55 protein-coding genes and 3 pseudogenes (1 of these 58 only partly in view) are annotated in these 52,052 nt (G+C 59.3%); 36 read left to right on the top strand and 22 right to left on the bottom strand.

From position 1 onward, the window contains the following. Window positions 1-1,890, top strand: the 3' portion of a protein-coding gene (locus CO664_RS26340; RefSeq protein ID WP_097540345.1) for a TrlF family AAA-like ATPase. 1,089 nt of this gene lie to the left of the window's left edge; only the last 1,890 of its 2,979 coding nucleotides appear in the window; its start codon lies beyond the left edge, outside the window; it ends in the stop codon at window positions 1,888-1,890. Between the two features lie 107 nt (window positions 1,891-1,997). Continuing rightward, window positions 1,998-2,615 (top strand): hypothetical protein, encoded by a 618-nt coding sequence (locus CO664_RS26345; RefSeq protein WP_103451124.1) that lies wholly within the window; start codon window positions 1,998-2,000, stop codon window positions 2,613-2,615. A 331-nt stretch (window positions 2,616-2,946) separates the two neighbouring features. Here the strand turns inward: CO664_RS26345 and CO664_RS26350 are convergent, their stop codons facing one another. Further along, the gene (locus CO664_RS26350) at window positions 2,947-3,522 is read right to left on the bottom strand and encodes a hypothetical protein (RefSeq protein WP_097540349.1); all 576 of its coding nucleotides are present in this window, start codon (window positions 3,520-3,522) and stop codon (window positions 2,947-2,949) included. Window positions 3,523-3,726: 204 nt separating this feature from the next. Here CO664_RS26350 and CO664_RS26355 point away from each other — a divergent pair, with 204 nt between their 5' ends. Next, the gene (locus tag CO664_RS26355) at window positions 3,727-4,284 is read left to right on the top strand and encodes a hypothetical protein (RefSeq protein ID WP_097540351.1); all 558 of its coding nucleotides are present in this window, start codon (window positions 3,727-3,729) and stop codon (window positions 4,282-4,284) included. Window positions 4,285-4,390: 106 nt separating this feature from the next. On the opposite strand, the pseudogene CO664_RS26360 reads toward CO664_RS26355, so the two are convergent. Further along, window positions 4,391-4,798 (bottom strand): annotated as a pseudogene (locus CO664_RS26360) (integrase core domain-containing protein); the annotation flags it as partial. Window positions 4,799-5,056: 258 nt separating this feature from the next. Between CO664_RS26360 and CO664_RS26365 the strand changes: the two are divergent. From CO664_RS26365 to CO664_RS26400, 8 genes are all read left to right on the top strand, one after another. Then, on the top strand, window positions 5,057-5,389 hold the full coding sequence (locus CO664_RS26365) for a hypothetical protein (protein ID WP_097540352.1): 333 nt from the start codon (window positions 5,057-5,059) through the stop codon (window positions 5,387-5,389). Between the two features lie 26 nt (window positions 5,390-5,415). Beyond that, window positions 5,416-5,886, top strand: a complete 471-nt coding sequence (locus CO664_RS26370) for a hypothetical protein (protein ID WP_097540354.1) — start codon at window positions 5,416-5,418, stop codon at window positions 5,884-5,886. 346 nt (window positions 5,887-6,232) lie between these two features. Then, window positions 6,233-6,490 (top strand): hypothetical protein, encoded by a 258-nt coding sequence (locus tag CO664_RS26375; RefSeq protein ID WP_097540356.1) that lies wholly within the window; start codon window positions 6,233-6,235, stop codon window positions 6,488-6,490. Next, the gene (locus CO664_RS26380; protein ID WP_097540358.1) at window positions 6,487-7,224 is read left to right on the top strand and encodes a hypothetical protein; all 738 of its coding nucleotides are present in this window, start codon (window positions 6,487-6,489) and stop codon (window positions 7,222-7,224) included. The genes CO664_RS26375 and CO664_RS26380 overlap by 4 nt, the downstream gene beginning before the upstream one ends. Before the next feature lie 47 nt (window positions 7,225-7,271). Continuing rightward, the gene (locus CO664_RS26385; RefSeq protein ID WP_141471790.1) at window positions 7,272-7,940 is read left to right on the top strand and encodes a hypothetical protein; all 669 of its coding nucleotides are present in this window, start codon (window positions 7,272-7,274) and stop codon (window positions 7,938-7,940) included. Window positions 7,941-8,131: 191 nt separating this feature from the next. Beyond that, entirely contained in the window at window positions 8,132-9,409 is a 1,278-nt protein-coding gene (locus tag CO664_RS26390) for a dsDNA nuclease domain-containing protein (RefSeq protein ID WP_158254900.1), read from the top strand. Continuing rightward, a complete protein-coding gene (locus CO664_RS26395) occupies window positions 9,406-10,014 on the top strand; it encodes a hypothetical protein (RefSeq protein ID WP_097540362.1) in 609 nt (202 codons plus the stop codon). The genes CO664_RS26390 and CO664_RS26395 overlap by 4 nt, the downstream gene beginning before the upstream one ends. Continuing rightward, on the top strand, window positions 10,011-11,963 hold the full coding sequence (locus CO664_RS26400; protein ID WP_097540364.1) for a hypothetical protein: 1,953 nt from the start codon (window positions 10,011-10,013) through the stop codon (window positions 11,961-11,963). The genes CO664_RS26395 and CO664_RS26400 overlap by 4 nt, the downstream gene beginning before the upstream one ends. A 293-nt stretch (window positions 11,964-12,256) precedes the next feature. Here CO664_RS26400 and CO664_RS26405 read toward each other — a convergent pair whose 3' ends face one another. The 3 genes from CO664_RS26405 to CO664_RS26420 form a co-directional block, all read right to left on the bottom strand. Continuing rightward, complete coding sequence (locus CO664_RS26405; RefSeq protein WP_176536681.1) at window positions 12,257-13,165, bottom strand: hypothetical protein; 909 nt, start codon at window positions 13,163-13,165, stop codon at window positions 12,257-12,259. Window positions 13,166-13,269: 104 nt separating this feature from the next. Continuing rightward, window positions 13,270-14,025: a DUF2726 domain-containing protein gene (locus CO664_RS30885; protein ID WP_176536682.1), complete on the bottom strand. Its 756-nt coding sequence runs from the start codon at window positions 14,023-14,025 to the stop codon at window positions 13,270-13,272. 1,131 nt (window positions 14,026-15,156) lie between these two features. Next, entirely contained in the window at window positions 15,157-15,318 is a 162-nt protein-coding gene (locus CO664_RS26420) for a hypothetical protein (RefSeq protein WP_097540369.1), read from the bottom strand. A 198-nt stretch (window positions 15,319-15,516) separates the two neighbouring features. Here CO664_RS26420 and CO664_RS26425 point away from each other — a divergent pair, with 198 nt between their 5' ends. The 3 genes and pseudogenes from CO664_RS26425 to CO664_RS26435 all read left to right on the top strand — a co-directional run bounded on the left by CO664_RS26425 (window position 15,517) and on the right by CO664_RS26435 (window position 16,779). Further along, window positions 15,517-15,849, top strand: a complete 333-nt coding sequence (locus tag CO664_RS26425) for a hypothetical protein (protein WP_097540371.1) — start codon at window positions 15,517-15,519, stop codon at window positions 15,847-15,849. Window positions 15,850-16,363: 514 nt separating this feature from the next. Beyond that, a pseudogene (locus tag CO664_RS31380) lies at window positions 16,364-16,453 on the top strand (LysR family transcriptional regulator); the annotation flags it as partial. Window positions 16,454-16,551: 98 nt separating this feature from the next. After that, the gene (locus tag CO664_RS26435) at window positions 16,552-16,779 is read left to right on the top strand and encodes a hypothetical protein (protein WP_097540372.1); all 228 of its coding nucleotides are present in this window, start codon (window positions 16,552-16,554) and stop codon (window positions 16,777-16,779) included. Window positions 16,780-16,961: 182 nt separating this feature from the next. Here CO664_RS26435 and CO664_RS26440 read toward each other — a convergent pair whose 3' ends face one another. The 4 genes from CO664_RS26440 to CO664_RS26455 are packed head-to-tail and all read right to left on the bottom strand — an operon-like array spanning window position 16,962 to window position 20,306. Continuing rightward, complete coding sequence (locus CO664_RS26440) at window positions 16,962-17,735, bottom strand: SDR family NAD(P)-dependent oxidoreductase (protein ID WP_097540373.1); 774 nt, start codon at window positions 17,733-17,735, stop codon at window positions 16,962-16,964. 14 nt (window positions 17,736-17,749) lie between these two features. Next, entirely contained in the window at window positions 17,750-18,619 is an 870-nt protein-coding gene (locus tag CO664_RS26445; protein WP_337441800.1) for an NmrA family NAD(P)-binding protein, read from the bottom strand. Between the two features lie 11 nt (window positions 18,620-18,630). Further along, window positions 18,631-19,521, bottom strand: coding sequence for an SDR family oxidoreductase (locus CO664_RS26450; RefSeq protein WP_097540375.1), 891 nt, complete (start codon window positions 19,519-19,521; stop codon window positions 18,631-18,633). Between the two features lie 44 nt (window positions 19,522-19,565). Continuing rightward, complete coding sequence (locus tag CO664_RS26455) at window positions 19,566-20,306, bottom strand: SDR family oxidoreductase (protein WP_097540376.1); 741 nt, start codon at window positions 20,304-20,306, stop codon at window positions 19,566-19,568. A gap of 108 nt (window positions 20,307-20,414) precedes the next feature. Here CO664_RS26455 and CO664_RS26460 point away from each other — a divergent pair, with 108 nt between their 5' ends. The 3 genes and pseudogenes from CO664_RS26460 to CO664_RS26470 form a co-directional block, all read left to right on the top strand. Next, window positions 20,415-21,296 (top strand): LysR family transcriptional regulator, encoded by an 882-nt coding sequence (locus CO664_RS26460; RefSeq protein ID WP_097540377.1) that lies wholly within the window; start codon window positions 20,415-20,417, stop codon window positions 21,294-21,296. 282 nt (window positions 21,297-21,578) lie between these two features. Next, on the top strand, window positions 21,579-21,947 hold the full coding sequence (locus tag CO664_RS26465) for a PRC-barrel domain-containing protein (RefSeq protein WP_097540379.1): 369 nt from the start codon (window positions 21,579-21,581) through the stop codon (window positions 21,945-21,947). 94 nt (window positions 21,948-22,041) lie between these two features. Continuing rightward, a pseudogene (locus CO664_RS26470) lies at window positions 22,042-22,343 on the top strand (exonuclease domain-containing protein); the annotation flags it as partial. A 135-nt stretch (window positions 22,344-22,478) separates the two neighbouring features. On the opposite strand, the gene CO664_RS26475 reads toward CO664_RS26470, so the two are convergent. Further along, entirely contained in the window at window positions 22,479-23,552 is a 1,074-nt protein-coding gene (locus CO664_RS26475; RefSeq protein WP_097540381.1) for an iron-sulfur cluster-binding domain-containing protein, read from the bottom strand. 73 nt (window positions 23,553-23,625) lie between these two features. Further along, on the bottom strand, window positions 23,626-24,507 hold the full coding sequence (locus tag CO664_RS26480) for a LysR family transcriptional regulator (protein ID WP_097540383.1): 882 nt from the start codon (window positions 24,505-24,507) through the stop codon (window positions 23,626-23,628). Between the two features lie 119 nt (window positions 24,508-24,626). Here CO664_RS26480 and CO664_RS26485 point away from each other — a divergent pair, with 119 nt between their 5' ends. The 7 genes from CO664_RS26485 (at window position 24,627) to CO664_RS26515 (ending at window position 33,534) form a co-directional block, all read left to right on the top strand. After that, the gene (locus CO664_RS26485) at window positions 24,627-25,709 is read left to right on the top strand and encodes an amidohydrolase family protein (protein WP_097540384.1); all 1,083 of its coding nucleotides are present in this window, start codon (window positions 24,627-24,629) and stop codon (window positions 25,707-25,709) included. Window positions 25,710-25,715: 6 nt separating this feature from the next. Continuing rightward, window positions 25,716-26,069 carry a Rieske (2Fe-2S) protein gene (locus CO664_RS26490; RefSeq protein WP_097540386.1) on the top strand — a complete coding sequence of 118 codons (354 nt, stop codon included), beginning with the start codon at window positions 25,716-25,718 and terminating at the stop codon, window positions 26,067-26,069. Window positions 26,070-26,175: 106 nt separating this feature from the next. Further along, window positions 26,176-27,138, top strand: a complete 963-nt coding sequence (locus CO664_RS26495; protein WP_234820008.1) for a putative sulfate exporter family transporter — start codon at window positions 26,176-26,178, stop codon at window positions 27,136-27,138. A gap of 35 nt (window positions 27,139-27,173) precedes the next feature. Continuing rightward, window positions 27,174-28,121 (top strand): choline ABC transporter substrate-binding protein, encoded by a 948-nt coding sequence (gene choX, locus CO664_RS26500; RefSeq protein WP_097540388.1) that lies wholly within the window; start codon window positions 27,174-27,176, stop codon window positions 28,119-28,121. Between the two features lie 417 nt (window positions 28,122-28,538). After that, complete coding sequence (locus CO664_RS26505) at window positions 28,539-30,425, top strand: sigma-54-dependent Fis family transcriptional regulator (RefSeq protein WP_097540390.1); 1,887 nt, start codon at window positions 28,539-28,541, stop codon at window positions 30,423-30,425. 170 nt (window positions 30,426-30,595) lie between these two features. Beyond that, the gene (locus tag CO664_RS26510) at window positions 30,596-31,669 is read left to right on the top strand and encodes a 2,3-butanediol dehydrogenase (RefSeq protein WP_097540392.1); all 1,074 of its coding nucleotides are present in this window, start codon (window positions 30,596-30,598) and stop codon (window positions 31,667-31,669) included. A gap of 62 nt (window positions 31,670-31,731) precedes the next feature. Continuing rightward, window positions 31,732-33,534, top strand: a complete 1,803-nt coding sequence (locus CO664_RS26515) for an NAD(P)/FAD-dependent oxidoreductase (RefSeq protein ID WP_097540394.1) — start codon at window positions 31,732-31,734, stop codon at window positions 33,532-33,534. 152 nt (window positions 33,535-33,686) lie between these two features. Here the strand turns inward: CO664_RS26515 and CO664_RS26520 are convergent, their stop codons facing one another. After that, window positions 33,687-34,649: a LysR family transcriptional regulator gene (locus CO664_RS26520; protein WP_097540396.1), complete on the bottom strand. Its 963-nt coding sequence runs from the start codon at window positions 34,647-34,649 to the stop codon at window positions 33,687-33,689. A 93-nt stretch (window positions 34,650-34,742) separates the two neighbouring features. On the opposite strand from CO664_RS26520, the gene CO664_RS26525 reads away from it, so the two are divergent. Next, window positions 34,743-35,702, top strand: coding sequence for an MBL fold metallo-hydrolase (locus CO664_RS26525; protein ID WP_097540398.1), 960 nt, complete (start codon window positions 34,743-34,745; stop codon window positions 35,700-35,702). A gap of 262 nt (window positions 35,703-35,964) precedes the next feature. Here the strand turns inward: CO664_RS26525 and CO664_RS26530 are convergent, their stop codons facing one another. Beyond that, window positions 35,965-36,864, bottom strand: coding sequence for a LysR family transcriptional regulator (locus tag CO664_RS26530; RefSeq protein ID WP_097540400.1), 900 nt, complete (start codon window positions 36,862-36,864; stop codon window positions 35,965-35,967). Between the two features lie 139 nt (window positions 36,865-37,003). Here CO664_RS26530 and CO664_RS26535 point away from each other — a divergent pair, with 139 nt between their 5' ends. The 8 genes from CO664_RS26535 (at window position 37,004) to CO664_RS26570 (ending at window position 42,858) form a co-directional block, all read left to right on the top strand. Further along, the gene (locus tag CO664_RS26535) at window positions 37,004-37,570 is read left to right on the top strand and encodes a hypothetical protein (RefSeq protein ID WP_176536683.1); all 567 of its coding nucleotides are present in this window, start codon (window positions 37,004-37,006) and stop codon (window positions 37,568-37,570) included. Continuing rightward, window positions 37,567-37,818, top strand: a complete 252-nt coding sequence (locus tag CO664_RS26540) for an Atu4866 domain-containing protein (RefSeq protein WP_097540402.1) — start codon at window positions 37,567-37,569, stop codon at window positions 37,816-37,818. Before CO664_RS26535 ends, CO664_RS26540 begins: the two co-directional genes overlap by 4 nt. A gap of 104 nt (window positions 37,819-37,922) precedes the next feature. Then, entirely contained in the window at window positions 37,923-39,155 is a 1,233-nt protein-coding gene (locus tag CO664_RS26545; protein WP_097540404.1) for a carboxymuconolactone decarboxylase family protein, read from the top strand. 531 nt (window positions 39,156-39,686) lie between these two features. Continuing rightward, window positions 39,687-40,691 (top strand): AraC family transcriptional regulator, encoded by a 1,005-nt coding sequence (locus tag CO664_RS26550; protein ID WP_097540405.1) that lies wholly within the window; start codon window positions 39,687-39,689, stop codon window positions 40,689-40,691. Between the two features lie 143 nt (window positions 40,692-40,834). Continuing rightward, a complete protein-coding gene (locus CO664_RS26555) occupies window positions 40,835-41,584 on the top strand; it encodes an SDR family oxidoreductase (RefSeq protein ID WP_097540407.1) in 750 nt (249 codons plus the stop codon). A gap of 55 nt (window positions 41,585-41,639) precedes the next feature. Beyond that, entirely contained in the window at window positions 41,640-42,188 is a 549-nt protein-coding gene (locus CO664_RS26560; protein ID WP_097540408.1) for a flavin reductase family protein, read from the top strand. A 52-nt stretch (window positions 42,189-42,240) separates the two neighbouring features. Next, entirely contained in the window at window positions 42,241-42,525 is a 285-nt protein-coding gene (locus CO664_RS26565; RefSeq protein ID WP_097540410.1) for a DUF1330 domain-containing protein, read from the top strand. 27 nt (window positions 42,526-42,552) lie between these two features. Further along, window positions 42,553-42,858 (top strand): putative quinol monooxygenase, encoded by a 306-nt coding sequence (locus CO664_RS26570; protein ID WP_097540412.1) that lies wholly within the window; start codon window positions 42,553-42,555, stop codon window positions 42,856-42,858. Between the two features lie 69 nt (window positions 42,859-42,927). On the opposite strand, the gene CO664_RS26575 is transcribed toward CO664_RS26570, so the two are convergent. The 9 genes from CO664_RS26575 to CO664_RS26615 all read right to left on the bottom strand — a co-directional run bounded on the left by CO664_RS26575 (window position 42,928) and on the right by CO664_RS26615 (window position 48,930). Continuing rightward, window positions 42,928-43,362 carry a DoxX family protein gene (locus CO664_RS26575; protein WP_097540413.1) on the bottom strand — a complete coding sequence of 145 codons (435 nt, stop codon included), beginning with the start codon at window positions 43,360-43,362 and terminating at the stop codon, window positions 42,928-42,930. A gap of 180 nt (window positions 43,363-43,542) precedes the next feature. Then, a complete protein-coding gene (locus CO664_RS26580) occupies window positions 43,543-44,319 on the bottom strand; it encodes an SDR family oxidoreductase (RefSeq protein WP_097540415.1) in 777 nt (258 codons plus the stop codon). Between the two features lie 11 nt (window positions 44,320-44,330). Beyond that, window positions 44,331-44,777, bottom strand: a complete 447-nt coding sequence (locus CO664_RS26585) for an ester cyclase (protein WP_097540416.1) — start codon at window positions 44,775-44,777, stop codon at window positions 44,331-44,333. Between the two features lie 26 nt (window positions 44,778-44,803). Continuing rightward, the gene (locus CO664_RS26590; protein ID WP_097540418.1) at window positions 44,804-45,577 is read right to left on the bottom strand and encodes an SDR family oxidoreductase; all 774 of its coding nucleotides are present in this window, start codon (window positions 45,575-45,577) and stop codon (window positions 44,804-44,806) included. 71 nt (window positions 45,578-45,648) lie between these two features. Next, window positions 45,649-46,257: an NAD(P)H:quinone oxidoreductase gene (gene wrbA, locus CO664_RS26595; RefSeq protein WP_097540420.1), complete on the bottom strand. Its 609-nt coding sequence runs from the start codon at window positions 46,255-46,257 to the stop codon at window positions 45,649-45,651. Between the two features lie 288 nt (window positions 46,258-46,545). Then, window positions 46,546-46,710 carry a hypothetical protein gene (locus tag CO664_RS26600; RefSeq protein WP_337441801.1) on the bottom strand — a complete coding sequence of 55 codons (165 nt, stop codon included), beginning with the start codon at window positions 46,708-46,710 and terminating at the stop codon, window positions 46,546-46,548. A gap of 111 nt (window positions 46,711-46,821) precedes the next feature. Continuing rightward, a complete protein-coding gene (locus CO664_RS31385; protein ID WP_234820010.1) occupies window positions 46,822-46,965 on the bottom strand; it encodes a hypothetical protein in 144 nt (47 codons plus the stop codon). Between the two features lie 435 nt (window positions 46,966-47,400). Continuing rightward, window positions 47,401-47,997, bottom strand: a complete 597-nt coding sequence (locus CO664_RS26610) for an NADPH-dependent F420 reductase (RefSeq protein ID WP_097540421.1) — start codon at window positions 47,995-47,997, stop codon at window positions 47,401-47,403. Between the two features lie 36 nt (window positions 47,998-48,033). Further along, on the bottom strand, window positions 48,034-48,930 hold the full coding sequence (locus tag CO664_RS26615; RefSeq protein ID WP_097540424.1) for a pirin family protein: 897 nt from the start codon (window positions 48,928-48,930) through the stop codon (window positions 48,034-48,036). A 102-nt stretch (window positions 48,931-49,032) separates the two neighbouring features. Between CO664_RS26615 and CO664_RS26620 the strand changes: the two genes are divergently transcribed. The 3 genes from CO664_RS26620 (at window position 49,033) to CO664_RS26630 (ending at window position 51,872) form a co-directional block, all read left to right on the top strand. Then, window positions 49,033-49,947, top strand: a complete 915-nt coding sequence (locus CO664_RS26620) for a LysR family transcriptional regulator (protein ID WP_097540426.1) — start codon at window positions 49,033-49,035, stop codon at window positions 49,945-49,947. A 174-nt stretch (window positions 49,948-50,121) separates the two neighbouring features. Further along, on the top strand, window positions 50,122-51,054 hold the full coding sequence (locus tag CO664_RS26625) for a LysR family transcriptional regulator (RefSeq protein ID WP_097540427.1): 933 nt from the start codon (window positions 50,122-50,124) through the stop codon (window positions 51,052-51,054). 161 nt (window positions 51,055-51,215) lie between these two features. Next, a complete protein-coding gene (locus CO664_RS26630) occupies window positions 51,216-51,872 on the top strand; it encodes a hydrolase (RefSeq protein ID WP_097540429.1) in 657 nt (218 codons plus the stop codon). Window positions 51,873-52,052: the final 180 nt, after the last annotated feature.

Genomic DNA, 52,052 nt, shown 5'->3' on the forward strand with positions numbered 1-52,052 from the left:
TGGGCCAATCCTTCGTTTCTTGTCCGTGCCAGGCCGCTGATCGGCGACGGCAGGGTCAAGGTGAGCTGGGCGGCGGGCGAGCCGAGCGAAAGATCGCTCGACGGCGCGGACGCAAATGGCCCGTTTGCCTATGAGCGCGTGCGCTACCTGTCGCAGCAGTTTGTCGAGGAGCTCTGCTCATCAAGCGGCCTGACCGATGGTCTGCTTCGCGAGATCGAGCGCGTGATTTTCGATGCCCATCCTGACGAGGAGCGTGACGGCGCGCTCAATTTCGAGGAGTTGCTGGAGCAACGAGCAACCCGGCATCGTCTCGCGTGTGAGCGAGAGGCGGAGGCGGTTTCGCAAATCTCCGATCGGATCAGCGCCGAACTTGAGAAGGAGAAGCTCGTTACGAGCTACGAGGGTCAGGTGGCGCAAAAGAAGAAGTTGATCGACGCCTACACGGCCGACCGCGCCAAGTTGGTTTCGGCTGGGAGCGAACAACGCGCGCAGCGGCACACGGAGCTGGCGGGGGCGGCGAACCAGGTTCGAGCGAACCTGCGCCGTTTCACGGGCCAGCGTCAGACATTCCTGGCGATGCAGGATGAAGTGAAGGATCTGCGGCGAAACCAAGCTCCTGAAACGCTTCGCCAAGCCCAAGCCCGACATCCTAACAGCGGGATGTCCGACGAACAGTGGGCGGCATTCCTGCTGGACTACAAGGGGAAGGTGGACGACGACCTTGCCGGCTATGTGAAATGGGTGGACGGCAAGATCGCCGAGCTGAAGGGCACCGCAGCCCCCGCCAGTGACCCCAGCAAACCTCTCTTTCCGGACGAGACCGATCTGACCACTCTGTCGCAGGCGGTCCTCGACGCAGAAATGAGCCGGCTGGAGAAGTTGGTCAGCGCTGATAAGGAAACCCAGAAGCGATACACCGCCTTGTCCGGCAGCATCGCGACCGAGACTGCGGCGCTACAGACCCTGAGTGACAAGCTGAAGGACGCGCAGGGCGCCAAAGAAAGGGCGCGTGATCTGCAAACCGAGCGCGAGCAAGCTTACGGTAGGGCGTTCGATGCGCTGGTCGCCGAGCAATCGGTTCTTGAGGAGCTATATGCGCCGCTGATGGCGAGGCTCGCCGCCTCATCCGGCACGCTTAAAAAGCTCTCATTCTCGGTCGCCCGGATAGCAAATGTCGAACAGTGGGCGACGGAAGCCGAGGACGGGCTCATTGATCTGCGAAAGGCGGGGTCGTTCCGGGGGAAGGGCACCCTGCTTCAAAAGGCTAACGAGGTGCTGAAAGGTGCATGGGAATCCGGAGATTCCATCGCCGTCCGTGCGGCGATGGCGGAGTTCCGCCGGCTCTACCAAAAAGATTTGCTTGACCACTCGCCGGTCGCTCACACCGAACAGGTCGAGTTTCGGGCATGGTCGAAGCGCTTCGCACAATGGCTCTTCAGCACCGATCATATCTCGATCCGGTACGGTATCGACTATGATGGGGTCGATATCCGGAAGCTATCGCCCGGCACGCGCGGAATCGTTCTGTTGTTGCTCTACCTTGCTCTCGACGACAGCGACGATCGCCCGCTGGTGATCGATCAGCCAGAAGAAAATCTCGACCCGAAGTCGGTGTTTGACGAGTTGGTCCATCTGTTTGTCGGGGCCAAGTCGCATCGCCAGGTGATCATGGTGACGCACAACGCGAATTTGGTGATCAACACCGACGCAGACCAGATCATCATCGCGGAGTCGGGAACGCATCCACACGGTGCCCTGCCGCCAATCACTTACACGTCCGGTGGTCTGGAAAGCGCCTCTATCAGGAAAGCGGTATGCGACATCCTCGAAGGCGGGGAAGGCGCGTTCCAGGAGCGTGCCCGACGACTGCGCGTGAGGTTGGAGCGCTAGTTCTAAACGCTTGAGGGCGCGCATGCCATTGCAATTCATTTAATGACGAACAATATTCAATCCTAGCTCGCAATGAAGCGGTGCATATTTTGTTTCAGGACCACGTGATGAAGAATTGGACCGCCATTTTGCCAAGCCGCGAAATTAAAGCAGATACGCAGTCGCTGGGCGCCTTCGCATCTGCTTACATTGCGGATCAGGAACTTCGATCGCGCATCGCGGAAAAGCTTTGGTTTGATATCTTGGTCCACTATCTGGAGTTCGGGATCGATCCGATGGAGATCGTTGACACAATTAAGAACCTAGAAGCAGGCGAACCGCACAACGGCGTAAAGCCAGCGACAGAATTTACGAGGCAGCCCCTCAAGGGACTTTGGCATAAGCATTATTTCACGGCGAGATTTCTGCCGGCCAACATTTCGTTGGCCTTGGGGAAAAACGGGCTAAAGGATACGGTTGAGGCGATCTTGGATCCTGTAAAGTACCCGGTGATCACACCGGAAGCCATTGAGGAACTAGCTCATGCCGTTGTCAGTTTGCCCGTTGAAAAGCGGGACGCAGACGGCAAGATAACCGGCGAATGGGTCATCTTTGCCAAACATGAAGGTAGGAACTATTACCTTTCCATGGCAATCCATACGACGCCGGACCAAGTCATATATGACAATGTCATGGAACATAGCACGCGGACGTTTCCCGAGCTGAAAAGCTGGCTGCCCGCGTAAATCAATATGCGCTCGACCTCATCGAGGCTCACATCGTCAAGACGGGCCCTTTCCTGGAGGAAAAGCAACAACGATCGGATGCTTGAGAAAATGCTGATTCAGAGCGTCGTTGATCGACTTTTCTTTCGCCTTCTTGGCGATTGCGGACACGGCGCTGCCGTCCTTCCAATCGATCGGGGTTTTTTCCGCTTGTGTTTTTCCTGCTCCAGCTTCGCCAGGGCGTCCGGTTCGAACGTGCGTGGTCCATAGCTTAAAGCTGATGGCCGCCCCACGGAAAAGTGCCCTCTTTCGCGATATGACCACGGAAAGGAGACCGGTAACTTCTCTGGGGTCAGGCGGCACGCAGCAGAGGCGGTTTCGGCTTGAAAATTGGCGGCACGTTCGGATCTGGCAGTCGGAAAGGTATCCGCAGCCGGTTGCGAAGTTCGCCATTGATGTCCGCCGTCCGGACCTGCATCAGCATATGCGCACCGTGAAGCGACCAGCGCATTTTCTGCTTTTTCACCATCCGCTTGCCGACGGGCGAGTTCACCGCTGACTCGGCAAGCGTCGTCGCGACCCGAAAGCCGGCTCGATAGCGCTTCGCGTAGTCGATGATCGCGCTGCGGTTCGATCGGACATAGGTCAGGAGCTGCGTGCCAAGGCTGTGAAGGCGTGCGATCGAGAAGTCGGTTTTTCCCTCCAACTGCTTCAGTCTGGAGAGAAGTGTCTCCAGGTCGTGGATCGTGCGGTCGACCCGGCCGTGCCATAGGCGCCATTTCAGGGCTCTAATGTCCCTGTCGATGGAGGGCAAAATCTCCGCGAGATCGGATCGAGACCGAGCGGCGTAGTCGGCGATCTGCTGCATGGGCTGGATCTTTATGGCGATGTGGAACCAGTCGATGATGTGGGCCGTCGGTTGCGGCATGGCGCGGGGAAAGAAGGAGGCATGAATTCTGGGTTCCGCTACAGGTACGTACCCTCGGAAATTGTTGAGGCGGCGTACGGATTATGCCCCGGAACAGCTATCATTGAGCGCCCGTGACTTATCTCATCGATAATCGGCATCCATCACTTGACAATCGCGGGGCCTCAATCTCAGGCTCCGCATTGCAATTCATGGGGAAGTCCAATGTTTCGAGCTGCTGTCTTCGCCGCCTGTCTGTGGTCATTGTTGCCGTCGTTTTCAGCCTATGCTGAGGTCTTGATCGACGTTGAAGCTGAAAACGTCAGAGCAGCGGTCGGAGAGACTACGCTCGATGACCTGTCGATCAACGACAGCGTGCACATCTATAAGAACTACTGCATCAAAGATCAGCGGCTATACATCCCCGGATGGGCCAACCCGGCAAACCTGGCAGCGTCCAAATACTCCTCAGAAGGGGTGCTGCTGAAAGCCGTCGTGCTGCCAGGTAAGAAACTCAAGATGACCTATGTCGATGCAGCTCATGCGCAAGCGGTAGCCAAAGGAAATACCTCGGCACCGGCGGTTCTTTCGACCGACGATTACAACAAGCATGTTCGTGAGGATATCAATCGTATCTTTGATGGCGGCCTGTTTGGGACCGTCACATGCGAAGAAGAACAACGTCAAAACCCGCTGCGGCAAATGAACCTGTTCGAGGTCGAATCCATCAACGGGTTCAACTCGCTCTCCGAGTTGCTGAAGTCAGTTTCGAAGGCCAACTGAGCGGGGACCGGTCAGCCTTTCACGATCTTCCGGACTGCCCGCAACTTTGCCCTGCAATCGGCACCGGCCACGGCAACCTGCAGTTGCCACCTAAGATCGGACATGCTCAGGCTTGAGATTGCGAGCTGATGAACTCGCGCGGAGATTGATATCCTAAAGCACTGTGCGGGTGACGATTGTTGTAATGTTCGAACCAGAACGGCAGTTGCGCCATGACGGTTTCGGCATCCGAGGTTGGGTTCACCGCGACGTAATCGCGCTTGAAGGTTTTGACGAAGGCCTCGGCCATGCCGTTCGATTGCGGGCTGTGCACCGGCGTCGTGCACGGTTCCATGCCGATGTCGCGCAGCAAGGACGCGGTGTCCCTGGGGATGAAGCAGGAGCCGTTGTCGGTGAGCTATTCGACGGGCTCGGACAGCATGTTAATGCGGCCGAAGCGGTTCTCCACGGCGGTGATCACGAGGTCCTGCACGTCCTGGCTCTTGATGCCCTCGGTGGTGGCGAGGGCGACTGATCGCGGCACGCTGCACGATCCTCGATATCCGTACAAAGCGACCGTTGAACCGACGAAAAATGGTCACATGATCAGGGTCGTGGACACACGCAAGAGGTGGTGGGGAAGGGAGGTTGCGTGGTATGAGCACCTGCTGTCCGAGCATTCACCTATTGCGGACACCGGTCCCGTGCCCGTCGCAACCATGATTTTGGAGATGGTGATTGAGCGGAGGCTGCCTCTAGGATAGCGTCGATTCTACAATCTGGAGGGGCAGCGATGGGTGATCGACAGACTACGTTCGTGATGTTGGTTTGGCTGGTCGCAACGCTGCTTTTCTTCGGTCTCATCGGCTTCAGACTTTGGGATCAGGGGCTCGATTGGCTGCGGCAGTCAACGGAACCGCTCGTTGCTGTCGGGATCATCGCGCTGTCTTGCTACCTGGCCCTTATGTTCAGCCAGTCGAACAGTGAAGCAAAAAAAGAGCGCGACAGGAGAGCCCGTGACCACACAGAGATGATGCGTGAAATCCGCGCTCTCGATTCATATCTCACCGCTCAGATGCGAGGGGTTGCGAGTGCGGTCGACGATCTGGATCGGAACCGAGGTTAAGCTGGCCTGAAAGCTGGAGGGGAATCGTGAGGCGTCTGATTTGTTTACTGATATCGCTTCTTGCAACACCGTCTTTCGCGGTAGAAGAGGGTTCAAAGCTTGCGCGAACCGCCTGGGCCGCTTGGAAGTGTCAGGTCTATGCGACATATGAAGGGGACGAAATCAAAGCAAATCGGCTCTTTGAGCTAGGGCTGAAAGCCGCCCGAGCGCTTGTCGAAAAACATCAGGCTGGGCAGGTTAAAAGCGACGATATCATCCTGAACTCACATGCGACTTTGTGGTTTACAATGGATGGGACAACTCCAAATCCAAATCCGTCTCCAGAATTCGCGGTCGGGCGCATTTATCAAACGGTTGCCGACACAGTCTTCGACGAAATTGTCACGCACGATGACGCCGGAAGGCCCTTACCGGCAGAGAAGTATAGGCTGGGCGCTGCGATGAAGGACGTTGCGGTGACGAAATTCCGCAACGCCAATTGCGATTTGATCAATTAGGTCAGGCCGCAGTCGCCAGCTCCAGCGACACCCGAGGACCGGCGGCTTCATAGCGACCGTCAGGATGCATCAGGCAAACGACAATATGGCCATTGGGATACTGAATCGCATGGCCGTGAGCCTTCGTCGTGCAGTCCAGGTCCCATCTCTCTTTAAGATCGGAACACGTCCCCACCGAAACAACGCCGCCATCGATGGATGGCGTATGCGGATGACCACCGACAATCGGATATCGGAGAGCTTTGAACTGGGAAGTTGTGATTTTCGATGAAATTTATTTTGCAAGAAACGGTGAGGTTTTCCGGTAAAGTTGCGTTCGCTAATGGGGATTCGAGGGCATTCGGGGATGTGGAAGACAAGAATTCGGAACGCGCTGCCGGTTGCGGCGTTCGCTTTTTCATGGTGGGTCACCGATAGCGCGTTAAACCGGCTGCAGGAGCGGTACAACCTGGCCTGCGCCGCCCTTGAAGAACACCGCATCTTGTATTCATGCGCGAACAGCTACGACTACGAGCTGCTCGTCTACACCTGCATCGCGGCGTCGCTGCTGGTGGGCTACATCGTCTGGTGGGTAAGGTGCCGTCCACACCAGGAGCGTGCATGAATCTCCTCTCGATAAGCATTGGTGGCGGGTCGCCCACTCCTGCGGCAACGTTCGTATGGAGCGTAGGCACCGCCGTTGCAGCTGGTGTGATCCTTTTCCTGCTCAATTGGGGCCGGGAACTGCTGACGGCGCACTGGAAGCGAAAGAGCGAAGCAGGTGTGCTGGCGTTTACGTTAGCATCCCAGCTTGACCAGTTTATCAGCGATTGCTCGGACGTGGTCGCTCGCGGCTATGATTTTGACGAGGAGACTGGCCGACCTGTGGACATGGCCAAAGCTCCGATAATCACGTTCTCGAACGACCTTCCTTGGTGGGTATTCCCAAAGGAACTGCAACATCAGATCAGGTCTCTGCCGAATATGGTTGATGTGGCTAATCGAGCGCTCGATGAGACATGGCGACAGGAGCACGGCGAGCTTTTAGATGTCCTGGAAGAACGAGAAGAGCGCTACGCGGAGATTGGCCTGGTTGCGCTTGCCGTGAACGACCACCTGTCAGTGATGTATGGTGTGCCGAAACTGGATAGGAAGGATTGGAGACCCGAAATAGTTTTCCAGGACAGCCTCGACCGTTTCGAAGACTGGCGTGAAAGGCAACAAGCGAAAGTCAAAGTCACGGTGGAGATGTTGGCGCGTCGCTCACTTTCCCTGGAGGAGCTTTTGCAAAGAACGAGGGCACTCGACCGGGATTTGACAGCGGCGATTGAGCATCATAAGCGAGCATCTTCAAAGTGATTAATTGGCTCAAAGACCTGGCGTCGGACGAATTCGGACGGACGCTTATGACAGTGACCGGCGCTCTGATCGGTGTTGGTCTCGGCGCTTTCCTGGGTACGTTCAAAGATGTTTTCATCGAGAGTGGGAAGCGGAAGCGGTTGGCTTGGCTAACGGCCGTCAGGCTCACGGTCATTCTGGACAAATACGTCGACGACTGCACTTCGAACGTTAGAGACGATGGGTATTACGATCCGCAGGGAGAACGCTTCCCTCGGGTGTCCGAGCCCGACCTCGAATATCCCGAGGACCTGGGGTGGACTTCGCTACATAGGCAACTGATGTACGCCGCCTTCAGGTTAAAAGTTGAACATGACAGCACTGAGAAAGCTCTTGAATTCATTGGGTCCGAGATCGCCTTTCCGCCCGATTACGATGAATATTGGGACGAGAAGAAGGTTCTGTTCTCAAACCAGGGTCTGGCCGCATTGGAGCTGATCCGATCACTCAAGGATCATTATGGCGTCCCAACAGCTGACAGGCGTGGGTATGAAACGCGAGACACGTTCAACAGGATGATCGCCGAACGACAGAAAGAGGACGCCGACAAAGAAGCACGACGTCGGGAGCTTGAGAGAAAAAGGATCGAGGCCGGAGAACCGGCAGATATCTTCCCGATCGAATCCCATTCGGTGGCGAATGAAAAGGCTCCGGAGTTGGAGCCCCAGAGCGTTTAGCGCCAAGCGAGGAGACCAACCTACGCCCGAAGATTGCACCGCAGATTTTCGTCGGCTGCAATCAAATTTCCGGCCGATACGCCGAGATAGTGCACCAACCCACGTGTGTACCGTTGTCGGGAAGGTGGAGTCCGAGTAGAATCGTCCTCGGGGGGAACCGGCTATGATTCAGAACAAACGGATCGCTGCGTTTGCGTAGCGGAGATATTCAATTACAGGAACGCAAGGTTCCTCCTCGGCTTAAAGAGACTGCTAGCGGGGATCCTGGCGACGAGACCGAACGCAATTTCCGTTACCAACATCAGTATGGCGTGGTGCTACTGGCCGCCGTGCGGCGCGGCACGCTGAACTACGTCGCCCTCTACTGTGAACACCATGAAGACTTCCTCGCGGAGCGGCCTGATGGCCTCTTCGACGGCTATCAGATCAAGACATCTAGACCTGAGAACGGGGCTTGGACGCTCACGTCCGCTGCGCTCACCAAGTCGATCGGTCGCTTCGTAGATCTCATGACGGCATTTCCCGACCAAGTCGGGAGGTTCGTGTTCGTGTCCAACTCCGACGTGGATTCGGTCACGCCAGCCAGTACCGACGACAAACGTCGCGGCCGCTGCCCCGGTCTTATGCTGGACCACGTAAAATCCTGCAGCGACGCCGACGCGATGCAGCCGCCGTTTCGAAACACGTTCGACGCCCTGGCGGCGGAACTTGGTGCTGATAAAGCGCAGCTCTTCGAAGTGTTGCGGAGGCTCGAAACCGTCAAAGGCCCCTCGCGCGAAGACTTCGACGCGGCCCTAGCTCAAGAACATATCGGCGGCTTGCCCGAATGTGCGCACCTCGCGCCAGGCCCCCTCCGCGAACTCTGCAACGACCTCGTCGCCAGGTTCCACCGCGCCGCATCGCTATTTGTGGTCGACCCGGATCGTCACCTAGCGAAATTTCCCTCCGGAACGACTGACGATCCAGTGATTGCGGCCAAGCGCATTGTGATTGCTGATGTGGCCCTGGTCCCAATGTCGAAGGCCAGCGATACGTTCCGCTACCAAGGCCCGCCCACCATCAGCCTCGGTCAACCTCGGCCCAAGCGCATCTTGGAGCAGAAGCTGGAGCGCGGCGGCGTGGGTGCCTTGGTCGACTACATGAAGGCGCGCGAGCAGGCGGCTGAGTACCATTTTCTGGAGGAGCAGGCGAAGGACCCCGTAGCGGCGGCTCGCCAGCTCCGACAAGTCGAGGAGGCGGTCCACGGCGAATGCCTGGAATCCTACATGGCCCGTCATACCCCCGGAGAGCGGTTCGGGCAGGCTATGTTCAACGACGTGTCGACCCGTTTACGGAGCTTGGAAACCCAGCGGAAGGATTTGCTTGGAGGAGTGCCCTATGAATTGCTGATGGGTACCGCGGCTCTGCTGACCAACGATTGCCGTGTGTGGTGGAGCGACCGCTTTCAAATCGATGGGGGCGAAGGATGAGCCTCTCCGTCCTGAAGGCCGCGGCCGACGCTGAAAACTCCGACGGCCTACACCTAACCCGCCTGCTGGTGCTGCTACGAAGCGCCGACAAGCGCGGTAAGAGCGCCCCGAAGCCAATAGAAGGCATAACAAAGCTTGCGAAGCTGGACTTCCTGCTGCGCTATCCGGTCTATCTGGAACGGGCGTTGGCCGCGCTCGATAAGTCGCCGGCGGACGCAGCGGTGCTGCCGCGGGAGCGCACGACCGTCGAAACCAAGATGATCCGGTTCCGCTACGGCCCATGGGACGGCCGCTATCGGCGCTGGCTCAGCCTCCTGTCCTCGCGCGGCCTGATCACCCTGTCTCTCAGCGGCCGCAAAATCGAAATCGGCTTGACTGATCGCGGCCGCACCTTGGCCGACGAGCTAGCCACCCGTCCGGCCTTCAAGGACTTCGCGACACGGGGCGCCGTTGTGATGAAAGCGGTCGGCGCCATGTCGGCTACGAAACTCAAGGACTTTGTCTACGAAATCGTCCCCGAGATCACGGGCATGAAATGGGGCGCTGAGATCGGCGCCAGCAACCCCGAGGCGGAAACCTTCGCCACCAGCGGAGAGCGCCAATGAAATTCAGACTGCTGTCCCTAAATCTGTCGCTGCGTCGTGCCGACGAGCAGATTGAGTTCTCAAAGCTCAGCTACTTCTGGGGTCAGATGGGCGCGGGAAAGTCGAGCATTGCCCGGCTGGTTGACTACTGTCTTGGCGGCACGATCCAGCTGTCGCCAGCGCTGCAGGCGGAATTCGTCTCGGCGACCCTGACTGTTGAGCTTGAGCGGGCTACGGTCAGCATCGAGCGGGCCCGAGACGCCGCCGACGTCTTTACCTCGTGGGAAGACGATCAGGGTCCCTATTCCGTCGTTATCCCCGCCCGCGTAGCTGCTGGCGAGGTCATCCCGGAGACGGGCGTCGAAACGTTGTCTGACCTGATCTTCTGGCTGTCAGAGATCAACCCGCCACGGGTTCGCAAGAGCAAGGCCAAGGCGGACAGCAAGATCGTGCGCTTATCACTGCGCGACCTGCTTTGGTACTGCTACCTCGATCAGGACCACATCGACAGTTCATTCTTCTACCTCGAAGAATCGGCTGAGTTCTACATGCGGCTCAAGAGTCGCGACGTGATCCGCTATGTCATCGGCTACCACGACGAGCGGGTCGCCGATCTGGAAGCGGAGCTCGACCAGCTTCGGGCGAACAGAACCGCGCGCGTTGCGTCGATCGACAGCCTGTCCAAGGCGTTGGCGGAGGTCGGCATCGAATCAGAGGCGCAAGTGGCAGAGCGCGAGTCGGGACTTCGCGCCTCGATCGTCAAGGTGAACGCGGAACTGGAGGTGCTGCGCAAGGGGCGCCGCGAGGAGCAGACCACCCATGCCATCGACGAACTGGCAAAGATGGCCCGGAGCCTGGGGGCTGATATCGCCAAGCTCGACCTCGACACGGAGGAACTCCGCGCCATGCGGGACCGGCACGTGCGGCATCGAAACGAAATCGACATGTTGCGCCTGAAATTCAGGCGTTCCGCGGAGGCCCGCGAAATCCTCGGGGACGTGGCCTTCAACGCCTGCCCGCGATGCACCCAAGCCCTGCCGGTCCGGCCGGCGCAATGCTGCGAGGTGTGCGGCCAAGAAGATCTGGTCGACTTAGCGGATCCGGCCGAGGTCGCTGCGCTTGAGGCCGACATCGCCAGCCGACAGGCCGAGCTGAAGGAAGCCATCGCCGCGATCGACAGCAATCTGGCCAAAATGAGGGCGCGGCGGTCTGGCTTGCTGCAGACCAAGGGCAAGGCCGAAGCCGACATCAATCGCGCCATCGCTGAGCAGGACTCTGCCTTCCTGTCGATGAGCCTGCTGAAGGAGCGGAAGCGCGCGGCGCTGGAGGCCGAGTTGGCGAGCATCGCCTGGCTACTGCGCCTACCCCTCTTGTTGCAGCAGCAGCGCGAGGCTCTCGCTCAGATCGTCGCGTTGGAACAGGCGAAGCGTGAGGCGCTTAAAGAGGCGCGCACCAAAGCGGAGGCGGACCGAACAAGTCTCGATCGTTTCGCCGGCTATTTCCTGGACTGCCTGGTCCTGTCCGGAGTCCCGGGCATCCAGCGTAACGATCATGTGGAGTTGAACCCGCCCGACTTCTACCCGGCGATCCTCAGTGCCGACCCCAGCGACCACACCCGCTCGACCTTCACCTCGCTTAGCAGCGGAGGCAAGAAGACCCTCTTTAAATGCTGCTTTGCGATCGCCCTGCACCGCATCGCAGCACAGCTTCACGCGCCACTGCCCGAGCTTCTAATTATCGACTCCCCGATGAAGAACATCAGCGAGCGGGAGAACAAGGCGCAGTTCGAAGGGTTCTACCGCATGCTGTACCGGCTGAACGCTGGAGAACTTCGGCAGACCCAGTTTGTCTTGATCGACAAGGAGTTCTTCGCGCCTCCCGACGACCTCGCGGCTGGCGTCGCGAACCGGCACATGCAGCCGGATAGTGACGAGCACCAACCCCTGATCCGCTACTACCGAGGCAAATAGCACAGGAGCTGGGCTTTTGTTCGATTAGTCGTTATCGGATCGGAGAGCGCCCGCGACATGGTCTGATCAAGGGCGCACAGTCTTCCCAAAGGAGGGCTTGACGCTGTGTGTGCGAGGCAAGGTCCACACCCTCCTAAGTTAGTGGAATCGTCGGGGCTCCGCTCGAATATGTCTGGGGTCTACGATGTGATGTTCACCTTTTGGGCCACGAAGATCGCATAATGTATCGACCGGAACCGGATGCGGTGCATGTAGCAGGGCCATTGGGGAGTGAAGCAATCCGCTGTGTTCTGCTAGCCGGTGGCGACGGCGGTTTCTGAGTGCGGAGATGAGACCGACGTGATTTTTTGGCCGACCCACGCAGAAAGGTCAGCCCAAAGCTGCTGATCCAGGCCCACTTGGCGAGCAATGTCGATGATCTCCTGATAGGAGATCGGCGTGATTGCGGCCTGGCCGCCCAACCTGGCATCGAACAGGCCCAGTTTCGCCTTCCGAGCCGTCGGAAAACTTGGATGGTCGGCAAAGGCGGCAACCGCGGCGGTATGGAGGTTGCGGTGCTTGCCAATTGCTGCCGCCAAAACCGCGTTGCGCATCCATTGATAGGCGTCGCCGGCGAAAGGGCAGGGCGCATGCTCAACGGCCGGGTCTATGGCGAAAACCTGAGGGATGTAATCCCAGTAACGAATTCCTTTGCCTGTGAGGGTGCAGCGCGAGCGGACGCCGTTGGCCGGATTGACCTGGTCGGCGTAACTGCCATTGCACTGGCGCTTTCCGGTGCGCGACAGGGCGGTTTGGCTGCATTTTCCTCCCGCCTCAGTAAACTTGCATTCGATGACCAGCACCGCATCTGAACCAACCGCAAGGGCGTCGACTTGGGTTGACCGGGGCTCTCCCAAGAGCCGTTCGGTATCTATCCACTCAAGCGTTAAGGACCAGGGACCGCCGGGTGTCACGCCGACATGCCGAGCAATGGCGTCGAGGACCCGGTCGCGATCGATGCTCATCTTGAGCGTGCCGAACACATCAATGGCGATGGCTTGCGAAGAATGCGCCTTGTGCGCTTGAATTCGGTTATTGCGGTCACGATGCCAGGGAAATGCAAGCCAGTTGCTGATCGCGGCGTGACTGGCCGGAAACAGGTTTTGGCGAACTGCCGCGAAATCTACGGTGATATCTGAAGCAGCCCGCCATTCAGGCATCATTCTACTCCCCATGTGAACCAGCCCGTCGGGTAGGGCAGGCGGTCGTGCCTGCTTCGGAGCGGACAGATCGGCTTGCGCAGGATTCAGTCGACGGGGGCAAGGCGCTAATTGACTTTCGGCTTGTCCACCAGCTTCTCAACCAACCGCCTAAGCTCTGGCGGAGTTGTTTGGCCAGCAACGACCTCATAGTAGCCGATCCCTGCGCGCCGGAGTGCCTCTTTCTTGACAGCATCGCGCGCGGCCGCGGCGCCTTGGTGATGCGCCCCGCCTTGATATTCGATCGCATACCGGGGCTGGCAGTCACCGTCCACCAGGAGAAGGTCGACCCGCTTCGAGTTAATGCAACGATAGGCCTCTGCATCCTTGCTGCGGAGGATCTCGCCCAACGAAACCTGGGCCATTACCTGCCAGGCAGGATTGCAGCCGATCACGATGCGGTCGAGTTCCTTGAATAACCTCGCTTCGCTCTTGTTGAGGAGCGGCTGAATTGTGAAATTCGAGCTCATGACGATCCGCAACTGGTCGGCAGCGTCGCGTTGTTTCGATGTCTCCAGAGCAGTGTTGGAAGGCCAAGGCCCAGAGACAATGCTCGCTCCAGCACTTTTCTTCTCCCAGCGTGAGCGGTTCCTCGCCCGCCATGCGTCCCTTCGCATCCTGGACAGGAATTGCTCAACGGTTATGCCAGCGAAGGTGCCGACAAACAGAATGGCGATCAGAAGGTGGGGCTTCTCGGTCAGTTCCTGAAGGTCGGCAAGGAGGTCGCCTACGGTCATGCCGTCGGGGCCGGCAGCACCCACCGCGAGCGCTCCAATAATCAGTCCCGGTGCCGTGAAAAGCACCGACCTTTGGCGATACTGCATGCCTCCATCTCCGCATTTCTCGCGAAGATCGTAACCGCGCGACTGCACCACCAAAAGCTACACAAAATAGTTAATCCGGCGCGCTCGGTGGCTACGAGCAACGGAATTTTCAAAGCGGCGACTAGAAATCTGAGGCGGCTTTGGTGTGATACCGGTCCGGTATCGTTCACCGATCGCCGTCACCCGCAGTCCGTCCCGGCCAGAACAAATCCTCAGCAGCCACTTTTCGAACGCCTGCCCACTCCCGCAGTTGCTGGTCCTGCCGGAGGCTCAGACGCCTCCATTCAAGGGCGGCAAAAATATCTTCCGTGAAGTCCCCCGTGCTTATCGGTTTCACAGGCTCGGGGAGCGGGAGGATGATGCGACGGTGTTTGAACTGGAATAGCTCTGCTAGTGCTACGCCCATCAGCGGTTCATGCTGCGGCGAAGAAGAGACCGGCAGCAGGAGCGATCGGCAGCATGATGAGGGGCACTTACCATGCCGCTATTTGTAAAAGACGCTACCTTTGACCCAGCCCAATGTTCCGTCCTCCGCCCGCTCCCAAGCTATTTTGGCATCCATTGGATATAGGCAAGGTTCCTGGCGAAACTGAGCTAGCCGAACTTTCGGAGCACTCTCACCACAAGGCGAGGAGATCCGGAATCCCTCTCCCTGCAGGTATCGTTCCAAAGCGCCCGCATCGCTCCCCAGTGGGAACCGCTCTCGGATTCGCTTTGTAAGCTTCGGCGAAATGGCTTCGTTGTCACTGCGATAGTGGCGAGAGAACCGGTCATCTCGACGGGGGCACCCGTTGGTCCACCAGCCTCCCGAGGCCGGTAAATCATGGAGCAGCGGCGGCATCGGAGGATAGCACTCCAAGTCCGAACATCCCGAAAGGATGGCGCAAAGGCCCACCAGCAGTGCGCCCGTATGGAAATGGGTACGCATCGTCAGAGGCAGATGTCGCACAAGGGAATTTCGGGGTCCGTGGCCTCCCATGAACTCATCGGATTGCCACAGTGGAGGCATCTTGTGTCTGCCCTCGGCAGCCAGGAACGACGCCAAGCTGCGTCTCGGGCGTGTCGCAGTTTAATGGCATCGTCACGGCGCTTCATCTCGGCTGCTCGCTCTTCGTCAGTGAAACCGCTCACCTACGCACTCCCCTCGCTGCCCTCGTCCAATTCATGGACCGGCAGAAAAGCGTATCCCTCCAGCCACTCGCGCATGATTAGGCGGATAAGCTCGTCTCGCGTCATCTGCAGTTCCTCGCAGGCTGCCGCGAGCGCCAACTCAACGTCATCGTCGAAGGTCATTGTATCCTACGCACTACAACCAGAAGCTAGAAGGGTCTCACAGCAATGGTTGCAGTCAAGGATTAGGACCACTGCCCAAATGGAGTATTTGATTTCATCGCACTATCCGCCCTCCTTCTGGATGAAGGTCGCCGGCGGTCGTTGATCCGCTACCACGTGGAGAAATACGAATGTGGGCGCGAGAGGTGGTAGCGTGCCATGCTGACAAAAAAGCAAATGCTCTGGGCGGCGCCTATCCTGATTTTGACCTTCGCGGCACTTTGGTTGTCAGGTGCTGTGGCCCAAGAGATGATCCCCGGCAAAAACGTCGCGATTACAGCACTCCTCGCAACGGCATTTATTGCAAATGTCTTCGCCTTGATCTTCATCTTCTTTTCGATCTTCCTATCCTTCGGGTCCGCGCTGTTGTTCAACGCCTCAGGTCCGGAGTATTGGGAGAAGACCGGCAACCCATTTTATTATCTGCTGTGGAAGGAGCTCCAAGAGGCCACGACGGCCGGTCGTCCTGATAGTACAGATCGGCGTGAGTGAGGGGGCGCCGCCCAATTCGGGCGGCGATGGGAATAATGTCGCGAGCATTGAAGGCGAATGAGTGAACCAGGAAAGCACGGTACGGTAGCCCTTGGGTAATCTGGTGCCAGAAGTCTCTGCGGCGTCCCAAATGAACTCAGGAGGCACCTAGCACCTGGGATACGCGTGGTGATCAGTGGCCACGGTACCAGTTCGGGTGCATACGCCGCCACCGTGCGTCGAAGTGACTAAAAACCGCCCTCTGCGATTATGCGCGTACTTAGCTTTCTCGCCCTTCGTTCCCGGCGCATGATAGCCCGAGGGAGCGGCTTCTGACTTCAACAGCAGTGGCGATTTCTAAGGCTTCAGTAGCCAACTTCTTTCGCTTGCTCGCGTGCTGTAGCGGTTTTGATCCCCGGAAGTTCTCGTTATGTGCTTCGAAGATCGCATAATGTATCGTCTGCAACTGCAGTCGGACGAAGCTAGCTGTCCGGGGAAGCCAGCGTTTTAGGAAACTTCAAGCTGGCGTGCGGGGGGCGACGATCTCAAGATCGGGCTTGTTGTTGCCTGGAACAAGGAGGATCCGACCTCCATCAGAGACGACATCATCGACATTGCCCGGTCGTCGCCGTCGCGGAGAGACATGGAGCCGACGTGCCGGTTGCGGTTGTTATCCGGAACCATCGCGCCCGCCAGCTCTTGTTGTACGAAAGGAGAGCGCCGATGACCACTGATATCCGAAACGCCACGTTCTACGTATTGGAACAGGACGATCCCTCCACCCCCACCGACGCAATCCCCGTCAGTTTCGAAGAAGCCTTTGAGGAGGCTGAAAAGCTCACCGCCAGCGGTCGCGCTGTTCACGTTTTCTACACCGAGGAGGCAACTCAGATGCAGTTGACCCGCTTTGCCGAAGCTGGCATCCGAACAAGCCTTGCTCCGCAAGGGTAGGGAACTGCCGAGGGCCAGCGCTATCTTGCTAGCCCACCTTCCGGGACTTCATCGCCTGGCGGCGAGCTCTCCGCGAGACAAAGAATCCGCTATCTCGGCGCGGATGGCAGCCACGCTGGGCTGATTGCAGTTCCTCTGCAGCCAGCCTGGGAGCGCGGTTCGAATCGCGTGCCTCACTTAGTTCAAAGCGGCAACGCGATCCCGGAATGCCGCTGGCAGATATCGAGGAGTCGATCCTGCAGTGCAGTGTCCGAGGCTTCTGGATTGGATGCGCGAGGACGCATGTGATAGAAATATTGGCCACTAACCCGCGTCGAAGGATCGTCGCTCACCGCCAGCCAAGCCTGGGTTCGAGGTGCCTGGTCCATGTCATCGGGCGCACCTGGCCCGCCCATCCGGGTCGGCACCCATCCCGGTTCCAGCGCATTCGACAGAACGTTTGGCCACAGGCGCGCGACGGCAAAGGCGAGCAGAACATCTAGGAGCTTGCTCTCGGCGTAGGCGGTCGAGCCGTCCCAGCGGCGCTGCGTCCATAGCGCATCGTCCAGATTGGCGTGCGCATGCTGGTGCATGCCCGAGCTCAGATAGACGAGCCGAGCCGGAGGCTCCATTAGGCAGGTTAGGACGTAGGGTGCCATCACATTGATCGCGAACACATGGGGAAGACCGTCTTCGGTCTCGATCCGACGTGGCTCGCGATAGCCGACACCTACATTGTGAATGACCCCGTCAAACCGACCGAGATCGTTTAGGCTGTCGGCGAGAGCGCGCGTGCCGGCGATGGTCATGACATCGCCCTCCACAACCGCCTCTGCCGGCGGAAGCGCTCTGCGGGCATCTTCCGCGCGCTGCGCATTTCGGGCATGAAGGACGACTTGGTGCCCCTGCTCGGTGAGCAGCTGGCCGTCCATGAGGCCGAGACCTTCCGACGAGCCGCTGATGAATATCCTTGCCATTTTACTTCTCCTTGTCAGGGGCGAGCAACAAGAGCGCCGACCACATCATCGAGCGAGGTCGAGCCAGTCCGTTGTTCGGCGCCATCGCCTTGAAAGACGATCCAGTCTTGGTTGAAACCATCGAGCATCGCGATTCGACCTTCGGGGTGCTTCATCCCCTGGCTGCGGAAGCGGACCTCCCAACTATCGCGCGGAACGATGCTGGCCTCGATGGTCCTGCCCAACGCCCGGCCGAAAGCATCGGCAATGTCGCGTCCGCTCACCTTCGCGGGACCGCGCAGCTCGACGATGCGAAGCCCATCCCAGGTCTCGCCGAGCAGTTCGACCGTCACTCGACCGATGTCGTCGACCGCGACCATGTCGATGGAATGGTCGAGCGGCTGGAGATAGCTTTCAATGCGACCCTGCCGCGCCGCCGGGACGTCCCATGCCGCATTCTCCAGGAACCATGCCGGGCGCAGCAATGCCGTGGGGACGGCGCATTCGCGTAAGGCCCGCTCGATGATCCTGCCGTTATTGAGCAGGTTGAATCGCTCAACTTGCGCGCCGACGGTAGACAGGAAGACAGCGCGATCAGGGCGGCTCTGTCCCAGCGCCTCCACGAAGGCGGCAGCCACCCGGCGCGTGTCGGGAAAGTTCGGCTCGGGGTCATAGTTAGGCGGGTTCATCAGGAAAACGCCTCGCGTGCCGTTGATAGCTTCAGCAAGCGCCGACGCATCGGAAGCGTCGGGAACGATCGCGATTTCGCAGCCCCGCTCGCGCCAGCGCTCACCACGCTCGCCGTTGCGCACGATCGCCCGAACCGGCTGGCCGGTGGCGAGCAAATGCTCCGCGACCGCACCGCCGACCTGTCCAGTTATCCCAGTGACAGCAAACATTTCCATTACTCCATTCTTCAGTTCGCTGGGCGCAGAAGATCGGACAAGCCGACCCGATGCAGCATCTCGGCGCGGATCCGGTCGATCACCGCGAAGCTCACTTCAGCTCCGTCTTGGGTGGGATCGTAAGTCAGCCGGAACGGGCGCTTGCCGAACGGCGTGTCGACGATCTCGACGATCGCATCGGCGACGCCCTGCACATCGGCATCGTCGGGCACGATGTTGGCGAATGCGGTCTGCACCCGCTCGCCAAAACCCCTGTACGGACCATTCTCCTCATACTCGGCAAGCCGCGCTGCGTCGGCCGGATGACCGGCGTTGGCGAAATGGTTGGTGCCCTTGGTGAAGGCTCCCGGCACGATGATCGAGGTCTCGATGCCGAAGCGCGCCAGCTCACGCGCATATTGAACCGCGAGCGCATCCATCCCCGCCTTGGCCGCAAAATACGGCGAGAGGTAAGGCGGCGTGCCACCCGCGACGCTGGAGCTCGACACCCACACGAGAAGGCCGCTCCTGCTTTTGCGCATGTGCGGAAGCACGGCGCGGTTGACGCGCTGGGTGCCCAGCACATTGACGTCATACTGTTGGGCGAACTGTTCGGCCGTGAAAGCCTCGGCCGGTCCGTACATCATATGCCCGGCGTTATGGACGAGGACGTCGACGCGGCCGGCTTCGGCGATGACCTTCTCGACAGCCGCATTCGCCGAAGCCTCGGACTGGACATCGAGCTCGATCGGGCGGATATCCGCGCCTTCGATCGCCGCCATATCGGCTGCACTCTTCGCGTTCTTGCCAGCCACGTCGCGCATGGAGGCGTAGACGGTGTGCCCGGCACGAGCGAGGGACTCCGCCGTCAGACGGCCGAAGCCGCTCGATGCGCCGGTGATGAGAATGATCTTCTTGTCCATGACAAATTCCTTTCGATTGGAGAATTGGTCCACGCGGGTCGTGATCAGATGATCCCGCCGTTCGCGCGAATGACCTGGCCGTTGATCCACGCGCCGTCGGGGCCAGCGAGGAACGAGACGGCGGCGGCGATGTCCTCGGGCTGACCTAACCGCTCCAGCGGCGCGAGCTTGGCGAGCCGGTCGACGACGGCCTGCGGCTTGCCGTCGAGGAACAGCGCGGTGGCGGTCGGCCCGGGAGCGATCGCATTGACCGTGATGCTGCGGCCGCGCAGCTCTTTGGAGAGAACGTGCGTCATCGCCTCGACTCCGGCCTTCGTCGCGGCATAAGCGGCATAGGTCGGCTGATAGAGGCCGACGACGCTGGAGGAGAGATTGACGATCCGGCCGCCTTCGCGGAGCCGTTTCGCCGCCTCGCGCAGCGTATTGAAGGTGCCCTTGAGATTGATGGCGATCTGCCGGTCAAAAAGAGCGTCGTCGCTGTCGGTGACCGTCGCCAGCTTCATGATGCCGGCATTGTTGACCAGCACGTCGATGCCGCCGAAGGCTGCTTGCGCCGCGTCGAACATCCGCGCCACAGCAGCAGGGTCGCTGACGTCAGCCTGCGCGGCGATTGCCCGACCGCCTCTGGCTTCAATCGCTTCGACCAGGGCGTCAGCCTCGCTGGCGCTGCCTGCGTAGTTGATTACGACGGTGAAGCCATCGTCCGCCAGGCGCGTCGCGATCGCGGCGCCGATTCCTCGCGATGCGCCCGTGACGATCGCGACCTTGTTCTTGTCCGTGTTCATGTCGATTCTCCTTTTTGCGCCATTCGATGGCGACGTGGTCAATTTGCGCCTTCTTCTGAATGAGATAATCTGCCATAAAACAGCAACACTGTTCTAAAGGGACGAACAATGGATCGGCTGGATTCAATGCGCCTGTTCACGCGCGTGGTGGAGCGCCGCAGCTTCACAGATGCTGCGCACGACCTCGCCGTGCCGCGCTCCACCGCCACGCAGGTCATCCGCCAGCTCGAAGAACGACTGGGCGTGAGGCTCCTCCAGCGCACGACCCGAACCGTGCGGCCGACCCTGGACGGCGAAGCCTACTACCGGCGCTGCCTCGCCATTCTCGATGACATTGAAGATGCCGAAGGCGCCTTCAGCGGTGCGATCCCCAAGGGCATGCTCCGCATTGAGGTCCAGGGCACACTTGCCCGGCACTTCGTCATGCCTGGCCTACCTGATTTCATGGCTCGATATCCCAACATCGAGATCGCGATGAGCGAGAGCGATCGATGGGTCGATGTTGTTCGCGAGGGTGTTGACTGCGTGCTTCGATATGGAGCCTTGCCCGACAGTGATCTTGTCGCCCGTACCATCGCTCAGTTGCCGCGCATCACGTGCGCGGCGCCGGATTACCTTGATCGGTTCGGAAGGCCCACCACGCTGCAGGAGCTGGCCGGTCATCAGACCGTCGGGCTCCGATCCATCACGACGGGAACGCTGGCGCCGTTCGAGTTTATTGACCGGAATGGTCTCACCCGCATGGAGATTGCCGCGCCGCTCTCGGTCACCGGCACCGAGAGCTTCCTAGACGGCGTGTTGCTGGGGCTCGGACTGGCGCAGATGCCCCTTTTCCACGTGGAACGGCATATTGAGACGGGACGGCTGGAACGCGTGCTGGACAACTATGCGATTCCCAATGGGCAGGTTTCGATTCTGTACCCGCGTAATCGACAACTCTCCCCACGCGTCCGCCTGTTCATCGATTGGGTTGTCGGCCGGTTCGTCTAGCCTTCGGAAAGTCCCTGCTTTAACGTCATGCAGCGCGGTGATTTCATGGGGTCAACGATTCAATTTGGTTCAAGGGGAGGGATTCTGACGCCCCAGAACGGTGGGCGGCCGCAGCGCAGGCCGATCCCCAAGATAAAAAGGAGCTTCAGGCGTTCGAAGGTCCGAGTAGCTTCACCTTTTCAAGCGTCTAAATCACCATTGCTACCCTCTTCCGGATGCAGCTTCCGAACGGAACAACTTGCCAGGCCCCACGTTACGCTCCCGGTGTAAGGAGAATCGAAGATGGTGAACCCTGATCTACGCGAATCTCACGATCTGATCGCAAGCGACAAGGTGGTAGGCACCTCCGTCTATGACATGAACGGCGAAAACGTCGGCTCAATCGAGCGGATCATCCTGGAAAAGCGTGGTGGCCGCGTTGCATATGCTGTGATGAGTTTCGGCGGCATCCTTGGAATTGGACATGAGCATTACCCGCTTCCCTGGGAGATGCTTGACTACAATACCGACCTTGGCGGGTTCCAAGTGAACATCACCAAGGAACAGGTTGAAGGTGCTCCGAGGTATCCTGCGGGCCAAGAGTACGATTGGAGCCCCGAGAGCGGCCGCCGCGTCTACGACTACTACGGAGTACCGCCCTACTGGGTATGAGCCACCACCGGGTACGGCCGACGCCACATCTCTATCGTTGACCGCTAGGGCGCGGATGGCGAGTTCAACCCGAAACGATCGGGATCTCTAGCGCGTCATTCTTGATACGGAGACGACCGGCCTTAGTCATCGCAAGGACGTGATCATCGAGATCGGTGCGATCGCCCTCACATTCATGACGGCGGCAGCATCGGCGATGTCACCCGCGAGTAGGGTGGATTGCAGCGACCGAGCGATTCTATTCCGCCGGAAATCACGCGTCTGACCGGCATCTCCGATGAAATGGTAGCCGGTCAGATGATCGATGTCGGTCAGCCGGGCTCAATCATCGAGCCTGCAGATCTGGTGATCGCCCACACCGCCAGTTTCGGTCGACCGTTCTGCGAGGCCTTTTCGCCGGCTTGATTTTGGCATTGTTTTATTGGGCTCTTCTCATGTCACAGCCCACCGATTTCACCCAGCCCGGACCTTCCTTTTGGAGGTGGTATCCCATGTCAGCGGGAACCCTGTTCAAAAGGTTTGGCTTTACAGCTAAAGCTCGATTGAAATTGGCCCCAAAGGGCGGCTACAGCACGCCAGAATCCAACCCTCCTGCCTTTCCCTATCGGACAGACCTCCCTTATCCTCCATGTCAACGTTCCCAGATACGAGCTTGGCCTTGCATGAGCCGCATACGCCCTGACGGCAGGAAGCATTCACCCAGACTCCCCCTCTTGTAGCGGCCTCGAGAATGGTTTCGTCCTTTGCGCAGGAAAGGCGCGGTCCGGACAAGATATGAATGGGCCATTGATCTCGCCTGGCGTGGGTCCCCACAGCCAGCGCTGTGCCAGCTCCGCCGAAACTCTCAGCGATAATATCGTTTATGCCCGCCGCCTTTGCGAGTTCCGCCACGCTCCCTATGAAACCGCTGGGACCGCAGACGTAGAGGACGCAATTGCCCGGGTCGGGAGCAAGCATTCGCAAGAACGTCGAGTCTGCCCTGCCCGTAAGACCTTGCCACTGATCCTCTCTGTTGGCGCGGGTGCAGACAAGATGCAGCCGCAGTCCGCAATGGCGCGCAGAAATCTCTTCTAGCTCCTCCATAAAGGGAATGTCGACCGGCCGACGCGCGAAATGGCCGAAGACGACTCCCTTTAGCAGCCCCCTCCGCGCTCGCGACCGCAGCATGCTCATCATCGGTGTGATGCCGCTTCCCGCCGACAGGAGAACAATAGTTCTGTTCTCGTGGTCATCGCACACAAAAGTTCCGATCGGTCCGGCCGCACGAATGGTGGTGCCGGCACTGACGTTACGGTGAAGCCATCCAGAGACAAGGCCGTAGGGTTCCTTCTTTACGGTGAGGTGCAAGCGCTCCTGCTCGTCCGGCGAAGATGAAATGGAATAGCAGCGCGAATGAGTACGGCCGTCTATTTCGACGTCTATCGAAACATATTGCCCAGGCAGGAAGCTGAGAGACCCGCTTTCGTGAGAGAACACAAAGGTTTTCATCGCGGGTGTTTCGTCGAATGTCATCTCGCAGCGAAGAAGGAATTTCGAAGCAGGCGCCGTTTCATGCGAAGGCCGGCTGAAGGTTGTAAGGGCCTGGTAAGTCGTAGCTGATGTCATGGGCGGCTCCCTTGAAGTGCCGCACCAATATAGATGGACCACAATCGCAAACGACTGTCCCTAAACTGCGATATCAATCGCCTTTGGCGATCGATTGGTCGAAATAGCGCTCGGCGACTTTCCTGAGCGCCCGGATGGCCTTGTTCACAAATGGATCGTGTTTGCGACGCCTCTGCGTTGCCACGTAGACCGGTTGCTGGATTTCAGGAGCGTCTTCGACGAGGCGTGCCGTGACACCTGCGCTTGCGAGGTAGTCGAGAGCATGCTCCGGAAGGTAGGTGGTGCCGCCGAACCGCTTCATGATGCCGATTGCTAGTTCCTCATAGCCAACGGTGAGAGCCGGATGGGCGAGATGCGGTAGCAGATCAGCATGAGCCCGTTCGATATACGCGGTGTATGACGCGCGGATGTAGCGGTCTGCCGTGACGTCCGAGACTTTGTGGAAGTCTGTCGACACCATCATCAGCCTTTCGGTGCCGATCTCCTCGATAGCGAGGTCCGGCAGGAACTTCGGGGCGAACACGACACCGATGTCGACCGCGCCATTGGCGAGATCGGAGATAATCTGCGTCGAGTAATCCGCTTCCAGGTGTAATGAGAGCCGCTTGTTGGTCTGATGCAACTCGCCGATCCAGTCCAAAAACAGCGTGCGCATCAAGCTGAATTGGCCCGAGACTCGCAATGAACCTTCATAACGTTCGAGCCCGCCGATGTCCCGGCGGGCATGTGTCCAGCCAGCTTTCAGAGCACGCGCATGCTGCTCGAACCGGATGCCGGACGGCGTCGGCACGGCTCCCGCGCGGCCACGCTGAAACAGCTTCGCTCCGACGGCCTGCTCGAGCGCCTTGACGCGCCCGCTGATGGTCGACTGCGTCGTCTCCAGCCGCTCGGCGGTCCGATTGAAATTGCCGGTCTCGAGCAGGTCGAGGAAAGTGTCGATGAGGTCGAGGTTCATTTTTTCGATCGCCGATCGCGATTGATAACTGCTTCTCGACCGCATTTATCAGATCGAAAAAATGTTGTCATCTCGGTGATGAACGCTGACGCGACCGCCTCATTTTCACGGAGAAGACGATGTTCATTGTCGATTGCGACTGTCACAACTACTGGTGTAGCGCCACGGTCCTCGAGCCTTACTTGGATGGCCTTTGGAAGGACATGTTCACAAGGGGCGAACGAACCGGTCCCATCGGTGCATTTCCGCACGGCCATCGGCCCTGGTTTCACCCGGAGGGCTTCAGCCGTCACGATATCCGTCCAGAGACGGAGGACGACAATTATGCGATTATGAAAGAGAAGCACCTCGACAAATACAAGATCGACGTCGCTATCCTGACGGGCGACGAGCCTGTCGAGGCGTCGACGCTTGCCAATCCGTATTATGCGATGGCGCTCTGCCGTGCCTATAACGACTACCAGATCGATTACTGGCTACCGAAAGACAGCCGCTTCATGGGCTCGATTGTCGTCGCTCCCCAGGACCCGCAGCTTGCGGCGGCAGAAATCAGGCGCCTCGGCAGCCACCCGAGGATCGTGCAAGCGCTGGTGTCGCATGGTGCGCAGCGCCCCTATGGCGATCCGTTCTACCATCCGATCTTCGAAGCCTGCGCGGAGGTCGGAATTCCATTTGCGATGCATCTCGGAGGCCAGGGGGGCGTGAATTCAACGCCGATCGGCGCCGGTCCAACCACCTTCTTCTGGGAAACCCACGCTCTGCTGCCACAATCGGCGATGACGCATATGGCGTCGATGATCGCTAATGGCGTCTTCGAGAAATGGCCGGAGCTTTACTGCGTCATCATCGAATGTGGGGTGGCATGGGTCCCTTCCGTGCTTTGGCGGCTCGACTCCAACTACCGCGCCCTTCGGAAGGAAACGCCATGGCTTAAAATGCTGCCCTCCGAGTATTTCCGCCGCAACATTCGCTTCACCACACAGCCGCTCGAGCAGCCGCCGAATATGAATCACCTGTGGTCGGCTTTGGAGGCGATGGACGGCGAGAGGACGCTGATGTTCGCATCGGACTATCCCCACTGGGACTATGACGATGCCAACGCGCTGCACATTCCGTCCGCCTGGAGGGAGAGCATCATGGGTGGGAACGCGATTTCGGTCTACAAGCGCATTGCCGCTCCGGCGAAGCAGGCGGCGGAGTGAACGGAGATGGCTGAGAAACACTTTGCCTGCCGTGTTGGCGACGTTCCGACCGGCGCCGCGAAGATCGTGAAGGTTAAGAACCTGACGATGGGCGTCTTCAAGCTCTCGGATGGCTATTTCGCTATGTTGAACATCTGCCCGCATCGTGGGGCTGCCCTCTGCGAAGGGCCCGTATGCGGGACGACACGATCGTGCGACAGGCGCGAGTTCGTTTACGAGCGGTCGGGCGAAATCGTGCGCTGCGCCTGGCATGGCTGGGAGTTCGACATTCGCTCGGGCGAGTTCCTCGTCGATCCTAAAATCAAGGCAAGAACTTTTCCGGTGTCAGTCGAAGACGACTGCATCTATGTGATTGCTTAGGGACGCTGACGTGTCTAACCGCGTCGAAGACGTCGCTGCGGGCGCACCTTGGCGCCTATCCCAATCCGTGAGGAGAGCTGCTCAGACCTATTTCCCGGGGTTCGCCGTGGCAGCATTGATCGCCACCTCGGCAGCATTCCTCTCGGAACATTACGGAGCACCTGCGACATTACTGGCGCTTTTGCTGGGAAATTCGCTGAGCTTTCTGTCGGAAAGTAATACCAAGACCGCGGCAGGAATTCACCTGACGAGCCGTAACGTGCTTCGGATCGGCGTGGCGCTGCTCGGCGCACGGGTTTCGGTCGAAATGGTGAGCGAACTTGGAGCGGGGCTGATTTCTCTCGTCGGCGCCGCCGTTGTCTTCACGATGCTCGCGACATCAATCGTCGGCAGAACTGCGGGGATGAGTTGGCGGCTTTCGCTTCTGACTGGCGGTGCCGTCGCAATCTGCGGCGCATCGGCAGCCGCGGCGCTCGACGCCGTTCTTCCGAGGCGAGGCAACCGCGAAACGGATCTCACTCTGACGATCGTCGTCATAACCGTCCTGTCGACTTCCGCTATGATCTTCTATCCCATGCTGGCGATCTGGTTGCAGTTCGATGCTCACCAGGCCGGCGTGTTTATCGGTGGCACAATCCACGATGTCGCTCAGGTCGTCGGCGCTGGCTTTTCCCTGTCGGAAGAGACAGGCGAGGTCGCTACATTCGTCAAGATGATCCGCGTGAGTTTGCTCGCACCTATTATGATAGCGACCTCGATTTTCTCAGCTCTCCTCGGCGCCGATGATGGTCAGAAAGTGCGCAAGCTTAGCCAAGCGATACCCGGCTTTGTACTCGCGTTTGCGCTGCTTGCCGCGCTCAGATCGCTGGGATTGTTGCCGGCCATAGTTGCCGACCTTACCGGCGAAGTCTCTCGCTGGGCGCTTTTAATGGCGCTGGGAGCCGTGGGGCTGAGGACCCCGCTGAAGGAACTTGCCACTCTGAGATTGTCGACCATGGGCCTCGCGCTTCTGGCAACGGGCTTGCTCACGACTTTCGTTGTGACCGGTCTCCTCTGGCGCAGAGGCTAGCCGTCCAGGAACTCACGGGAACGAAGGAGAACGCGATGAAACTTTCTGCTGTGCGCGGCCTTTTTGCTGCGTTTGTATTGCTTGTTGGCAATGGTGAAGGGGCCTCGGCCGCCGAGGACGAGTCCTGCAGAGTAATCCGAATGTCGGATCCGGGTTGGACGGACATTACCTCAACGAATGCTGTTGCGAGTGTCCTGCTCGACGCGCTCGGCTACGAAACGGCGATCATGACGTTGTCAGTGCCGATCGGATATCAGGCGATGAAGAACAAGGAAGTAGACGTTTTCCTCGGCAACTGGATGCCCGCTCAGCAAGCGTTCATCGATGACTTGAGGAAGGCTAATGCCATCGAGGTTCTGGCTCGTAATCTCGAAGGAGCGAAGTTCACGCTTGCGGTACCGTCGTACGTGGCAAAAAGAGGAATCAAAGATTTGGCCGACCTCCAAGCACATGCAGATGAATTCGATCACAAAATCTACGGGATCGAAGTCGGTGCTGCAGGCAATGCCAGCATTGAGAAAATGATCGACGCTGGCGACTTCGGGCTTGGAGAATGGGAAGTGGTCGAATCCAGTGAGCAGGCGATGCTTTCCCAGGTGGACCGGGCACAGAAAAGCAAGGCCGCAATTGTCTTCCTTGCATGGGCGCCGCACCCCATGAACGATCGTTTTGACCTTTCCTACCTATCCGGTGGCGACGCCTATTTTGGCCCGAATTTTGGAGGCGCGGAGGTCTATACCCTCGCGCGCTCCGGTTGGACAAAGATGTGTCCCAACGCGGCTGCCTTGTTCAGAAATTTGTCATTCGACATTGCCATGGAAAATGCGCTGATGGGAAAAATCCTCGAGGGCGACGATCCAATGAACGCAGCTACAGCTTGGTTGAAAGAGCATCCGGAGATGGTGGAAAGCTGGCTTGAGGGCGTGACGACTTTCGACGGACTGCCTGCACAACCCGCAGCCAAAGCAAGCCTCGGGCAATAACCATCCGCCGTGCTCGCAGATCGGGCGTGACGAGGCCGGTGGGGATCTCTAGAGATTATTGTTGAGCGGCAGCAGGCGTACTCTGAGGAGCTTTCATTGGCTCGCCATCGAAACAATTTAGCCCAGGAGGTGCCGAAACGTGAAACGCTCTAATAACCCAATACACTTGATTTGTTAGTTCTGCAGGGGGTCAAGGGGAGCCGTTCTTCTCGACCCCTATGCACGGCTTGTTGCGAGTATGTTCACGTTCTGGGATAAAAAGATCCCGTGTATCGTCGGGAACTCCTTCACTGCGCAGGCGAGGCAGACCCCCATTGGTGAACCCGAAGGCGCCTGCTTGCTCTTCGCTTCCTTTACATTCCCCCTGGCGATGCTCACAGTTGGCGGAGGAGAGAGGGAATCCGTTGGGAGGCGGTCATGTTTTCACATTCCGACCATATCCACGAAATCGAGCGCGTTGGCCGCGGCCTTCCTGTTAGCCGCGACGATATGGTCGTGAAGTCCTGGCTGCGCTGTCTCGAGCATCACCGGCTCGACCCGGCACAGACCTGTGAAGCCTATATCGTGCCGGAACCGCGGCTCAGGGAGCACCGCCAGCAATCGGAGGATCTCATCAACATCGCCCGCTCCGGGCTTGAACACCTGTTCCGGCAGGTAGCGGGACAAAACTATGTGCTGCTGCTTTCCGACCGGCAGGGCGTGACGGTCGAGTTCCTCGGCGATCCGCTCTTCGACAACAACCTGCGCAAGGCCGGACTCTATCTCGGCTCGGAATGGTCGGAATGGCGGGCCGGAACCTGTGCGGTCGGGGCGTGTCTCGAGACGGGGGAGGCGTTGACGATCCATCAGACCGACCACTTCGACAACACCCATACGCCGCTCTCTTGTACGTCGGCGCCGATCTACGACGCGCGCGGCGAGCTCTCCGCCGTCCTCGACATTTCGCTCTTGAGTTCGCCGATCCAGAAGGCGAGCCAGAACCTCGCACTGCATCTCGTCACCGCGACCGTAAGGCGCATCGAACTTGCCAATCTCATGGCCCGGGCGCCGCATCAATGGGTGCTGCGCTTCTCGCGTTCGCCGGAATTCCTCGACGTCGACCCGGAGGCGGCGATCTCGATCGACGACCTCGGGCGGATTGCCGGCATGACCCACGGAGGGGCGAAGATCCTGGCGCGCTCGACCGGGCTCGACTGGCGCGATCCGCGCCAGCTCATCGGCGAGCCGGTATCGCGCTTCTTCGACATGGAGATCGACGACCTCCCCGATCTTACGCGTCGGCGTCCGACGCAGGAGCGGCTCGTCTTCGCCCGCGACGGCAATGCGCTCTTCGCCCATGCGATCGAGCCGCATTCCCGCACCCGCGCTCCGGCCGTCTCGCGCGAGCAGATTCCGCCGCCCTTGCGCCGGCTGGGTGGCGACGCCCCCGAAATCGTTTCGCTTCAGGTCAAGGCGGCGAAGCTTGCGCGCACGGGCCTGCCGATCCTCATCCAGGGCGAGACCGGGACCGGCAAGGAACATCTGGCACGCGCCATCCACGAGGGCAGCGGCGTCAAGGGCCAATTCGTCGCGATCAACTGCGCCGCAATCCCTGAGCAGTTGATCGAGAGCGAGCTCTTCGGATACCTGCCGGGCGCCTTTACCGGTGCTTCCGCCAAGGGCCGCAAAGGCCTGATCGAGCAGGCCGACGGTGGCACGCTGTTCCTCGACGAGATCGGCGACATGCCGCTTGCCCTGCAAAGCCGGCTCTTGCGCGTGCTTGCCGAGGCCGAAGTGCTGCCGGTCGGGGGAAGCGTGCCGCGTCCGGTTCAGATCCGCGTCGTCTCGGCCTCGCACCGGCCCTTGCAGACGCTCGTCGCGCAAGGGGCTTTCCGTGAGGATCTCTATTATCGTCTTAACGCCGCGACGCTCTCGCTTCCGGCGCTCAGAGACAGGCCGGACTTCGAGTGGATCGTGGCTCAGATCCTGGCGCGGCATTCCTATGGCGAGCGCGAATTGACGCTCTCTCCTGCGGCGCTCGTCGCGCTCAAGACGCACGATTGGCCCGGCAACATCCGCGAACTCGATAACGCCATCGCCGTCGGCGCCGCGCTCGCCGAAAACGGCGTCGTGGAGATTGGCGATTTGCCGGACCACCTCGTCGCGAAGGCCGGGGCTGTCGGTATGGGCGACGCCGGTGCGGCCCTGGGCCTGATGCTGTCGGCCTGCGGTTGGAACATCTCCGAGGCCGCGCGAAGGCTAGGCCTCGATCGTTCGACGGTGCATCGGCAGATCAAGCGATATCGCCTCAAGCAGAAACACTGAGCGTCTTCGCCGTGCAACAGATCGACTGCAACAGCTGTGGCAGTCGCAATACATGGCGCAACACGCCAGCCCCTCCTTCCGTTTGAAAACACTGCATTTCCCCCGGCGATGTGATCTGGCACGGCCATTGCAAATCACTGGTCGATCATAACGGCTGACCGGGAGGAAACATGCGAGCGCTCAGATTCCATGCGGCGAAGGACCTGCGGATCGAAGACATCCCGGCACCCGGCAACCCGGCCGCTGGCCAGGTGCTGATCCGAAACCGCTTTGTCGGCATCTGCGGCACAGATCTGCACGAATACGCCTACGGCCCGATCTTCATTCCGAAGGAGCCGCATCCCTTCACCGGCGCCTGCGGCGCTCAGGTCCTTGGCCACGAATTCGGCGGCGTGGTCGAGGCCGTCGGCGAGGGTGTGACCTCGGTTCGCGCCGGCGACCGCGTTTCGGTGCAGCCGCTCATCATGCCGCGCGCCGGCAACTATTTCGCCGATCGGGGTCTCTTTCACTTGAGCACCGATCTGGCGCTTGCTGGTTTGAGCTGGCTCTCCGGCGGCATGGCCGAATACGCCCTCCTCAACGACTACAATGTCGAGAAGATCCCCGAGGGGATGACGGACGAGGAGGCGGCACTTGTCGAGCCAAGCGCGGTTGCGGTCTACGCCTGCGATCGCGGCGGCGTGACGGCCGGCAGCAGCGTGCTCGTCACCGGCGCCGGTCCGATTGGCGTTCTGACGCTGCTTGCTGCACGCGCAGCCGGTGCCGCTCAGCTCTTCGTGTCCGACATTAATGATGCCCGGCTCGAATTCGCGGCTTCGATCCTGCCGGATCTGACAACGATAAATCCGCGGCGAGGCAGCCCGGGCGAGATGGTACGCGCCCTGACGGAGGGCAAGGTTGGCTGCGACGTCGCTATCGAGTGCGTCGGAAACGAGCACGCGCTCAAGGCCTGCGTCGACGCGGTACGCAAGCAGGGCGTCGTCGTTCAGACGGGGCTGCATCCGCATGAAAACCCGCTCGACTGGTTCCAGGTCACCTTCAAGGACATCGATCTGCGCGGCTCCTGGGCCTATCCGACGCACTACTGGCCGCGGGTCATCCGCCTGATCGCCTCGGGCCTCTTGCCGGCGAAGCGGGTCGTCACCGGGCGTATCACCCTCGACCGGGCCGTGCCGGAGGGTTTCGACGCGCTTCTCGATCCGAACGGCAAGCACCTGAAGATCCTGATCGATCTCATGAAGTGACCATGCATTGCCGCGGGCGGATAAGGAGCGCCCGTGCCAATCCAAGCAAAAAGGAGGAGACTATGCTTGAAGAAAGTCCCGGCACCCGCATCGACAGCGTGCTTGCCAAGCTGGGAAAGGCCCTTGAACGGGGCGACATCGCCGCCGCCGTCAACCTGTTCCAGGCCGATTGCTACTGGCGCGATCTCGTCGCCTTCACCTGGAACATCAAGACGATGGACGGACAGGACCAGATCCGCGACATGCTGACGAGCCAACTCGCGGCGATCAAGCCGGCGCGCTTACGCCAGGACGAGAAGGAACCGGCAAGCGCCGGCGAGGGCGTTACCGAAGGCTGGTTCGAGTTCGAAACGGAGGTGGCGCGCGGCTACGGGCACATGCGCCTGAAGAACGGTTTGATCTGGACGCTTCTGACGACGATGACGGAGCTCAAGGGGCACGAGGAGCCGAAGGGCTTCAGGCGGCCGCTTGGAGCCGAGCATGGCCACGATCCCGGCCGCAAGACGTGGAAGGAAAAGCGCGACAGCGAGGCGGCGGAACTCGGCTACGAAACCCAGCCCTATGTCGTCATCATCGGCGGCGGCCAGGGCGGCATCGCGCTCGGTGCCCGCCTCCGGCAACTGAACGTGCCGACGATCATCATCGAGAAGAACGAGCGACCGGGCGACAGTTGGCGCAAGCGTTACAAGTCGCTCTGCCTGCACGATCCCGTCTGGTACGATCACCTGCCCTATATCCCCTTCCCGGAAAACTGGCCGGTATTCGCGCCGAAGGACAAGATCGGCGACTGGTTGGAGATGTACACCAAGGTGATGGAGCTCAACTATTGGACTTCCACCACTTGCAAATCGGCGCAATACGACGAGGAGGCGAAGGAATGGAAAGTCGTCGTCGAGCGTAACGGCGAGGAGATCGTCCTGCGGCCGAAACAACTTGTTCTGGCGACCGGCATGTCAGGCAAGCCGAACGTCCCGAAACTGAAGGGCCAGGACATTTTCCGCGGCGAGCAGCAGCATTCCTCGCAGCATCCCGGTCCCGACGCCTATCGCGACAAGAAGGTGGTGGTCATCGGTTCCAACAATTCCGCGCACGATATCTGCGCGGCCCTTTGGGAAGGCGGTGCGGATGTAACAATGGTGCAGCGATCGTCGACCCACATCGTCCGCTCGGACACGCTGATGGAGATCGGGCTCGGCGACCTCTATTCCGAGCGCGCAGTTGCCGCCGGCATGACGACGCGCAAGGCCGACCTGATCTTCGCCTCGCTGCCCTACAGAATCATGCACGAGTTTCAGATACCGCTCTACGAGAAGATGCGCGAGCGCGACGCGAAGTTCTATGCGGACCTGGAAAAGGCCGGCTTCATGCTCGACTGGGGCGCCGATGGCTCCGGCCTGTTCATGAAATATCTGCGCCGCGGCTCCGGTTATTACATCGATGTCGGTGCCTGCGATCTCGTCATCGATGGCAGCATCAAGCTCAAATCCGGCTCCGACGTCAGTCACCTCACCGAGGATGCGGTGGTCCTGAAGGATGGCACTGAGCTTCCGGCCGATCTCGTGGTCTATGCGACAGGTTATGGTTCTATGAACGGCTGGGCCGCCGACCTCATCTCCAAGGAGGTCGCCGATAAGGTCGGCAAGGTCTGGGGCCTCGGTTCCGAGACGCCGAAGGACCCCGGTCCCTGGGAGGGCGAGCAGCGCAACATGTGGAAGCCGACGCAGCAGGAGGCGCTCTGGTTTCATGGCGGCAACCTGCATCAGTCGCGCCACTATTCGCAATATCTCTCACTGCAATTGAAGGCGCGCTGCGAGGGCTTGCCGACACCCGTCTACGGTCTCCAGGAGCGTCACCATTTCACCTAATCAGGAAACGCCAGCCGGTCACAACCCCGGCTGGCGTGCCACCTTCGTTCTTGAACTGAACTTCAATTGCTCTCGGCGACGGACACAGCAGCACGCAGACGTGAAATCGCTTTCAGCGCGTCTGCAGTTCGATTCTCTTCAAGGCGAGGCCTTCAAACACACTGATCTCTACTGCCCGTCACGCTGCTCCCGTTCGTCCTCAGCATCGCCTCACGGATTTGCTGTCGCAACCATGCGCAGCCAAGATCGCTGTCCGTCTGAAGTGGCCAGACCATTGCCACGGGTGGAAAAGAAAGCTCCAGTGGCACCGGGCTCACCTCAAGTCCCAGCAGCGGTCCGTAACGAAGTGCAATGCGCGATGATACGGTGGCAATCACGGCAGATGAGCGTGCCGTGGCCAATATCGACATGAAATCGGGTGCTGCCGCCACCACCTCCAGTTCTGCGCCCGCGTGTTTCAGCGCATCCTTGACGCAGCCATGCAGGCTGTCTGTCTGTGAGATCACGGCGTGTTGTGCGGCCATATAGGCATCAAGGCCCACCGGATTCGAAACCTTCAGCAATTGCGGATTGAAACAGCACAAAACGCTGGACTGATACAGCGGCTCGCAATGGTGTCGTGAATCGGGCAGATAGCTGCACCCCACGGACAGATCGACGACGCCTGCCTCCAGCATCGCGTCAACCTCCTGGGCATCACCACCGCGGGCCAGAATACGGATGCCCGGCGCGATATCGCGCAGCCGAGCCGTCAGATCGGGAAGCAGTAGCAGTTCCACCTCGCTGGAAAGCCCCAGCCGGAACGTGCGCCGTTCGGTGGCCGGATCGAATGCGTCTGCCATCAACACGGCAGCCTGCGCCTGTCGCAGAGCCTGCCGCACCGGGCCGGACAAATTGAGCGCCCGTGCGGTGGGCTTCATCACCTGCCCTACACGGATGAAAAGCTCATCCTGAAACAGCGTGCGCAGCGTGGATATATTGTGGCTCATGGCAGGTTGTTGGATTTTCAAGCGCTGCGCAGCACGTGTCACGCTCATTTCTTCCATCATCGCATCGAAGGCAACGAGAAGATTGAGGTCGAAGGAACGAAGATTGAAATGATCGATGACTTGCATGACCGATATCGATTTGATTGCTGACCGAGGCATCCTTAGCTGATGAGCAGGAACTTGCAAGCCGTTCCGAACCATCTTTCAAGGAGCAAACCCATGCCATCCCGTCGTTCCATTCTCAAAGGCGTTCTGTCCGGCATCATCGCTGCACCCTTCGTCGCACCGTCGACCGCCTTCGCCAAGGCACCCTATGCCGTTGTTCAGGCACCCGGTTTCTACCGGCTGAAAATCGGCTCCGTAGAGGTCACGGCCCTGTCGGACGGCACGGTCGCGCTGCCGCTGGCCAAGCTGTACACCAATACCAGCCAACAACATGCCCAGAGCGTGTTGAAGGATGCCTTTCTGCCGGAGCTCGTACCAACCTCCGTCAACGCCTTCCTGGTCAACAAAGGCGAAAGACTGGTACTGATCGATGCGGGCACCGGTGCCTATCTCGGGCCATCGCTCGGCAAACTCGTGGCCAACATCGAGGCTTCCGGTTACAAGGTGGATGACATCGATGATGTCATCCTCACCCATATTCACACCGATCATTCCGGCGGGTTGATGAGCAATGGCAAGCGTACCTTTCCGAACGCCACATTGCGGGTCAATGAGCGGGAGGCCAAATTCTGGCTAAGCCCGGAGAACGCCAGGGCAGCGACCGGCATCGTCAAGCAGCATTTTGGCGAGGCGGACCAGTGCGTAACGCCTTACGTCAAAGCCGGAAAATTCGAAACCTTCGCGGATAACGGAGCGCCCGTTCCCGGCCTTGGTTCCATTCTTTATGCGGGACATACACCGGGTCACAGCGCCATCACGTTGGAAAGCGAAGGCCAGAAGATCGTATTCTGGGGCGACATCACGCATGGCGATATCCTGCAATTCGATGAACCCGGCATCGCAATCGAATTCGATATTGACCAGAAGGCCGCCGTTGATGCGCGCGACATTGCGTTCCGACAGGCGGTGGCAGGCAAATATCTGGTGGCAGGCGCACACATCGCCTTTCCGGGCATCGGACATGTGCGTAAAGACAGCACCAATTGCGACTGGCTACCGGTCAACTATTCGTAGTTCTGACGACCGGCTATCCTCCAGCGAAACGCGCGGATCAGGCAATCGCCAGGAGAGGCTCCGCAATAGCCTCTTCGTCCGCAGCGACGAATGCTCGCTTGCCACGTGCCAGCTGATCTCGCCTTTTGGACGGCGTGAGCGTGCGTACTCGCCAATCGGCGCTGCCCGCACCCGGTTCGGGTCCACCGGACCGGGGAAGGACAGGGCGTTATAGGCCTCCAACGCGACGCAAAAAACCCAGCCAGCTCTTGCCAGCGGGCAGCTAGAGTTTGGTCACTCGGTACGCGCGAACATGGTCAATAAGTGCGCGCAGCTTAGGCGCCATATTCCGGCGATTGGGGAAATAGAGGAAGAACCCTGGGAACGGCGGCAGATACTCGTCCAACGCCGTGATTAAATCGCCACGATCGATGTATGGGCGAAACGTCTCTTCCAATGCGAATGTGATACCGCCGCCAGCGAGCGCAGTCCGGATCATCAGTTGCAGATCGTTTGTGGTAATCTGCGGCTCAACAGCAACGTCGAACGTTATGCCGGCCTCCTCGAACTCCCATCGGTACGGCGCAGCACTTGGAGAAGGCCGCCAACCGATACAGCGATGACGCACCAGTTCCCGAGGATGGCGGGGCGTTCCGTGGACCTCGAAATATCCTGGCGTCGCGACCACCACTTCTCTCTCTTCTTTGGTGAGTGGCACCGCGACCATATCCTGCTCGATGACCTCACCCAGCCGGACCCCTGCATCGAAGCCGGCGGCTACGATGTCGAATATGTCGTCGGTAACCGTGATGTCGATCGTGATGCCGGGATGGGCTTCGGCGAAAGACGCGATCAGCGGGCCGGAAAGAAATTGTTCCGCAATCGATGTGACCGCGATCCGTAGCAAGCCGCTGGGTCTGGCGTCACCCGCCACGTTCTCGAATGCGGATTTTACGTCGGCTATTGGCTGAGCCAGCGTTTCACGGAAGCGGTTGCCCGCCTCGGTCAGCCGCACGCTGCGCGTCGTGCGGCTGACGAGCGCGATGCCGCAAATATCCTCAAGCCGTCTGATCGCTTGGCTCACGGCCGAGCGAGTGACGCCGAGGCGATCAGCGGCCGCCCTGAAATTCCCCTCTTCTGCGACTGCGAGAAACACTGGAACGAGGTTCAGATCAATAATCATTGTAGCACCGCACTAACCAATCACGTTAGCGAAAAGGGAATACAAGCGACAATCGGATTTGTCTATCTGTTGCGTGTGGCCGACAGTCGCCCTAGCGGCACGGCAAACAAGAAAAACGATCATTGAAGGAGATATACTGATGACACACGTCAAATTCAGACTCGCCGCGGCTTTGGCTCTTGGGCTCTGCGGCGGACCTGTCGCTGCGCAGGATAGCTCCTGCCCTCGGGAAGGAGCCGATGCTCCTCTCGCACTTCATGCCGACTGGATCATGAAGGGTTGGGAACGCCATGAAGGCGACGGCAAGTTCGTGTTCGCGGAAAAGTTGAACCGGTATTACGACCTGGAAAACACCAAGGGGGTTTTCTACGACAATTTCGCGCCTGGCAGTGCACAGCTCTTTGACCACTCCGCCCGCTATGGAGCGAACTGGGAGGCGTTGCAGAACGCTGCCCGATCGGTTCGCCACGGTCTAACCGGCGGTCACGACGCGATCGTCAGCGACACCGTTGCTTCGACGACGCTTGGCTTCGTCGGCCGTATCGATCGTCTCGACGGCAAGGTGATCGCTTTTGATGGTCGCTCGCAGCTCGGCTGGGCATGCACCGGCGGCAAATGGAAGATCCGCCATGAGCTGAACTACGCCTGGGTCGTCGAGCCAGAGACCATTCAGTCTTTCCTGGGCAAGACGGAGCCGGCGCAATGACCACCCAAGCATTCTCGCATCCTTATGTCGGCATGTGGGAGACTGCAGACGGTCGCATCCGGCACCAGTTGCTCCCGAATGGCCGCTACGACGAGGCGCGCGGTTCACGCGAAAGCGCCTATCAAGGACGATACGAGGTGTCCGGAAATCATATCGAGTACTGGGACGATACCGGCTTCACGGCCGACGGCGATTTTGTCGATGACATCCTGCACCATGCCGGAATGGTTCTGTATCGCAAGCGATAGTCCAGGAATGATCACGCCTGCATATGCAGTGCCAGCGTGATCTAATTTTCTTTCGCGCGATGCGATCGCCGGCACCCGGAAAAGTCAGATTCAAGGAGAAAGCAATGACAACGACCGATATCGAGCAGCAGCTCGAGAATTTGGCTTCGCCACGAGAGAGGGAGAAACACCTGCGGGGTCTTGCCGTTCTGAAAGAGATCGGGGGCGAGAATTTTGGGGGGCCGGTAAGCCAGCTTGCCAGGTTCTCGGAAGATTTGGCTCGCTTCACCATTCAATATCCCTATGGCGATGTGTTGTCGCGGGATGGCTTGGATCTGCGGACACGGCAGATTCTGACTGCCGCCACATTGCTGGCCCACGGATCGGCGCAGTCTCAGCTTTCTTTTCACCTCAATGGATTGCTGAACGCCGGGGGAACCCGCGATGATGTCGTCGACCTGTTGTTTATTTCCGCGGGTCTTCTCGGATTCCCGACGGCGATCAACGCCGTTCCCATCGTCCGCGATATTCTCGCTGACCGGGACGAACCCAGACACGCCCGTGACACTCAGGCATCAGCTGCTATCCCGGATTTCCCTTCTCACCGTCTCGCTGTCCTCGAGCGAGTAGCGCCCGAATTCTTGAAATGGCGCGAGCATACCCTTGGCGAGGAGATCTTCGGGGCGGTGCATCTGGAGCCCAGGCTGGCCCATCTTGCGTCTGCTGCAATGCTGGCGGCGCGGGGGAAGGTAGGGGCGAACTTTGACGCCCATATCGCTTCGGCATTGGCTGCAGGCGCAACCGATAGTGATATTGTCGAAATGATTATCCAAATGAGCGTCTATTCCGGATTCCCGGCCGCGCTCAACGCTGCTGGCAGAGCGAGAAATGTCCTAGAGGCACAGGAGCGGCCCGAAGCGAGGGTCCAAAAAAGAGTCGATGCCATAAGGTATGATGATAAGCGCTTCATGCGGGGCGCCGCAACGCTTGCGGCGACATCGGGAGGATCCGGCGCCGATGTGGTCGAGAGTTTCAAGGATATCGCTCCTGATCTCGGAAGACTTATAGTCGCCCACTGCTACGGCGATATCTTCTACCGCCCGGCCCTCAATCCCAAGATGCGTGAGTTGGGTGCGATCTCCGCTCTCGCCGCCCAGGGAACCGTCGCGGCAGAGAAGCCACTTGGCGTCCATATCGATGCCGCTCTCAATCTCGGGGCCGCCAGAGAAGAGATTGTCGAGACCCTCTTCAACGTCATTCCCTATGCCGGCTATCCATTGATAGAAAAAGCTCTGCTGATTGCTCAGGAGCGCATGGCGTTGTTTGAAGCCAGGCACGCGGACGACAATCCTTCATGATCACGGAAGACTATATCATGTCCTTCTACTGATCGTTTGAGGCCATAGCGCCTCCGGTCCGCTCTGGCGGCGGGCCGGTCTTTTTCACGAGCGACCTTATGGCGCCATGCACCAAGCTTTGCAGGATCAACCAATTTGACTGGAGCGTCGTTCTCCCGTTCATCGGCCGTCATGGGCGGCATCTGCGTCATCGAACCAACGATGGAGCAGATCATGTTCAGCGATGCAGCAGTCACTTTCATTCGAACAGTGCCGGGAGAGGGGCGACCTTAGGTTCGCTCCTGGAAAAGATACTCTCTGCAGCTTTGGCAATTTCGCCGCTAACCCGGGGAAAACCGACTTGCGACGCAGATGCGAATTTACTTGCCTCCGAGGTTGAACGAGACCGGCATTGTTTTCATATCGGACGAAACCAAATGCCGCAGTTCATCATTGATGGTGGTTGCGGGTGCAGAAGTGAGCAGGGACATGTTCCATTGAAGCTCCATGGGATCTTAAGGCAGCTATCCCGCGTTTAAGAGAGGATCCGCGTTGGCAAACATCGAAGCATCCCGTCAAAACGTATTGCCTTCAATGCCGGCTGATACCGGTAAGCCCACTTATCCCGCCGCTCTGGTGCCTGAACTGGAAGAGGTTGTTGCAAGGCCCGAGCGGACGTCACCGCTCGGGCTTGAACAGTATATAGCCGGTCGCACGCTTGTCAGTGGCGATAGTCCGGCGTGGACCGACATGTTCGTGCAGGTCTATTCTCGTCTCAACAAGCAGAAGGCCTTTCTCGTTCCCGCGGTTGCAGAACCCCTGATCGTCTGGGTGGTGTCGGGAGAGGCCGTCGTCGAAGAGCGGGACCTTGGCGGTGACTGGGTCGCAAACACAGTCACCGTTGGCGACTTCTTTCTGACCCGCTCCCCCACGCCCTATGAGATGCGTTGGCGGGCGCTCGGAGAAGCGCCCTTCCAGGTCATGCATCTTTATCTCTCCGTTCCGCTGTTTGAGCGCGTCGCCCACGATGTGCTGGGCTGCGCCGCCCCTCCTGCACTGCGCGACATCTCCGGTGGCAAGGATACGCAGCTATCGCACCTTCTTGCCTTGATCCATCAGGAGCTGGCGTCTGAAGGGAAGGGAAGCCACCTGTTCATCCAAGGCCTTGCCCAGAGCCTCGCCGTGCATCTAATCCGGAATTATGCCGCAAGTGACGCTGCCGACGATCGCCAAAATGCGCTACCCGGCTTCAAGCTTCGTCGGGCCGTCGCCTACCTCGAAGAACATCTAGGCGACCCGTTCAATCTCGCACAGCTTGCCGAGACGGTGGGAATGAGTGAATTCCATTTCAGTCGTTTGTTCAAGAAGGCGACGGGGCTCTCGCCCTCACGCTACTTCATTCGCCAGCGCATAGCCCGGGCGCAGCTTCTCCTGCAGGAGACGGATACAAGCATCATCGAGATCGGCATGTCGGTTGGCTATTCCAGCCCAAGCCATTTCGCGCAGGTATTCCGCCGGGAGGCCGGCCTGCCACCGAGCCACTATCGGCGGGGCTAAATTTCCAACCTGTCGCGTTTTCGAGCAAGATCGCGACAGGTCGAGCAAGGCCCCGAGAGAAGGGCGCCGATGAAAGTTTTAGCTTCCTCCTTGTCAAAACGAAACGCCCACCGCGGTGGGCTTCAAGACAAGGAGTAGAGACAATGGCCAATCTCAACGGAAAGATCGCACTGGTTACCGGCGCATCGAGCGGCATTGGCGCCGCTACTGCTGCAAAACTTGCTGAAGCCGGCGCAAAGGTCGGCTTGGCTGCCCGCCGCACCGAAAAGCTGGAGGATCTCAAGCAGCAGATCGAAGCCAAGGGCGGCGAAGCTCTCGTGATCGAAATGGACGTGGTTGACACGACCTCGGTCGAAGCGGGCGTCAAGAAGTTGGTCGAGACCTATGGTTCGATCAACATCCTCGTCAACAATGCCGGTCTTATGCCGCTTTCCGATATCGATCAGTTCAAGGTGGACGAGTGGCAGCGGATGGTGGATGTGAACGTGAAGGGCCTGCTCAATACGACGGCCGCTGTTCTGCCCCAGATGATCAAGCAGCATTCCGGCCACGTTTTCAACATGTCCTCAATCGCTGGACGCAAGGTCTTCAAGGGCCTTTCGGTTTACTGCGCCACGAAACATGCGGTCACGGCCTTCTCCGACGGCCTGCGCATGGAAGTCGGCCAGAAGCACGGCATTCGCGTGACCTGCATCCAGCCAGGCGCGGTTGCCACCGAGCTCTACGATCACATCACTGATCCGGGCTACCGCAAGCAGATGGACGAACTGGCTAGCCAGATGATCTTCCTCCAGGGCGAGGACATTGGCGACACCATCGTCTTTGCAGCCCAGGCCCCGGCTCATGTGGACGTCGCAGAGCTGTTCGTCCTGCCAGTAGAGCAGGGCTGGTAACAGGCCGGACCTGACGGGTCCCTGCCGAGGCAGGGACCTCTCAAGGGAGATTGACATGAAGGAAGTACCCGCATCTCAAGCCTATCGCGTCCTGGAACCTGGCCCGATCGTCATGGTCTCCACCAACGATAACGGCAAGCCCAACGTGATGACGATGGGCTTCCATATGATGATCCAGCACGAGCCGCCGCTCATCGGTTGTGTCATTGGGCCTTGGGATCACAGCTATCAGGCTCTCCGGAAAACCGGAGAATGTGTCATCGCTGTACCCGGTCTCGATCTCGCCGAAACCGTTGTCGACGTCGGGAACTGTTCGGGGGATCGGGTGGATAAATTCCAAAGATACGGCCTCAAGACGCGACCTGCCAAGGACGTGTCAGCCCCACTCCTCACCGACTGCCTGGCCAACATCGAATGCCGGGTCGTCGATACCAGGCTCTGCGACCCTTACGACCTCTTCATCCTTGAGGCGACGAGGATCTGGATCAACGAGAGCCGCAAAGACCGTCGAATGATGCATCACCGAGGTGACGGTACCTTCACCGTCGACGGCGGCACGCTCGATCTCAAAGACCGCATGGTCAAATGGCGCCACCTCCCCTGAGGAGGCGTCGCCCTCCGCTTCAAACTATATCGCCAAATCAAGGAGAAATCATATGTCTGCCTACCTCGTCGTTGATCTAGACATCCAAGATATAAAGTCGATCGAAGATTATCGGTCTAAGGCACTGCCGCTCGTCGCCAAAGCGGGAGGTCGCCTTATCGCCCTCGATGCCGCACCGCTTGGGCTCGAAGGCTGGGAATCTACCAACATGCTCATTATCGAGTTCCCGGAGAGGCAAGCGATCCGTCAACTGTTCGCGTCGCCTGAATATGCACCGCTCGCTGCCCAGCGGCAGGCCGCTGCCAGGTCGAGGATCATTGCAATCGACGGCGTGTAAATTTCGAGGCTGGCAGGGAGTACGGACATGGCCGAACTGACCAACGTTGCGTTCTTCAGGGCAAAGCCCGGTCGATCTGAGGATCTTGGCGCAGCACTTCTGGCACTTGTTTCGCCCTCGCGACAGGAAGCCGGAGGCGTTCGATACGAGATCCACCAGTCAATGGAATCGTCTGATGAGTGGATGGTGGTGGAAGACTGGCGCTATCCATCGGACTTCGACGAACACATGGCGACTTCGTATGGGCGGGATTTTCTGGTGAAGGTGCCTGATCTCTGTGTCACCGACGTCGAGATCAGAGGTTTCCAGCAGCGATCGGCGCCGCATGTATGACGACCGCATCATAGAAACGCAAAAGAGCCCGGGTCAAGGTCCGGGCTCTTTTGTAGCTTATGCGGAGAGTTAGCGGCGGGCATCGAGACTGAAGCGACCCGCACCGAATGCCACAACCTGCAGGAGGCCACCGGCCATTGCGACGTTCTTGAAGAAGTGGATGAACTGGTTCAGGTCGCTGAGGTTGTTGTGGAATGCCAGCGCCGTGGCAAGGCTGAACAGGGCAAGGACCAGGGCGACGATACGGGTCTGGAAGCCGAGGATCAGGGCAATGCTGCCCAGGATTTCGGTAACGACGGCTGCACCGTAAGACAGCGTCGGGAAGGGCAAGCCAACCACAGTGATATAGCCGATCGTCCCAGCCGGATCCGAAATCTTGCTGATGCCGGAAAGAAGGAAGATTGCGGCGAGCAGGATACGGCCGGCAAGGGGTGTGACGCCGTTGAAGAGGGCCGACTGGGAAAGAGTTTCAACGCGCTGAGCAATTGCATCTGAATAAGACATGGACGTTCTCCTTAAGTTGGGGCGTCGCCACGGTGGCTTCGTCGTGAGAAGAAATTGCCATTATCCGGGTGAGCGAAAAAGCTGGATAATTTCGCCGATAATCGTCGAGAAAATCGAATGATGAGGCAAAGAAAAACCCGCGCTGTTCAGGGCGCGGGTCCGACTGGAGTGTCGAAAAACTTATATGACGGAGAGAAGGCCTCCGTCTACAAGAAGGGCGGTTCCTGACACATAGCTCGACAGGTCCGATCCAAGGAAAGCCACAGCATCTCCGACTTCTGACGGTTTGCCAAGCCGCCGAAGCGGCGTCCTTTGAAGAAAGCCCTCGGAGGCCTGGGCGATACCTGGGCTCGTGCGAAGAAGCTCCGTGTCGATGGTGCCGGGTGCGACTGCATTGACGCGGATACCGTCGGGTCCAAGAGCGTCGGCCAGTGATTTCGCCATCAGCACCACACCGCCCTTGCTTGTGGAGTAGGCAACGGTGATGCCGGCGCCAGAGATCCCACCCATGCTCGCCATGAGGACAATGCTGCCCTGCTTGTTCAGTGCCTTCATCTGGCGCGCAGCTGCCTGGGCGCCGAACAATGGGCCATCAAGGTTGACCGACATCAGGCGGCGGTAATCGTCTTCTGGAACCTCCGCACCATCTGTCTTCAGCGTGATGCCTGCATTTGCCACCATGACATCGACGCCACCGAACTCCTTTGCTGCGGCAACCAGGGCGTCATTGTCGGCCTTGCGGCTGACGTCTGCTTTCACGAAAACGGATTGCGCTCCCAGTTTCCTGATCTCGGAGGCGGTTGGTTCACCGCCCTCGTGTGGTGCCTCTACGACGTCAGAGACGATAATTGCTTTGGCGCCGTGTTCGGCAGCCCGGACGGCGATGGCGCGGCCGATACCGCTCGATGCGCCGGTGACGATGACGACCCTGCCGTCGAGAATATGGCTGTTGCTCATTGTGGTGATCCTTAGTGTTCCGGCACTTTGGGAGCCGAGGAAGGCAGGGCGTCGAGTTGCTCCAGGAGGTAGTAGAGGTTGGCGACACCCCAGTGTTCGACGATCTGGCCGTTGCGAATGCGCATTGCGTCGACGGTTTCAAACTTGATCCGCCGGCCGGTTGGCTCAACTCCGAGGACCACGCCCCGATGCGTGCCGTGGTAGGTCTTGAAGGTTGTGACGATATCGCCATCGACCGCTTGCCAATGGATTTCGGCATGGAAATCGGGGAAGGCTTCGCGGAGCGCGTGGTACAGGCGGCGCGCACCTTCCTTGTCTGGTGTTCCGCCCGGCTGAGGCGTGTGGTCAAGAAAGTCGTCGGCAAAGAGCTCGTCGAACAGTTCAAAGTTGCCCTCGGACTGCACTTCGAGCGTATTGCGCCGGACGATTGATTTCAGTGCGTCATATTGGTCTGACATGGGATGATCCTTTCCTGGGCTCTGTGTCAGAGTTCAAAACCATCGATCGTCATGCCGCCATCGACGGTCAGCATGTGTCCGGTGACATAGGAGGCGGCGTCAGAGGAAAGCCAGATCGCGGCGGCCGCGATTTCCTCCGGCTTGCCGCCGCGTTTGGCGGGAATGGCGTTTTGGGCAAGTGCTGCAAAACTTGGGTTCTGCTGGCTGTTTGCCACGACCATTGGCGTTTCAGTCCAGCCTGGGGCAATCGCGTTGACGCGGATGCCATGGGCAGCATTCTCCATCGCGACAACGCGGGTCAGGCCTTGGACGCCGTGCTTGGAGGCGGCGTAGGCGCTCATGCCTCCAGGACCGGTCAGCGCTGCGACAGAGGCCGTGTTGACGATCGACCCGCCACCGCTGCGCTTAATCAGGGGGATCTGGTATTTCATCCCTAGAAACACGCTCTGCAGATTGACGGCGATGACCCGTTGAAAGTCTTCCAGCGGATAGTCTTCAATCCGCTTCGCAGGACCGGTGATGCCGGCATTGTTAAAGGCGGCATCGAGCCGACCGGATGCAGCGTCAATCTGCTCGACCCATCCCACGACCTGAAGCTCGCTCGCCACGTCGAGTTCAGTGATGAACGCCTGGCCGTCTTCGGCGCGGATGAGGTTGGCGGTCTTGGCGAGCCCGGCGGCATCGCGATCGGCGAGATGTACTGTCGCGCCGTCACGAGCGAGCCCGATTGCAATCGCCCGGCCGATCCCCGAGCCCGCGCCGGTGACAGCGACGATCTTGTTTGAGAAAAGTGCGGACATGACCTCTCCTTGCCAGCCGATCGCGATCGGCTGGTCTGGTTGGAGCTGAATTTATGAGTGGATTGGGAGCTTTATCTGCGGGCTGCGACGAGCGCTGCTGCTGTGCGCGCGACGATCTCGCCCTGGTGGTAGGCACCAGCGAGTTCGATCTGCGAGGGCTGGCGCGACCCGTCGCCACCAGCAACCGTGGTTGCGCCATAAGGAGCGCCACCAACGATCTCTTCCGTGCTCATCTGGCCCTGGTGGCTGTAGGGCAGGCCGACGATCACCATGCCAAAATGCATGAGGTTGGTAATGATCGAAAACAAGGTGGTTTCCTGGCCGCCGTGCTGAGTTGCTGTCGAGGTAAAGGCTGCGCCAACCTTGCCGTTGAGGGCACCGCGTGCCCAAAGGCCGCCGGCCTGATCGAGAAACGCCGCCATCTGGGACGACATACGGCCAAATCGAGTGCCGGTACCGACGATGATCGCATCATAGTCGGCGAGTTCCGCCACGGTCGCGATGGGTGCGGCCTGGTTGAGCTTGAAGTGGGCCTTGTCGGCGATTTCGAGCGGCACGGTCTCAGGTACCCGCTTGATTGTCACCTCAGCGCCGGTGCTGCGTGCGCCTTCGGCCACTGCGCCAGCCATGGTTTCGATATGGCCATAAGAGGAATAGTAAAGAACGAGTACTCTGGTCATTATTTGGTCTCCATCGGTTAATGAGGAATTCGATGGAGACAACTTCCGGGTTTTCGACATTTCGGGATAGGCGGATAATCTCTTGTGTTACGTTCGATGAGATTGGCATGTTGCCGCCTACTACAGCGTTCGCGACGCACTGAGTTTCCAAACAACTACATGGCGACTGCTTCGGGCGCTGAGCGCTCTGATAATGTGCCTGGCAATGGTGTGCGGCAGTTCATCTGCGTGACCTAGCTGCTCGAGCGCTACTGACGCCGTAACCAGGAAATCCCAACATAGGCTTAGTTAGGATGCCTTCAGGAGCGGCGACTGCTCCACCGTCTCGATCATGTCGTGAATGAGATCACCTGGATTGCAGTCTTCAAGCAGAGGCACGAGCCTTCCGGTGGCGAGATCGATCGCGACGTGAAAGAGTCCCAGTCGGGAAATACCGGGTCCGGCAAGCGCCACCTATTTTATCGTGTCGCCATTGTTGACGACCAGGCTTCCGGTGACCGGCTGGGCGACTTCCCGGCCCTGCCACAGGAAGAGCCGGGACGGGCTTTCGCCGTTGCAGTGTCTTCAGCCAAGGCGGTGGCGTTCAACCTGGGCGAGGAGAACCAGGCTTACCGCGCCGTTGACCGGATGGAAGGAAAGCGGCAACGGCATGCTGTCCGCTGCCAGGATGACCTGGAGGAGGTGAGCAGGAAGCTCAGGTCTGCCCACCAGCACAAGCTCCTCAACCGGGAAAGAAGAGCGCTCCGGCCACAAGGCTTACGGCGGGAAACGACAACGCGCCACCAAGCACGGCGAGCAGACCCCATAAGCTGCTGTCGCGGAAGAGCGCCAGGCAGCGCTGAGAAGCTGGCCCAGGATCCCGACCGGCAGAATCTAAGCCGCGCACGTGAACCACGCGGGGGTTCCTCGACCGAGACCTACGAACTTGTCACTGGTTTTCTCCATCACTCAGACGGCCTTCCTGGCGAGTTACTAATGTGGCCGCGATCCAGTTCTTGAGAGTGGCGGCATAGTTGGAGAGTCCATTCATCGTGACCGTACAGAACAGCCGACAGAAGCTGATGGAGGGCCCCATGCCGGTTTCAACCTTGGTTTAATCGTCCGGGCGGCTCGCCCGTCTGAGCACGGGCGAGCCGCATAACGTCAGTCTTTCAGCAGATTTAGCGCGACGAGCGGCCTTCCAAACTGCTGGATAGGACCGGATTCGGCCAGCGTTCCGAGATCGACGGGGGCAAATCCGAGCGCTGCAATCAACTCCGAGACCTGCCTATTGGCGTCCGAATGGTTGCCGGACAGGAACAACACGCGACTACCGGCTCCCTTATCCGGATCAGCGGCAAGAACAGCAGCAGGCAGGGTGTTGAAAGCCTTTACCACCTTGGCGCCGGGCACGAGCTCCGACACTATCTCCGTGGACAGCCGGCCGCCGAGATCACGCGGTTTGAACGCCGGAAAATCGATGGCGTTCGATGCGTCCACGACGATGCGGCCACCCCAGTCGCTGACCTGCGTGACGATTTCCGGGATGGCGTCGTATGGAACGGCAAGAATGACGACATCAGCTTGCAAGGCATCCTTCAACCCCGCTGCTTGGACCGAGCCGCCGAACCGGTCGGTGATAGAGGAAAGCGAGGCGGGACCGCGGCTGTTTGCGATGACAGTCGGGATCTGAGCGGCATTGAAGCGTTCTGCGAGGGCCGAACCGATAGCGCCGGCGCCGATGATTGCATAAGTAGCCATGCGAAAATCTCCTGTGAGGTGGTTGGATGGGTGAAGTCAGCGGAAGTTTTCAGGAAGGGGTATGAATTCGTCGTCGTCGGGCACGCCGGGGAAGCGGCGCTCGCGCCAGAGATCGGCCGCATGTCGGATGCGCTCCTGATCGGTTGCGACGAAGTTCCAGCGAATAAATCGCTTCTCGGGAAGCGGCTCGCCGCCGAAGGCGAGAAAACGGGCGGGCTCGGTCGCCTTAACGACGATTTCCGACCCAGGCTTGAAGACGAGAAGACGGTCCTGGCCGAAATTGCCGTCCTGCCCTACGATCTCGAGGGCGCCGGCGACGACAAAGATCGCCCGCTCGACATGTTCGCCATCGATCCGATACCGGGCACCCGCCTCAAGATGGACCTCGGCGGCGAAGAGATCAGAAAACACCGTGGCTGGCGACTGACGACCATGCAAGTTGCCAGCCAACAGCTTCATGCCAATACCTTCGCCGCTAACGGTTGGCAGCGAGCCTGCGTCGAGATGCTGGAAAAGCGGGGCGGTCTCTTCTGATTTCTTTGGCAGGGCAATCCAGCTCTGTAGCCCGGCCAGCTTCCCGCCAGTCGCACGTTGATGCTCTGGAGTCCGCTCGGAATGGACGATACCGGCGCCCGCGACCATCACATTGACTTCGCCGGGGCGGATCGATTGCACATACCGCTCGCTGTCGCGGTGCGTGAGTTCGCCCTCCAACAGATAGGTCAGGGTGGAAAGACCGATATGCGGGTGAGGTCGGGTATCGATACCTTCGCCCTCGCCGAAGCGTACCGGGCCGAAGCTGTCGAGGAAGATGAAGGGGCCGACCATCTGCCGCATCGGCGCAGGCAGTGCCCGACGAACCGAGAAGCCGCCGAGATCGCGGCTTGAGGGCAGGATGACCTGCTCGATATCGGCTGTGGAGATATGAGACATCGCCAGCTCCTTGGCTTGGTGAGTTTGATGATTCGAAGGTAGGAGCACTGGACGTTTCGGAAAACTCAGATAATTTCGCTCAAAACGGTCGAGGAATTCGAAATGTCTGACCCGGGGCAGCCTACGCTTGATCAACTGCGCGTCTTCATCGCGGTCGTCGAGACCGGCAGCTTCGCGGCGGCCGCCCGCAAGCTCAATCGTGCGACCTCCGTCATCAGCTACACGATCGCCAATCTCGAGGCCCAGCTCGGAGTGATACTGTTTGATCGGCTGTCGACGAAGAAACCGCAACTCACGCTCGAGGGACGGACGGTCCTTGCTGAAGCGCGGAGCGTTTCGAATGGAATCGATAATCTGCGTGCCAAGGTCAAAAGCATGCTGCGTGGCATAGAACCGGAGGTGCACCTTGCTCTCGATGTCATGTTGCCCGCTTCACGCGTGATGGATGCACTGAAGGCCTTCCGTAAGGAATTCCCGAGCGTGTCGCTGAGGCTATACGTCGAGGCACTTGGCGCGGTGACGCAAATCGTTCTGAACCGCACGGCTACAGTCGGAATTAGTGGACCACTGGATGTCGACGTCTTGGGTCTGGAGCGTATTGGCGTCGGCTTCGTCCAGCTCGTGCCGGTTGCCGCGCCTGACCATCCCCTTGCAGGCGGCTCTCATGCCCCGGGTGCGGCCCGCAGTCATATCCAGCTCGTGCTCACCGATCGCTCTCCACTCACTCAAGGCCATGAATTCGCAGTGGTCGGCACTCATACATGGCGGCTTGCCGACCTCGGCGCCAAGCACATGCTTCTGAAGGAGGGGATCGGCTGGGGGAATATGCCAGAGCCGATGGTGCGTGACGATCTGGCGGACGGTCGTCTCGTTCAACTGGATCTGCCCGACTGCAAGGGGGGCCCATACCGCCTGCAGGCGATTTACCGAACGGATACCCCGCCGGGTCCTGCCGGCCGCTTTCTGATTGAACATTTTCAAGCTCAGGACGCGAAGACGCCCATTACGGCTTGGTAGATTGCGCCCTCGCCGGAATGGCTAGCTGCTGAAAGGGCGCAGCCACGCTAGCGGGAACTCCGAATGATCCGTGAACGATGGTCACATCTGATCATCTCGCTGTTGCAATTTCGGCTCAGACCAATCAAATCGGGACCAGGGAGGGTAAAACGCAGCTGCGATAGTGGGGTTTGCATGAAGGGTCCGGGGACACCCACGTTTGATCAGTTGAAAGTCTTTCTTACCGTGGTCGACGTAGGGAGCTTTGCGGGGGCAGCTCGCAAGCTGAACCGGGCTACATCCGTGGTCAGCTACACCATCGCGAATCTGGAGGCGCAGCTTGGTTTTGCGTTGTTCGACCGCGATTCCACACGCCGGCCCTGTCTTACGGAGGCGGGAAGGATTGTGCTTTCCGAGACCCGCTCGGTTGCCAACGGAGTGAACCGTCTCCGGGCCAAGGCGCAGGGTCTTTTACAGGGACTCGAGCCTAGCTTGTCGATTGCTCTCGACGCGATGTTGCCGGCCTCCCGCGTGCTTGATGCCCTAAAAAACTTCCGCAGCGAGTTTCCTACGATTCCGCTGCAAATCCGCACCGAAGGCTTGGGGGCCGTTACCGATCTCGTGTTGAATGGAGCTGCGTCTATCGGTGTTTGCGGCCCTCCCGACGTGGACATCGACGGGCTCGACAGGATGGGGATCGGCAGTGTCGAACTGATTCCCGTCGCTGCGCCCGATCACCCGCTGGCCCTTGCCAGCGATAAGCGCATCGGTGCTGGCCGAGAGCATATCCAGATCGTTTTGACCGACAGGTCGGAGCGCACGAAGGGCCTAGATTTAGGGGTGGTTGCAACCCACACCTGGCGTGTTGCCGATCTTTCGACAAAGCACATGCTGCTTCTCGAGGGCCTCGGTTGGGGCAACATGCCTGTGCCGATGGTTCGAGATGACCTGATATCAGGCCGCTTGGTAAAGATTGACTTGCCCGACATCAAAGGTGGGAATTATCGCTTTTTTGCCATCCACCGATCTGACACTCCACCGGGACCCGCAGGAACGTTCCTCATGGAGACGTTCGCCAACCAAGTTCCAGATTGGGCACTGGGGACCTGCGACGTTCATGCTCTCTAAGCTTTCTGGATTCGCAGAGCTCTAATCTGCAGCACGCAACGTTCGATTTTATCGCACTCCGTGAACGATTTTATCGCACTTTTTCACAAAGTGAGCTCGTGGCAGCTTGTATTCCGCAATCCAGCGCACGGGTAACCAACTGTTTTAATTAAGGAATAGCAATGACAAGCGTAGCTTTCTCGAAGACCGGGCTTGAGGCAATGCTGACGCCGGACAACTGCGTCCTGATGCTCATTGATCACCAGCCTTTCCAGGCTGCGGCCGTCAAGAATGTTGACGTTGCCACGATGATCAACAACACCGTTTCGCTCGCCAAAACCGCCAAGGCCTTCGGTGTCCCCACGCTTCTGACAAGCGTTCTCAAGGACAGAGGCGGTCTGATCTTCAAGCAAATCACGGATGTCTTTCCGGAGCAGACCCCAATCGACCGCACGTTCATCAATACCTGGGAAGACGAGCGTTGCGTCGAATGGGTTAAGGGTACCGGCCGCAAGAAAGTGGTTATCGCCGCACTTTGGACGGAAGTCTGCCTCGCATTCCCCGTCATTCATGCCCTTGGTGATGGCTATGAGGTCTACTTCGTGACGGACGCCTCAGGCGGCACCAGCGTTGAAGCGCACGAAATGGGAATCGCCCGCATGATTCAAGCGGGGGCCGTGCCACTGACATCTGGTGTGTTCATGGCCGAACTGCAGCGCGATTGGGCGCGCTCCGAGAGCGCTGCCAAGATCGCCGACATCATCCTCGAGCATGGCGGAGCTACTGGCACTAGCCTGGCTTGGGAACTGCAATTGCTCGCAGGACCGCATCGCGCATAGGCGCAGCCTTGAATGGCCTGGCGCCGGCCAACGGTGTTGTCGGCGCCAAGCCCTTGGTTGATGACGATTGGGCGAGTGCGCCCAAGTGGAAGCTGCGTTTATTTGAACTGAGCGGCGTTCGCGCCGCCAGCGGATCATAATCGTCACGCGGAACGCTGCAACGGAGCAGCCGGGACCTAT

Source organism: Sinorhizobium sp. NG07B, from assembly GCF_002532005.1.
GTDB lineage: Bacteria > Pseudomonadota > Alphaproteobacteria > Rhizobiales > Rhizobiaceae > Sinorhizobium > Sinorhizobium fredii_C.

Excerpts from the sequence above, each read along its gene's own strand:
- CO664_RS26450 (WP_097540375.1), bottom strand. The coding sequence starts at position 19,521 with ATGGACAAGAAGATCATTCTCATCACCGGCGCATCGAGCGGCTTCGGC.
- CO664_RS30885 (WP_176536682.1), bottom strand. The coding sequence starts at position 14,025 with ATGCAGTATCGCCAAAGGTCGGTGCTTTTCACGGCACCGGGACTGATT.
- CO664_RS26590 (WP_097540418.1), bottom strand. The coding sequence starts at position 45,577 with ATGTCCGCACTTTTCTCAAACAAGATCGTCGCTGTCACCGGCGCGGGC.
- CO664_RS26365 (WP_097540352.1), top strand. The coding sequence starts at position 5,057 with ATGGGTGATCGACAGACTACGTTCGTGATGTTGGTTTGGCTGGTCGCA.
- CO664_RS26555 (WP_097540407.1), top strand. The coding sequence starts at position 40,835 with ATGGCCAATCTCAACGGAAAGATCGCACTGGTTACCGGCGCATCGAGC.
- CO664_RS26380 (WP_097540358.1), top strand. The coding sequence starts at position 6,487 with ATGAATCTCCTCTCGATAAGCATTGGTGGCGGGTCGCCCACTCCTGCG.
- CO664_RS26405 (WP_176536681.1), bottom strand. The coding sequence starts at position 13,165 with ATGATGCCTGAATGGCGGGCTGCTTCAGATATCACCGTAGATTTCGCG.
- CO664_RS26485 (WP_097540384.1), top strand. The coding sequence starts at position 24,627 with ATGTTCATTGTCGATTGCGACTGTCACAACTACTGGTGTAGCGCCACG.
- CO664_RS26630 (WP_097540429.1), top strand. The coding sequence starts at position 51,216 with ATGACAAGCGTAGCTTTCTCGAAGACCGGGCTTGAGGCAATGCTGACG.
- CO664_RS26460 (WP_097540377.1), top strand. The coding sequence starts at position 20,415 with ATGGATCGGCTGGATTCAATGCGCCTGTTCACGCGCGTGGTGGAGCGC.
- CO664_RS26510 (WP_097540392.1), top strand. The coding sequence starts at position 30,596 with ATGCGAGCGCTCAGATTCCATGCGGCGAAGGACCTGCGGATCGAAGAC.
- CO664_RS26520 (WP_097540396.1), bottom strand. The coding sequence starts at position 34,649 with ATGCAAGTCATCGATCATTTCAATCTTCGTTCCTTCGACCTCAATCTT.
- wrbA (WP_097540420.1), bottom strand. The coding sequence starts at position 46,257 with ATGACCAGAGTACTCGTTCTTTACTATTCCTCTTATGGCCATATCGAA.
- CO664_RS26455 (WP_097540376.1), bottom strand. The coding sequence starts at position 20,306 with ATGAACACGGACAAGAACAAGGTCGCGATCGTCACGGGCGCATCGCGA.
- CO664_RS26425 (WP_097540371.1), top strand. The coding sequence starts at position 15,517 with ATGCTGACAAAAAAGCAAATGCTCTGGGCGGCGCCTATCCTGATTTTG.
- CO664_RS26580 (WP_097540415.1), bottom strand. The coding sequence starts at position 44,319 with ATGAGCAACAGCCATATTCTCGACGGCAGGGTCGTCATCGTCACCGGC.
- CO664_RS26525 (WP_097540398.1), top strand. The coding sequence starts at position 34,743 with ATGCCATCCCGTCGTTCCATTCTCAAAGGCGTTCTGTCCGGCATCATC.
- CO664_RS26420 (WP_097540369.1), bottom strand. The coding sequence starts at position 15,318 with ATGACCTTCGACGATGACGTTGAGTTGGCGCTCGCGGCAGCCTGCGAG.
- CO664_RS26375 (WP_097540356.1), top strand. The coding sequence starts at position 6,233 with ATGTGGAAGACAAGAATTCGGAACGCGCTGCCGGTTGCGGCGTTCGCT.
- CO664_RS26350 (WP_097540349.1), bottom strand. The coding sequence starts at position 3,522 with ATGCCGCAACCGACGGCCCACATCATCGACTGGTTCCACATCGCCATA.
- CO664_RS26575 (WP_097540413.1), bottom strand. The coding sequence starts at position 43,362 with ATGTCTTATTCAGATGCAATTGCTCAGCGCGTTGAAACTCTTTCCCAG.
- CO664_RS26475 (WP_097540381.1), bottom strand. The coding sequence starts at position 23,552 with ATGACATCAGCTACGACTTACCAGGCCCTTACAACCTTCAGCCGGCCT.
- CO664_RS26395 (WP_097540362.1), top strand. The coding sequence starts at position 9,406 with ATGAGCCTCTCCGTCCTGAAGGCCGCGGCCGACGCTGAAAACTCCGAC.
- CO664_RS26480 (WP_097540383.1), bottom strand. The coding sequence starts at position 24,507 with ATGAACCTCGACCTCATCGACACTTTCCTCGACCTGCTCGAGACCGGC.
- CO664_RS26400 (WP_097540364.1), top strand. The coding sequence starts at position 10,011 with ATGAAATTCAGACTGCTGTCCCTAAATCTGTCGCTGCGTCGTGCCGAC.
- CO664_RS26560 (WP_097540408.1), top strand. The coding sequence starts at position 41,640 with ATGAAGGAAGTACCCGCATCTCAAGCCTATCGCGTCCTGGAACCTGGC.
- CO664_RS26535 (WP_176536683.1), top strand. The coding sequence starts at position 37,004 with ATGACACACGTCAAATTCAGACTCGCCGCGGCTTTGGCTCTTGGGCTC.
- CO664_RS26540 (WP_097540402.1), top strand. The coding sequence starts at position 37,567 with ATGACCACCCAAGCATTCTCGCATCCTTATGTCGGCATGTGGGAGACT.
- CO664_RS26620 (WP_097540426.1), top strand. The coding sequence starts at position 49,033 with ATGTCTGACCCGGGGCAGCCTACGCTTGATCAACTGCGCGTCTTCATC.
- CO664_RS26435 (WP_097540372.1), top strand. The coding sequence starts at position 16,552 with ATGACCACTGATATCCGAAACGCCACGTTCTACGTATTGGAACAGGAC.
- CO664_RS26570 (WP_097540412.1), top strand. The coding sequence starts at position 42,553 with ATGGCCGAACTGACCAACGTTGCGTTCTTCAGGGCAAAGCCCGGTCGA.
- CO664_RS26490 (WP_097540386.1), top strand. The coding sequence starts at position 25,716 with ATGGCTGAGAAACACTTTGCCTGCCGTGTTGGCGACGTTCCGACCGGC.
- CO664_RS26565 (WP_097540410.1), top strand. The coding sequence starts at position 42,241 with ATGTCTGCCTACCTCGTCGTTGATCTAGACATCCAAGATATAAAGTCG.
- CO664_RS26545 (WP_097540404.1), top strand. The coding sequence starts at position 37,923 with ATGACAACGACCGATATCGAGCAGCAGCTCGAGAATTTGGCTTCGCCA.
- CO664_RS26615 (WP_097540424.1), bottom strand. The coding sequence starts at position 48,930 with ATGTCTCATATCTCCACAGCCGATATCGAGCAGGTCATCCTGCCCTCA.
- CO664_RS26465 (WP_097540379.1), top strand. The coding sequence starts at position 21,579 with ATGGTGAACCCTGATCTACGCGAATCTCACGATCTGATCGCAAGCGAC.
- CO664_RS26530 (WP_097540400.1), bottom strand. The coding sequence starts at position 36,864 with ATGATTATTGATCTGAACCTCGTTCCAGTGTTTCTCGCAGTCGCAGAA.
- CO664_RS26345 (WP_103451124.1), top strand. The coding sequence starts at position 1,998 with ATGAAGAATTGGACCGCCATTTTGCCAAGCCGCGAAATTAAAGCAGAT.
- CO664_RS26440 (WP_097540373.1), bottom strand. The coding sequence starts at position 17,735 with ATGGCAAGGATATTCATCAGCGGCTCGTCGGAAGGTCTCGGCCTCATG.
- CO664_RS26505 (WP_097540390.1), top strand. The coding sequence starts at position 28,539 with ATGTTTTCACATTCCGACCATATCCACGAAATCGAGCGCGTTGGCCGC.
- CO664_RS26355 (WP_097540351.1), top strand. The coding sequence starts at position 3,727 with ATGTTTCGAGCTGCTGTCTTCGCCGCCTGTCTGTGGTCATTGTTGCCG.
- CO664_RS26445 (WP_337441800.1), bottom strand. The coding sequence starts at position 18,619 with ATGGAAATGTTTGCTGTCACTGGGATAACTGGACAGGTCGGCGGTGCG.
- choX (WP_097540388.1), top strand. The coding sequence starts at position 27,174 with ATGAAACTTTCTGCTGTGCGCGGCCTTTTTGCTGCGTTTGTATTGCTT.
- CO664_RS26625 (WP_097540427.1), top strand. The coding sequence starts at position 50,122 with ATGAAGGGTCCGGGGACACCCACGTTTGATCAGTTGAAAGTCTTTCTT.
- CO664_RS26610 (WP_097540421.1), bottom strand. The coding sequence starts at position 47,997 with ATGGCTACTTATGCAATCATCGGCGCCGGCGCTATCGGTTCGGCCCTC.
- CO664_RS26515 (WP_097540394.1), top strand. The coding sequence starts at position 31,732 with ATGCTTGAAGAAAGTCCCGGCACCCGCATCGACAGCGTGCTTGCCAAG.
- CO664_RS26385 (WP_141471790.1), top strand. The coding sequence starts at position 7,272 with ATGACAGTGACCGGCGCTCTGATCGGTGTTGGTCTCGGCGCTTTCCTG.
- CO664_RS26585 (WP_097540416.1), bottom strand. The coding sequence starts at position 44,777 with ATGTCAGACCAATATGACGCACTGAAATCAATCGTCCGGCGCAATACG.